53 protein-coding genes, 1 other RNA gene and 1 pseudogene (1 of these 55 only partly in view) are annotated in these 56,067 nt (G+C 66.5%); 30 read left to right on the top strand and 25 right to left on the bottom strand.

Annotation, left to right across the window (positions count from 1 at the left end):
- The 3 genes in view from CV103_RS15355 to CV103_RS15345 are tightly spaced (at most 29 nt apart) and all read left to right on the top strand, a layout consistent with a single transcriptional unit that may run on beyond the window.
- Positions 1 to 119: the end of a protein-L-isoaspartate O-methyltransferase family protein gene (locus CV103_RS15355; RefSeq protein ID WP_084653236.1), read on the top strand. 550 nt of this gene lie to the left of the window's left edge; the window shows 119 of its 669 coding nt (coding positions 551-669); its start codon lies beyond the left edge, outside the window; its stop codon occupies positions 117 to 119.
- 29 nt (positions 120 to 148) lie between these two features.
- Complete coding sequence (locus CV103_RS15350) at positions 149 to 1,612, top strand: TolC family outer membrane protein (RefSeq protein ID WP_015457526.1); 1,464 nt, start codon at positions 149 to 151, stop codon at positions 1,610 to 1,612.
- A gap of 14 nt (positions 1,613 to 1,626) precedes the next feature.
- Positions 1,627 to 2,250, top strand: coding sequence for a DUF2497 domain-containing protein (locus CV103_RS15345; RefSeq protein ID WP_015457525.1), 624 nt, complete (start codon positions 1,627 to 1,629; stop codon positions 2,248 to 2,250).
- 184 nt (positions 2,251 to 2,434) lie between these two features.
- Here CV103_RS15345 and ypfJ read toward each other — a convergent pair whose 3' ends face one another.
- Positions 2,435 to 3,325, bottom strand: a complete 891-nt coding sequence (ypfJ, locus tag CV103_RS15340) for a KPN_02809 family neutral zinc metallopeptidase (RefSeq protein ID WP_015457524.1) — start codon at positions 3,323 to 3,325, stop codon at positions 2,435 to 2,437.
- A 101-nt stretch (positions 3,326 to 3,426) separates the two neighbouring features.
- On the opposite strand from ypfJ, the gene CV103_RS15335 reads away from it, so the two are divergent.
- From CV103_RS15335 to CV103_RS15305, 7 genes are all read left to right on the top strand, one after another.
- Positions 3,427 to 4,575, top strand: coding sequence for a patatin-like phospholipase family protein (locus CV103_RS15335; RefSeq protein ID WP_015457523.1), 1,149 nt, complete (start codon positions 3,427 to 3,429; stop codon positions 4,573 to 4,575).
- Positions 4,576 to 4,595: 20 nt separating this feature from the next.
- Positions 4,596 to 5,381, top strand: a complete 786-nt coding sequence (locus tag CV103_RS15330; RefSeq protein ID WP_107395443.1) for a 3-hydroxybutyrate dehydrogenase — start codon at positions 4,596 to 4,598, stop codon at positions 5,379 to 5,381.
- A gap of 131 nt (positions 5,382 to 5,512) precedes the next feature.
- Positions 5,513 to 7,198: an N-acyl-D-amino-acid deacylase family protein gene (locus tag CV103_RS15325; protein ID WP_107395442.1), complete on the top strand. Its 1,686-nt coding sequence runs from the start codon at positions 5,513 to 5,515 to the stop codon at positions 7,196 to 7,198.
- Positions 7,199 to 7,212: 14 nt separating this feature from the next.
- Positions 7,213 to 7,431 carry a hypothetical protein gene (locus CV103_RS15320; RefSeq protein WP_015457520.1) on the top strand — a complete coding sequence of 73 codons (219 nt, stop codon included), beginning with the start codon at positions 7,213 to 7,215 and terminating at the stop codon, positions 7,429 to 7,431.
- Positions 7,432 to 7,453: 22 nt separating this feature from the next.
- On the top strand, positions 7,454 to 7,672 hold the full coding sequence (locus CV103_RS15315; RefSeq protein ID WP_236626848.1) for a hypothetical protein: 219 nt from the start codon (positions 7,454 to 7,456) through the stop codon (positions 7,670 to 7,672).
- Between the two features lie 24 nt (positions 7,673 to 7,696).
- A complete protein-coding gene (locus tag CV103_RS15310) occupies positions 7,697 to 8,530 on the top strand; it encodes a Coq4 family protein (protein WP_015457518.1) in 834 nt (277 codons plus the stop codon).
- Between the two features lie 175 nt (positions 8,531 to 8,705).
- On the top strand, positions 8,706 to 9,101 hold the full coding sequence (locus CV103_RS15305; protein WP_015457517.1) for a PRC-barrel domain-containing protein: 396 nt from the start codon (positions 8,706 to 8,708) through the stop codon (positions 9,099 to 9,101).
- 1,104 nt (positions 9,102 to 10,205) lie between these two features.
- Here the strand turns inward: CV103_RS15305 and mfd are convergent.
- Positions 10,206 to 13,682, bottom strand: a complete 3,477-nt coding sequence (gene mfd / locus CV103_RS15295) for a transcription-repair coupling factor (RefSeq protein WP_107395440.1) — start codon at positions 13,680 to 13,682, stop codon at positions 10,206 to 10,208.
- Between the two features lie 154 nt (positions 13,683 to 13,836).
- Positions 13,837 to 14,103 (bottom strand): FAD assembly factor SdhE, encoded by a 267-nt coding sequence (locus tag CV103_RS15290; protein WP_107395439.1) that lies wholly within the window; start codon positions 14,101 to 14,103, stop codon positions 13,837 to 13,839.
- An 82-nt stretch (positions 14,104 to 14,185) separates the two neighbouring features.
- Here CV103_RS15290 and recG point away from each other — a divergent pair, with 82 nt between their 5' ends.
- On the top strand, positions 14,186 to 16,249 hold the full coding sequence (recG, locus tag CV103_RS15285) for an ATP-dependent DNA helicase RecG (RefSeq protein WP_107395438.1): 2,064 nt from the start codon (positions 14,186 to 14,188) through the stop codon (positions 16,247 to 16,249).
- Positions 16,250 to 16,255: 6 nt separating this feature from the next.
- Here the strand turns inward: recG and CV103_RS15280 are convergent, their stop codons facing one another.
- Positions 16,256 to 16,588, bottom strand: coding sequence for a hypothetical protein (locus CV103_RS15280; protein WP_015457512.1), 333 nt, complete (start codon positions 16,586 to 16,588; stop codon positions 16,256 to 16,258).
- A gap of 103 nt (positions 16,589 to 16,691) precedes the next feature.
- On the bottom strand, positions 16,692 to 17,921 hold the full coding sequence (gene tyrS / locus CV103_RS15275; RefSeq protein WP_107395437.1) for a tyrosine--tRNA ligase: 1,230 nt from the start codon (positions 17,919 to 17,921) through the stop codon (positions 16,692 to 16,694).
- Between the two features lie 225 nt (positions 17,922 to 18,146).
- On the opposite strand from tyrS, the gene CV103_RS15270 reads away from it, so the two are divergent.
- The 3 genes from CV103_RS15270 (at position 18,147) to CV103_RS15260 (ending at position 20,446) form a co-directional block, all read left to right on the top strand.
- Entirely contained in the window at positions 18,147 to 18,875 is a 729-nt protein-coding gene (locus tag CV103_RS15270; protein ID WP_015457510.1) for an FkbM family methyltransferase, read from the top strand.
- 75 nt (positions 18,876 to 18,950) lie between these two features.
- The gene (locus CV103_RS15265) at positions 18,951 to 19,346 is read left to right on the top strand and encodes a hypothetical protein (RefSeq protein ID WP_245896887.1); all 396 of its coding nucleotides are present in this window, start codon (positions 18,951 to 18,953) and stop codon (positions 19,344 to 19,346) included.
- Complete coding sequence (locus tag CV103_RS15260; RefSeq protein WP_015457508.1) at positions 19,343 to 20,446, top strand: anhydro-N-acetylmuramic acid kinase; 1,104 nt, start codon at positions 19,343 to 19,345, stop codon at positions 20,444 to 20,446. Before CV103_RS15265 ends, CV103_RS15260 begins: the two co-directional genes overlap by 4 nt.
- Positions 20,447 to 20,696: 250 nt before the next feature.
- Here CV103_RS15260 and CV103_RS22525 read toward each other — a convergent pair whose 3' ends face one another.
- On the bottom strand, positions 20,697 to 20,837 hold the full coding sequence (locus tag CV103_RS22525; protein WP_015457506.1) for a hypothetical protein: 141 nt from the start codon (positions 20,835 to 20,837) through the stop codon (positions 20,697 to 20,699).
- A gap of 23 nt (positions 20,838 to 20,860) precedes the next feature.
- Here CV103_RS22525 and CV103_RS15255 point away from each other — a divergent pair, with 23 nt between their 5' ends.
- Positions 20,861 to 21,709: a DUF3800 domain-containing protein gene (locus tag CV103_RS15255; protein WP_107395435.1), complete on the top strand. Its 849-nt coding sequence runs from the start codon at positions 20,861 to 20,863 to the stop codon at positions 21,707 to 21,709.
- A 551-nt stretch (positions 21,710 to 22,260) separates the two neighbouring features.
- On the opposite strand, the gene CV103_RS15250 is transcribed toward CV103_RS15255, so the two are convergent.
- The 3 genes from CV103_RS15250 to CV103_RS15240 are packed head-to-tail and all read right to left on the bottom strand — an operon-like array spanning position 22,261 to position 24,742.
- The gene (locus CV103_RS15250; RefSeq protein ID WP_107395475.1) at positions 22,261 to 22,641 is read right to left on the bottom strand and encodes a hypothetical protein; all 381 of its coding nucleotides are present in this window, start codon (positions 22,639 to 22,641) and stop codon (positions 22,261 to 22,263) included.
- A 16-nt stretch (positions 22,642 to 22,657) separates the two neighbouring features.
- Positions 22,658 to 23,836: a vWA domain-containing protein gene (locus tag CV103_RS15245; RefSeq protein ID WP_107395434.1), complete on the bottom strand. Its 1,179-nt coding sequence runs from the start codon at positions 23,834 to 23,836 to the stop codon at positions 22,658 to 22,660.
- Positions 23,837 to 23,839: 3 nt separating this feature from the next.
- Positions 23,840 to 24,742 carry a DUF817 domain-containing protein gene (locus CV103_RS15240; protein ID WP_245896885.1) on the bottom strand — a complete coding sequence of 301 codons (903 nt, stop codon included), beginning with the start codon at positions 24,740 to 24,742 and terminating at the stop codon, positions 23,840 to 23,842.
- A gap of 55 nt (positions 24,743 to 24,797) precedes the next feature.
- Between CV103_RS15240 and CV103_RS15235 the strand changes: the two genes are divergently transcribed.
- Both CV103_RS15235 and CV103_RS15230 read left to right on the top strand, forming a co-directional pair.
- Complete coding sequence (locus tag CV103_RS15235; protein ID WP_245896883.1) at positions 24,798 to 26,252, top strand: methyl-accepting chemotaxis protein; 1,455 nt, start codon at positions 24,798 to 24,800, stop codon at positions 26,250 to 26,252.
- 81 nt (positions 26,253 to 26,333) lie between these two features.
- Positions 26,334 to 27,914 (top strand): NHL repeat-containing protein, encoded by a 1,581-nt coding sequence (locus CV103_RS15230; RefSeq protein WP_107395433.1) that lies wholly within the window; start codon positions 26,334 to 26,336, stop codon positions 27,912 to 27,914.
- Positions 27,915 to 27,924: 10 nt separating this feature from the next.
- Here the strand turns inward: CV103_RS15230 and CV103_RS15225 are convergent, their stop codons facing one another.
- The gene (locus CV103_RS15225) at positions 27,925 to 29,475 is read right to left on the bottom strand and encodes a M20/M25/M40 family metallo-hydrolase (protein ID WP_107395432.1); all 1,551 of its coding nucleotides are present in this window, start codon (positions 29,473 to 29,475) and stop codon (positions 27,925 to 27,927) included.
- Between the two features lie 120 nt (positions 29,476 to 29,595).
- Here CV103_RS15225 and CV103_RS15220 point away from each other — a divergent pair, with 120 nt between their 5' ends.
- Positions 29,596 to 30,741: an aspartyl/asparaginyl beta-hydroxylase domain-containing protein gene (locus CV103_RS15220; protein WP_245896881.1), complete on the top strand. Its 1,146-nt coding sequence runs from the start codon at positions 29,596 to 29,598 to the stop codon at positions 30,739 to 30,741.
- 7 nt (positions 30,742 to 30,748) lie between these two features.
- Here the strand turns inward: CV103_RS15220 and CV103_RS15215 are convergent, their stop codons facing one another.
- Positions 30,749 to 31,876 carry a hypothetical protein gene (locus tag CV103_RS15215; protein ID WP_146163442.1) on the bottom strand — a complete coding sequence of 376 codons (1,128 nt, stop codon included), beginning with the start codon at positions 31,874 to 31,876 and terminating at the stop codon, positions 30,749 to 30,751.
- A 344-nt stretch (positions 31,877 to 32,220) separates the two neighbouring features.
- Here CV103_RS15215 and CV103_RS15210 point away from each other — a divergent pair, with 344 nt between their 5' ends.
- From CV103_RS15210 to CV103_RS23170, 10 genes are all read left to right on the top strand, one after another.
- Positions 32,221 to 33,378 (top strand): OmpA family protein, encoded by a 1,158-nt coding sequence (locus CV103_RS15210; protein ID WP_015457494.1) that lies wholly within the window; start codon positions 32,221 to 32,223, stop codon positions 33,376 to 33,378.
- A gap of 76 nt (positions 33,379 to 33,454) precedes the next feature.
- Entirely contained in the window at positions 33,455 to 33,841 is a 387-nt protein-coding gene (locus CV103_RS15205; protein ID WP_070934299.1) for a DUF3597 domain-containing protein, read from the top strand.
- A gap of 89 nt (positions 33,842 to 33,930) precedes the next feature.
- Positions 33,931 to 34,028, top strand: an RNA gene (ffs, locus tag CV103_RS15200) — signal recognition particle sRNA small type.
- A 92-nt stretch (positions 34,029 to 34,120) separates the two neighbouring features.
- Positions 34,121 to 34,765, top strand: coding sequence for a glutathione S-transferase family protein (locus CV103_RS15195; protein ID WP_107395430.1), 645 nt, complete (start codon positions 34,121 to 34,123; stop codon positions 34,763 to 34,765).
- A 41-nt stretch (positions 34,766 to 34,806) separates the two neighbouring features.
- A complete protein-coding gene (locus tag CV103_RS15190; protein WP_107395429.1) occupies positions 34,807 to 36,471 on the top strand; it encodes a DNA polymerase III subunit gamma/tau in 1,665 nt (554 codons plus the stop codon).
- A 1-nt stretch (position 36,472) separates the two neighbouring features.
- Positions 36,473 to 36,805: a YbaB/EbfC family nucleoid-associated protein gene (locus CV103_RS15185; protein ID WP_015457490.1), complete on the top strand. Its 333-nt coding sequence runs from the start codon at positions 36,473 to 36,475 to the stop codon at positions 36,803 to 36,805.
- 130 nt (positions 36,806 to 36,935) lie between these two features.
- On the top strand, positions 36,936 to 37,535 hold the full coding sequence (locus CV103_RS15180; protein ID WP_015457489.1) for a TetR/AcrR family transcriptional regulator: 600 nt from the start codon (positions 36,936 to 36,938) through the stop codon (positions 37,533 to 37,535).
- Positions 37,536 to 37,562: 27 nt separating this feature from the next.
- Positions 37,563 to 37,922 carry an EthD domain-containing protein gene (locus CV103_RS15175; RefSeq protein WP_107395428.1) on the top strand — a complete coding sequence of 120 codons (360 nt, stop codon included), beginning with the start codon at positions 37,563 to 37,565 and terminating at the stop codon, positions 37,920 to 37,922.
- Between the two features lie 42 nt (positions 37,923 to 37,964).
- The gene (locus CV103_RS15170; RefSeq protein ID WP_107395427.1) at positions 37,965 to 38,861 is read left to right on the top strand and encodes a crotonase/enoyl-CoA hydratase family protein; all 897 of its coding nucleotides are present in this window, start codon (positions 37,965 to 37,967) and stop codon (positions 38,859 to 38,861) included.
- A gap of 86 nt (positions 38,862 to 38,947) precedes the next feature.
- Positions 38,948 to 39,643 carry a DUF1294 domain-containing protein gene (locus CV103_RS23170; protein WP_107395426.1) on the top strand — a complete coding sequence of 232 codons (696 nt, stop codon included), beginning with the start codon at positions 38,948 to 38,950 and terminating at the stop codon, positions 39,641 to 39,643.
- 4 nt (positions 39,644 to 39,647) lie between these two features.
- On the opposite strand, the gene CV103_RS15160 is transcribed toward CV103_RS23170, so the two are convergent.
- The 6 genes from CV103_RS15160 to CV103_RS15135 all read right to left on the bottom strand — a co-directional run bounded on the left by CV103_RS15160 (position 39,648) and on the right by CV103_RS15135 (position 44,422).
- A complete protein-coding gene (locus CV103_RS15160; protein ID WP_070935924.1) occupies positions 39,648 to 40,700 on the bottom strand; it encodes a YeiH family protein in 1,053 nt (350 codons plus the stop codon).
- 74 nt (positions 40,701 to 40,774) lie between these two features.
- A complete protein-coding gene (locus tag CV103_RS15155) occupies positions 40,775 to 41,155 on the bottom strand; it encodes a PaaI family thioesterase (protein ID WP_107395471.1) in 381 nt (126 codons plus the stop codon).
- 5 nt (positions 41,156 to 41,160) lie between these two features.
- Positions 41,161 to 41,604: a PaaI family thioesterase gene (locus tag CV103_RS15150; RefSeq protein WP_015457483.1), complete on the bottom strand. Its 444-nt coding sequence runs from the start codon at positions 41,602 to 41,604 to the stop codon at positions 41,161 to 41,163.
- Positions 41,605 to 41,683: 79 nt separating this feature from the next.
- A complete protein-coding gene (gene cysK, locus CV103_RS15145) occupies positions 41,684 to 42,604 on the bottom strand; it encodes a cysteine synthase A (protein WP_015457482.1) in 921 nt (306 codons plus the stop codon).
- Positions 42,601 to 43,878 carry an MFS transporter gene (locus tag CV103_RS15140; RefSeq protein WP_107395425.1) on the bottom strand — a complete coding sequence of 426 codons (1,278 nt, stop codon included), beginning with the start codon at positions 43,876 to 43,878 and terminating at the stop codon, positions 42,601 to 42,603. Before CV103_RS15140 ends, cysK begins: the two co-directional genes overlap by 4 nt.
- Positions 43,879 to 44,101: 223 nt before the next feature.
- Complete coding sequence (locus CV103_RS15135) at positions 44,102 to 44,422, bottom strand: hypothetical protein (RefSeq protein ID WP_107395424.1); 321 nt, start codon at positions 44,420 to 44,422, stop codon at positions 44,102 to 44,104.
- Between the two features lie 193 nt (positions 44,423 to 44,615).
- Between CV103_RS15135 and CV103_RS15130 the strand changes: the two genes are divergently transcribed.
- Complete coding sequence (locus CV103_RS15130) at positions 44,616 to 46,262, top strand: PAS domain-containing sensor histidine kinase (protein WP_107395470.1); 1,647 nt, start codon at positions 44,616 to 44,618, stop codon at positions 46,260 to 46,262.
- Between the two features lie 112 nt (positions 46,263 to 46,374).
- On the opposite strand, the gene CV103_RS15125 is transcribed toward CV103_RS15130, so the two are convergent.
- From CV103_RS15125 to CV103_RS22200, 6 genes are all read right to left on the bottom strand, one after another.
- Positions 46,375 to 47,064, bottom strand: a complete 690-nt coding sequence (locus tag CV103_RS15125) for a PEPxxWA-CTERM sorting domain-containing protein (protein ID WP_236626846.1) — start codon at positions 47,062 to 47,064, stop codon at positions 46,375 to 46,377.
- Positions 47,065 to 47,233: 169 nt separating this feature from the next.
- Complete coding sequence (gene scpC, locus CV103_RS15120) at positions 47,234 to 48,748, bottom strand: succinyl-CoA:acetate CoA-transferase ScpC (protein WP_107395469.1); 1,515 nt, start codon at positions 48,746 to 48,748, stop codon at positions 47,234 to 47,236.
- A gap of 254 nt (positions 48,749 to 49,002) precedes the next feature.
- A complete protein-coding gene (locus CV103_RS15115) occupies positions 49,003 to 49,473 on the bottom strand; it encodes an Lrp/AsnC family transcriptional regulator (protein ID WP_015457476.1) in 471 nt (156 codons plus the stop codon).
- On the bottom strand, positions 49,470 to 49,982 hold the full coding sequence (locus tag CV103_RS15110; RefSeq protein ID WP_015457475.1) for an Lrp/AsnC family transcriptional regulator: 513 nt from the start codon (positions 49,980 to 49,982) through the stop codon (positions 49,470 to 49,472). Before CV103_RS15110 ends, CV103_RS15115 begins: the two co-directional genes overlap by 4 nt.
- Before the next feature lie 144 nt (positions 49,983 to 50,126).
- Positions 50,127 to 52,601: a TonB-dependent receptor gene (locus CV103_RS15105; RefSeq protein ID WP_245896880.1), complete on the bottom strand. Its 2,475-nt coding sequence runs from the start codon at positions 52,599 to 52,601 to the stop codon at positions 50,127 to 50,129.
- A gap of 72 nt (positions 52,602 to 52,673) precedes the next feature.
- Complete coding sequence (locus CV103_RS22200; protein WP_146163441.1) at positions 52,674 to 52,889, bottom strand: hypothetical protein; 216 nt, start codon at positions 52,887 to 52,889, stop codon at positions 52,674 to 52,676.
- Positions 52,890 to 52,935: 46 nt separating this feature from the next.
- On the opposite strand from CV103_RS22200, the gene CV103_RS15100 reads away from it, so the two are divergent.
- Positions 52,936 to 53,937, top strand: coding sequence for an aromatic ring-hydroxylating oxygenase subunit alpha (locus CV103_RS15100; protein WP_015457473.1), 1,002 nt, complete (start codon positions 52,936 to 52,938; stop codon positions 53,935 to 53,937).
- A gap of 789 nt (positions 53,938 to 54,726) precedes the next feature.
- On the opposite strand, the gene rpoH is transcribed toward CV103_RS15100, so the two are convergent.
- Entirely contained in the window at positions 54,727 to 55,635 is a 909-nt protein-coding gene (gene rpoH, locus CV103_RS15090; RefSeq protein WP_015457472.1) for an RNA polymerase sigma factor RpoH, read from the bottom strand.
- A 71-nt stretch (positions 55,636 to 55,706) separates the two neighbouring features.
- Positions 55,707 to 55,991: pseudogene (locus tag CV103_RS15085) on the bottom strand (RluA family pseudouridine synthase); the annotation flags it as partial.
- Between the last annotated feature and the right edge of the window lie 76 nt (positions 55,992 to 56,067).

The following is a 56,067-nucleotide window of genomic DNA, read 5'->3' as shown; positions in this document are numbered from 1 at the left end:
GCGTCAGCCGCCTTTCGGTCGGCCGCAAGGTGGGTGGCGCCTTCGGCCTCGTGGCCTTTGCGGATGCCGAGGCGGCGCCCTTGCCGGGCTTTGCGAAGCCGGCTGTTTTCAAATTCTGACATAAGCGGATTGGGGGGATCGGTTGCTCATGCGTTTCTGGTTGATGTGCGGTGCGGCGCTCGCCGGGACCATGGTTGCGAATGCGGCTTCGGCGGATACGCTGCGCGACGCCCTGATCCAGACCTATCGGACCAACCCGACGATGACCGGCGCGCGCGCCCAGCAGCGCGCGCTGGACGAAGGCGTGCCGATCGCCAAGGCGGACGCGCGCCCGCAGGTGGCCGGCAGTGCCGATTTCACCCAGAATTATCGCGGCCTGAGCGCGTTTCGCGATAATGGCCGTTCGGTGACGGCGGGCGCATCCGCCAGCTATTCGCTCTATGCGGGCGGGCGGGTGAAGAATTCGATCCGGTCGGCCGACGCGCGCGTCCTCGCCGGCCGGGCGGACCTGCTGGCGACGGAAGGGGCGATCTTCAGCGAGGCGGTCGCCGCTTATATGGACGTGATCCGCGACACCTCGATCGTCGAGCTGAACCGCAACCAGGTCCGCGTGCTCGAAACCAATTTGCAGGCGAGCCGCGATCGCTTCGAGGTGGGCGACCTCACCCGCACGGACGTCGCCCAGTCCGAGGCGCGCCTGTCGGACGCGCGCAGCCGGCTGACGGTCGCCGAAGGGCAGCTGACCGCCAGCCGCGAAAATTACCGCCGCCTCGTCGGCGTGTTCCCCGGCACGCTCGAGCCGCCGCCGCCGCTGCCGGAACTGCCCAAGACGCCGGACGATTCGGTGCGGGTGGCGCTTGAAAACAACGCCAATCTGCAGGCGAGCGAGGAAAGCGCCAAGGCCGCCGGCTATGACGTCCGCACCGCCAGGGCCGGCCGCATGCCGACATTGGATGCCGTGTCCGGCGTCAGCTACACCGATTATCTCGGCACGCTGGACAAGGCGACGGGCTCTGCCGCCGGGCTCAATCCCAAGGATGCCTGGACGGACAGCTTCGTCGGCGTGCGGGCGCGCATGCCGCTTTACCAGGGCGGCGGCGTGGGCGCGCGCGTCCGCCAGGCGCAGGCGCAGGAAAGCCAGGCGCTGGAGCGCGTGATCGAGGTGGAGCGGCTGGTGATCGCCGATACGCGATCCGCCTTCGCCAGCTATCAGGCCGCGATCGAGACGATCGGTTCGGCCGAACAGGCGGTGGCCGCCAACCGGCTGGCGCTGGAGGGCACCCGGGCGGAAAACACGGTCGGCACGCGCAACGTGCTCGATGTGCTGAATGCCGAGCAGGAACTGCTCAACAGCGAGGTGCTGCTCGTCACCGCCCGGCGCGACGCCTATGTCGCGGGCTTCGCGCTGCTCAACGCCATGGGCCGGGCCGAGATGCGCGACCTGAACCTCGATGGGGGTCCGCTCTACGATCCGGTCACAAATTACAACCGCGTCCGGAACAAGGCCTGGGATTGGTCGAACGATCCGAAACCCGTCGCCCAGGCGACACGGACCGTCGATCCGGCGATGGATCCGGCGGCCCAAGCCCCCGTGACTCCGCCGTCGAACTAGGCAATAAAAAGCGGATGGCTGATATCCGCAACGACCCGTCGATGGAGGAGATACTGGCTTCCATCAAGCGCATCATCGCCGATGACAGCGCGGCGGCCATGAACGCCCCGCGCACGCGCGGCGGCCGTGGCCAGGCGACGCAGGCCGATGCGGAGGTGCCGATTCCGGCTTCGATGATTCGCGCGATCAAGGGGCGCCAGGCGAAACGCCCGGCGGACGAGGTTCTGGAACTGACCGAGGAAGTCGCGGTGGAGGCCGTGCCCGCCGAAGCCGGAAACGCTGCCGTCGATCCGGCTGCCGATGTGGTGCCGGCCGCGGCCGCGAAGGACGCCGCCGCCGCGCCGGCGACGGGAAAGAGCATATCGACGGGAGAGGCGGCGATGGCTGCTGAAACGGATATGGGCGCCCGCACCGAGCCCGAGCTGATTTCCACCGCGACGGCGGAGGCGAGCCGCCATGCCTTTGCGGCGCTTTCGTCCAGCGTGATCAAGCCGGCGGGCGAGGAGCAGACGCTCGAGGGCCTCGTGCGCGAGATGCTGCGCCCGATGCTGAAGGAATGGCTGGACGCGCGGCTGCCCGAACTGGTCGAAGGCGTCGTCCAGCGCGAAATCGCCCGTATCGCGGGGCGCGCGCTCTAGATCCGGCCGCGATCCGAATATTCGGAAGGTCGGGCGCCTTCCTGCCCCCTTCCGCTTGCACCGACATCGCTTGCCGCACGATGGGTCCCGGAGTCGCACATGAGCGACTACAGGGTGATGGTTCCCTCGCCTGGCCGAACCGCCGCCGGTTTCTTCCCGTTTGCGGGATGACCGGCGCGACAATCTAGCTGGCGAAGGTGTCGCACTGGGCGGGATCGCCCGTCTGCAGGCCGCGTTGCAGCCATTCCATGCGCTGGGCCGACGTGCCGTGGGTGAAGCTTTCGGGCACGGGGCGCTGGCCGGCGGCCTTCTGCAGCGTATCGTCGCCGATCGCCTGCGCGGCGCGCATGCCGACCTCGACATCGCCGGGCTCGAGCAGGTTGCGGTCGTTCGTCGCCCACACGCCGGCATAGCAGTCGGCCTGAAGCTCCATCTTCACCTGCAGCGCGTTGGCGCCGGCCTGGCCGGCCCGCTGCTGGGCCGCGCGCACCTTGTCCGAAATGCCGGTCAGCGTCTGCACATGATGGCCCACTTCATGCGCGATCACATAGGCCATGCCGAAATCGCCCGGCGCGCCGAAGCGGGTGGCAAGCTCGTCGAAGAAGGTGGTGTCCAGGTAGATCTTGTGATCGGCGGGGCAATAGAACGGCCCCATCGCGGATTGGGCGGCGCCGCAGCCCGACATGCCGTTGCGGTCGTAGAAGACGAGGGTCGGATCCTGATAGGTCTGGCCCGCGCGGCGGAACAGCTCGCCCCACACCCGCTCGGTCGATCCCAATATCTTGGCGACCTTGCGATCGGTCTCGTCGCGGATCGCGGCCTGGCCGGTCGCGGCGGGCTGGACGGCCGGGGCGCTACCGGAACCGCCGCCCAGCATGGAAAGCGGGTTGCCGCCCAGCAGCATCATCACCACGACGATGCCGATGATCCCGACGATGCCGAAGCGGCTCGCCACCAGGCTGAAGATCAGCCCCATCGCGCCGCCGCCACCCATCCCGCCGAGCTGGAAGCCGCCGCCGCCCATGCCGCGCTGGCTTTCGATGTTGCTGCTTTCGCTTTCGTCGTCCAGGCGCAAGGTCGGTCTCCCCGCAGATTGCCGGGCGACAATGCGCGCCGATGCGGCGGGTTGCAATCTTCTGCCTTGCCGCACCGCAATATCGGGCGCAGATTGCCGCCATGGCCGATGCCGAACCCGCCAGGGCCGCCAAGGGCGGGACCATGCCGCTGCCGGACGAGGTGGCGCTGGTGCTGCAGGGCGGCGGTGCGCTGGGCTCCTATCAGGCGGGTGTCTATCAGGCGCTGGCGGCGGCGGGGATCGAGGTGGATCGTGTGGCCGGCATCTCGATCGGCGCGGTCAATGCCGCGATCATCGCCGGCAATCCGCCGGAGCGCCGGGTGGAGCGGCTGCGTGCCTTCTGGGAAGGCGTAAGCGCCTGGCTGCCGAGCTTTCCGATCTGGCCGGACGATAATGTGCGCGAGTTCATCCACGAATGGTCCGCCGCGCATGTCGCCACCTTCGGCGTTCCGGGTTTCTTCACGCCGCGCGTCATGCCGCCGATGTTCGCCGAGCCGGGAACGCCGCAGGCGCTCAGCTTCTACGACGGCAGTCCGCTTCGGCAGACGCTCGATTCGCTGGTGGACTGGGATCTGCTGAACGAAGGGCCGGTGCGGCTGTCGGTCGGCGCGGTCGATATCGAAAGCGGCAATTTCGAATATTTCGACAGTTGCGGGCCGCGCGCGCGTCGGATCGACGCCCGCCACATCATGGCATCGGGCGCGCTGCCGCCCGGCCTGCCGCCGGTGGAGATAGATGGCCGCTGGTATTGGGACGGCGGCATCGTATCGAACACGCCGCTCGGCTATGTGCTCGATACGCAGGATGCGGACATGCTGGTTTTCCAGGTGGACCTGTTCCCCGCCGCATCGGCCTTTCCGCACACCATCATGGACGTTATCGCGCGGGAGAAGGAGATCCGATTCTCCAGCCGCACCCGCCAGGTATCGAACGAGCGCCTCCGCCTGCGGCGCGAGAGGGAGGCCATCCGGAAGGTGCTGGCCAAGCTGCCCGATGCGATGGCGGACGATCCCGACGTGGCGGCGCTGGCGGAGATGGCGCGGGAATATTCGGTCAATGTCGTCCAGCTCATCTACCGCGCCAACGCCTGGGAGGGCGGCGCGCGCGACTATGAATTCTCGGCCCGGACGATGAACGAGCATTGGGCGGCCGGCGAGGCCGCCGTGGCGGAGACCATGACCCGGTCCGCGCTCGTCGCCCGCAACATCGTCGACGGGAAAACCGCCGCCTTCGATCTTCTCAACCGCTGAACCAAAACGGAGTTTTCGCCATGTTCCTGAAGGGCAAGACCGCGCTCGTCACCGGATCGACCTCGGGTATCGGTCTCGCTTATGCCAAGGCGCTGGCGGCCGAAGGGGCCAATGTCGTCATCAACGGCTTCGGCGATGCCGGCGCGATCGAGCAGGAGCGGCAGGCACTGGCCGCCGCGAGCGGGGCGGGGGCCGCTTATTCGGCGGCCGACATGACCAGGCCCGAGGAGATCGTCGCGATGGTGGAGGAGGCCGCCCGGACCTTCGGCGGCGTCGATATCCTCATCAACAATGCGGGCGTGCAGCACGTCGCCCCGATCGAGGAATTCCCGCCGGAAAAATGGGATGCGATCATCGGGATCAACCTCAGCTCCGCCTTCCACACCATCCGCGCCGCGCTGCCGGGCATGAAGGCGCGCAAATGGGGACGGATCATCAACACCGCGTCGGCCCACTCGCTCGTCGCCTCGCCGTTCAAGGCGGCCTATGTCGCCGCCAAGCATGGCCTCGCCGGCCTTACCAAGACGGTGGCGCTGGAAGCCGCGACATCGGGCGTGACGGCGAACTGCATCAGCCCCGGCTATGTGTGGACGCCGCTGGTCGAGAAGCAGATTCCCGATACGATGAAGGCGCGGAACATGACGCGCGAGCAGGTGATGAACGATGTGCTGCTGGCGGGGCAGCCGACCAAGCAGTTCGTGACGGCGGAGCAGGTGGCGGCGCTGGCCGTCTATCTCTGCACCGATGGCGCGGCTCAGGTCACCGGTGCCAACCTTTCGATCGACGGGGGGTGGACCGCCGCCTGACGGTGCGGCCGGAGGGCATGCGGACTCCCCTTGCCAAATAAGATGCAAACTGTATCGTAATCGACGGAACGACCGAGCGCGGCCCCGAGACCGCGCCGGTGATTCGTCGTCTCAAGGCAGAGGAAGCCGCAATGTCGCTCGATCTCATCATCCGGAATGCGCGTATCTGCGACGGTTCCGGCGGTCCCAGCTTCCACGGTGACGTGGGCGTGCGCGGCGGTCGCATCGTCGCGGTCGGCGATGTCGGCGGCGATGCCGTCGAGACGATCGACGCCAGGGGCCTGGTGGTGTCGCCCGGCTTCATCGATCCGCACACCCATTATGACGCCCAGCTGGTGTGGGACGGCTTTGCCCAGCCGGCGCTGGAGCATGGCGTGACGACGATCGTGCCGGGCAATTGCTCGCTCAGCCTCGCGCCGCTCCGCGCCGAGCATCGCGAGCTTCTGGGCGCCACCTTCCGCAAGATCGAGGAGATGCCGAAGAACGCCTTCGACGCCGGCCTCACCTGGAGCTGGGAGACGTTCGGCGAATATGTCGAGGCGATCCGCGGCCAGCTGGGCATCAACGTCGCGCCGCTCGTCGGCCACAGCCTGATCCGCCTGTGGGTGATGGGCGAGGCCGCGCGCGAGCGTGTCGCCACCGACGGCGAGATCGCCGACATGCAGCAGGCCCTGCGCGAATGCCTGGAGGCGGGCGCCGTGGGCCTGAGCGGATCGTGGGTCGATATCGATCATGAAAACCGGCCGGTGCCGGCCCGCCTGGCCGAGCCGAAGGAACTGGACGCGCTGTGCGCCGTGCTCGGCGAATATGGCGCGATCCTGCAGATCGTCCCCGAATTCTGGGATGCGGACCTGCTGTGCGCCCGGATCGACATCCTCGGCGATCTTTCGCGCAAGCATAATATCTCGACGACCTTCTCGCCGCTGTTCGACAGCAATGCCTCGCCGGAACTGTGCGGCATCGCGCTCGACCGCATCAAGCTGCAGACCGCCTATGGCGCGCGCGTCGTGCCGCAGATGCAGACCCGGCCGATCGACCTTTCCTTCGACCTGACGGCGCCGATGTCGACCTTCGCCACCCTGCCGACCTGGTGGGCGACGACGCTGATGACGCATGAGGAGAAGATCGCCGCGCTGCGCGACCCCGCCCATCGCGAGAAGCTGAAGGGCGAGATGGACAATTTCATGATGCCCATCGGCCTCCAGATCGATTTCGCCGATGCCTTCGTGAAGCGGCCGGGGCCGAACAGCGCGGACCTGGCCGGCCAGCGCATCGGCGACATCGCCAAGGCGCGCGGCTGCCACATCGCCGAGGCGATCATCGACATCGCGCTGGCGGACGACCTCCAGACCTCCTACGGCCTCGAGGCGCTGGGCCACAACAACACCGCCAAGATCGGCGATTTCCTGGCCGAGCCGCTGATCGGCATCGGCGCGGGCGACGGCGGCGCGCACGTCACCAACTTCTCCACCTATGGCGATACCGGCTTCCTGTTCAGCCAATATGTGCGCGGCCACAAGACCCTGTCGGTCGAGCAGGCGGTGCACAAGCTGACCCATGAGGTCGCCAGCCTGTGGGGCATCAGGGATCGCGGCCTGGTGAAGCCGGGCTATGCCGCCGATCTCGTCATCTTCGATCCCGAAGCGATCGATCGCGGGCCGGAAATCGCGGTCGACGACCTGCCGGCGCCGGGCTTCCGCTACATCCGCCGCGCCGAGGGGATCGAGCAGGTGTTCGTCAACGGCCGCCGCGCCTATAGCCGCGACGGCGGATACAGCAGCGATCGGGCCGGCGCGATCGTGCCGATGGCGGCCTGAGGGGAGCAAGAAACATGGCCAAGACCGTCAATATCCCGCCCGTCCGCAACTTCATCCAGCCCGTCCCCGGTGACGATTGGGCCAGCATCGCCGCGCGCGAGCTGCCGGGCACGCCGGCCGAGGAAGCGGTGGGCATGCTGCAGAGCTGGAACCTCTACGTCGCCTTCCGGCCCGGCGGCGGCGCGGTGACGCCATCGGACGTGATCTTCGTGGAGCCGCCGCGCGCGGCCTGAGACAGGATCGATGGGAACCGCCGTGCCCAGCATCGCATCCGTCCAGCTCACCTCCACCCATGACGGGGAGGCGGCGCTGGTGATCGAGCTGATGTTCGCCAATGGCGGCCGATCGAAGGTGCATATCAATGCCGAGGAAGCGGCCGACGTGATGGCCAAGGCGGGCGTGGCGAGCGCCGACGCGCTCGTCGGCCACCCCTGGACGGTGCTGCAGGTCCGCGACCCGAGCTTCATGGGCTGACACGATAAAAATCAGGAGAGGGCGATGAACAAGCCGATCGAGCTGAACAAGGAAGAATCCTCCTACCTCATGGGCGCGGCGGAGCCCGCCAAGTCCAGCGTGCTGATCAGCACGTCCAAATATCTCAACAATCCGCTGTTCCGCGATATCTATGCCCAGTTCGGCCTCAAGCGCGACGGCCACGATCTGCCGGCCGCCTATCTGATCCCCGAGCTGAGCCGCGCCTTCGGCGAGGTCACGGACTATGCCAGGGTGTTCGCGGCGCTCGAAGCGGAGAAGGCGCGCATCCCCGAATTCGCCGCCTGGCTGGACGAACGCTACATCTCCAACTTCACGGCGGAGCTGGTGGAAGGCCGGGCGCCGGGCACCCTTGGCGCGCTGATCCACGATTTCATCGTCAAGAGCGGCCTGGCGATCGACTTCATGTACAAGGACGAGCCGAAGAACGATTTCGACTTCCTGGTGAAGCGCCGCGTCCAGAATCACGATATCGAGCATATGGTGACGGGCCTCGATCCCAGCCCGGTGGGCGAGATCGCGCTGATCGCGGCCAATACGGTCGCCAATTCCAATTATTTCCAGGGCGATCTGGTGCATGAGCTGAACGCCTATGGATCGATCCTGACGGCGACATCGATCAGCCGCGCCGGCCTGCATTATCCCGATGTGCTGCCGACGCTGCTGGAGGGCCTTGCCCGTGGCTATGCCGTCGGCGCCAAGCAGAAGAAGCCGTTCTTCATGATCCGCTGGGAGGATTATCTCGACTGGCAGGTGTCGGATATCCGTGAGGAGTTCAATTTCCAGGACGGGCCGGAGCTTGGCGCCTGGGAATGGACCTACGACGCCTTCCGCGGCTGAAATCAGCCCTTTAGCCGCGGCCGGGCATAGCGGAAAATGCCTTTCCGGCGGCCGGCGTCGCGTGCGCGGCGCTGGCCATCGGGCGGGCGAGGGTGCATAATCGATGGCCTGACCGGGCGGCTCCGGCAGGGAGTCGCCGCTGTTATGGGCGGGGGGCTTCCGAAGGAGGCTGGCCATGACAGACCAGATGATGACAGACCTGGCGATGGCGGCGGTGGCCGACGATGTGCGCGCGCACGAGCTGATATCGTCCGCGCGGGTCGAAGGAACGCCCGTCTACTCGCCCAAGGGCGAAAAGCTGGGCACCGTGCATTCGGTGATGATCCACAAGACGACCGGGCAGGTGGCCTATGCCGTCCTGCATTTCGGCGGCCTGCTGGGCATTGGCGGGCATGTCTACCCGATCCCGTGGGAACGGCTGCGCTACGATGCCGTCAGGCGCGGCTATGTGACGGGCATCACCAGGCAGGAGATCGAGGACGCGCCGAGCCTGGACCTCGACGACACCGACCGCATCCGCGAAAGCGAGACGCCGATGTATTCCTATTGGGACGCGAAACCCTATTGGTGACGGCGGGTCCTGTCGGCTGAACTGACACCGGCTCCGCCGGGCGGAGCCGTATTAACCATCGAGTGCCCGCATTTTGCGTGTTTTGCGCGGAACTGGCCCGGCCCCTGCTTCCCGTTCGCCGAATTTCCGGAAGCATCCGGAACGAGCGAAAGGGGCATATATGATTTTGCGCAAACTGGGTCTGGCCGCGGCGGCGATGCTGATGGCGGCGGCGCCCGGCATGGCTTCCGCGGCCGAATTCACCTTCGGCCTGACGGGCAATACGCCTGACAACGGCCAGCGCGGCAACGTCCGCACCTTCACCGCGACCAACGGCGCGGAGACGCTTCAGGTCAAGGTGAGCGCCTGGTCCGCCAAGAAGACGGGCAACAGCTATTCGATCAGCGAAGCCTATCTCGGCGCCTATCCGCAGGGGCTGGGCGCGAGCGCGAAGAACGATACCAGCCATACCATCGACAATCAGGGCACCTTCGATTTCCTAGTGTTCCAGTTCGATCAGGCGGTGGAGGTGCAGAAGGCGACCTTCACGCCGTTCAGCGTCGGCGGATCGTCTGACAGCGATGCGACGATCGGCGTCGGCAATATCGATCTTTCCTTCGCCAGCGACGTGGATTTCGCCAATTGGGCGAGCGTAGCCAGCGTGTTCGGCCCGTTCGAGGAGAATGCCGGCGGATCGCGCACCTCCACCCGCGACATCAACCTGGCGAACGAGATCGGCAACCTGCTGTTCGTCGGCGCCAGCTTCAAGGATTTCGCCAAGTTCGACGGCTTCAAGCTTTCGGGCCTGGTGGTCNTCTGCCCCCCGAAAGAAGGGGAAAAAGATCGCCACCGGTTGTCTGGTCCGCTCTCCGGTCGGGGCTGCGCCCCTCCCTACGATCAGACCAGACAACCGATCCTACCGGCCATCATAGTCGCCGCTCAACCGGCCATCGTAGTTGTCGCCGCGCACTTGTCGGCGGCACGATGCGCCGCCGCGCCGTCCGCTTCCAGCTTGCCTGAGGGCAGGGGCCGCCCGATCCGGAACCATTCCTGCCGGATCGGGCGGCCATGACGTGAAAGCCGAAAACGGGCCGGCGGGAGCGATCCGCCGGCCCGTTTTCGCGTTCAGCGGAGGATTTTCGCCAACCCCCTGGAAAGCTGGAGCGCGCCGTTCAGCCGCGACTTCGCATCCGGCCAGGGGCGGGTGATGACCAGCTTGTTGTCCGGCCGCAGCTTGGCCGTGCCCTGCAGCCGCTGGGCATAGGCGATCAGCCCGGCCGGATCGGGGAAGCTGTCGTTGAAGAAGGTGACGAGCGCGCCGCGCGGGCCGGCATCCAGCTTGGCGACATGCGCCTTGCGGCAGTTGAGCTTGATCTGGATCACCGTCAGCAGGTTCTGCGTCGGTTCGGGCAGCTTGCCGAAACGGTCGATCAGCTCGGCGGCGAACGCCTCGATCTCGTTGGCGGTCTCCAGCTCGTTCATCCGGCGATAGAGGCCCATGCGCAGGTCGAGATCGGGCACATATTCCTCTGGGATGAGGATCGGCGCGTCGACGTTGATCTGGGGCGAGAAGTCGCGCGCGGAAACCGCCGCCTCCCTGAGGCCGCCGGCCTTCGCCTCCATGATCGCGTCCTCGAGCATCGACTGGTAGAGTTCGAACCCCACCTCCTTGATATGGCCGGATTGCTCGTCGCCCAGCAGGTTGCCCGCGCCGCGAATGTCGAGATCGTGGCTGGCGAGCTGGAAGCCCGCGCCCAGCGAATCGAGATCGGACAGCACGTGCAGGCGCTTCATCGCGGTTTCGGTGATGGTGCGCGTGGCGGGCGTGGTGAAATAGGCATAGGCCCGCGTCTTGGCCCGGCCCACGCGGCCCCGAAGCTGGTAGAGCTGCGCCAGGCCGAACCGATCGGCGCGGTGGATGATGAGCGTGTTGGCGCTGGGAATGTCCAGCCCGCTTTCCACGATCGTGGTGGAAACCAGCACCTCGAACTTCTTGTCGTAGAAGGCGGACATCCGCTCTTCCACCTCGGTCGGGCTCATCTGGCCGTGGGCGACGACATAGCGGACCTCGGGCACCTCCTTGCGCAGGAAATCCTCGATATCGGGCAGGTCGTTGATGCGCGGCACCACGAAGAAGCTCTGCCCGCCGCGATAATGTTCGCGCAGCAGCGCCTCGCGCAGCACCACCGGGTCCCACGGCATCACATAGGTGCGCACCGCCAGCCGATCGACGGGCGGCGTCTGGATCACCGAAAGCTCGCGCAGGCCGGACATCGCCATCTGCAGGGTGCGCGGGATCGGCGTGGCGGTGAGGGTGAGGACGTGGACGTCCGCCTTCATCGCCTTCAGCCGTTCCTTGTGGGTGACGCCGAAGCGCTGCTCCTCGTCGACGATGACGAGGCCGAGGCGCTTGAATTCCACATTCTTCGCGATCACCGCATGGGTGCCGACCACGATGTCGATCGATCCGTCGGCCAGCCCTTCCTTGGTCCGCTTGGCCTCGGCCGCCGGCACCAGCCGGGAAAGCCGGCCGATATTGATCGGGAAGCCCTGGAAACGCTCGACGAAGTTGGTGAAGTGCTGGCGGGCGAGCAGGGTGGTCGGCACCACCACCGCCACCTGCATCCCTGCCATGGCCGCGACGAACGCCGCGCGCAGCGCCACTTCCGTCTTGCCGAAGCCGACATCGCCGCAGACCAGCCGGTCCATCGGCGTGCCCCTGGCGAGATCGTCCAGCACGTCGCCGATCGCGCGATCCTGGTCGTCCGTTTCCTGATAGGGGAAGCGATCGACGAAGGCGGGGTAGCCGCCGGCATCGGGAAGCGCCACGTCCGCCGGGCGCAGCGCCCGCAAGGCGGCGGTGGCGATCAGCTCGCCCGCGATCTCGCGGATGCGCTCCTTCATCCGGGCCTTGCGCGCCTGCCAGGCGACGCCGCCCAGCTTGTCGAGCTGGACGCCCTCATTCTCCGCGCCGTAGCGGGAGAGGACGTCGATATTCTCGACCGGCACGTAGAGCTTGTCGCCGCCGGCATAGGTGAGCGCCACGCAATCGTGCGGGGACGTGCCGACCGGGATCGAGGTCAGCCCTTCATAGCGGCCGATGCCGTGATCGGAATGGACCACGAGGTCGCCCGGCGAGAGCGTCGCCAGCTCGGCCATGAAGGCGTCGGCCGATTTCTTGCGCTTCGCCCGCCGCACCAGCCGGTCGCCCAGCATGTCCTGTTCGGTCAGGAGGGCGATGTCGGGCGTGGTGAAGCCGTGGTCGAGCGGCACGACGATCAGCGCGGTGGCGCCCTGCGCCGCCTTGCCCAGCGCATCCTGCCAGCTATCGGCCTCCGCCAGCCGATCCAGCCCGTGATCCTTCAGCAGGCCGCCCAGCCGTTCGCGCGCGCCGGCGGAATAGCTGGCGAGGATGACGCGCCGACCGCCGCGCCGCTGCGCCTCGACATGCTCGGTCACGGCTTCGTAGACGTTCAGGTTCTGCGCGCGTTCGGGCGCGAAGTCGCGCGGGCCGTCCACGCCGAACTCCAGCACGTCGGCGCTTTCCGGCTCGTGGAAGGCGGTGACGAGGTGGATCGGCCGATCGGCGATGGCCGCCTGCCATTCCTCATTGTCGAGATAGAGCGCCCTGGCCGCGATCGGGCGGTAGCTGCCGGGATCGGCGGACTGGGCGCGCACGCGGTTGGCGTGATAATCCGCGATCGCTTCGAACCGGGCATCGGCGGCGCCCGCATCCCCGGCGTCGCGCACGATCACGTCATCGTCGGCGAGATGATCGAACAGGGTGGAAAGCCGGTCCTCCAGGAAGGGCAGCCAATGTTCCATCCCCGCCAGCCGGCGCCCCTCCGATATCGCCTGATAGAGCGGATCGCCCGTCGCCGTGGCGCCGAACGCCTCGCGATAGCGGGTGCGGAAGCGCTTGATGCTCTCCTCGTCCAGCAGCGCCTCGGATGCCGGCAGCAGCGTGAAGCCGTCGATCCGGTCCACCGTGCGCTGGTCGGCGGGGTCGAAGCGGCGGACGCTTTCGATCTCGTCGCCGAAGAAGTCGAGCCGCAGCGCCAGATCCTCGCCCGACGGGAAAAGATCGAGCAGGCTGCCGCGCACCGCGAATTCGCCGGCATCGGCCACCGTATCGGTGCGGACATAGCCGTTGGCCTGCAGCAGCACGGCCAGCGCATCGCGATCGATCCGTTCGCCGGGGGCGAGCCGGGCGACGAGCTGGCGGATGCGGAAGGGGGTGAGGGTGCGCTGGGTGGCGGCGTTCACCGTCGTCACCAGCAATTGCGGGCGATCGGCCTTGCGCTGCAAGGCGTGGAGCGTCGCCAGCCGCTGCGACGTCGCCCGCAGCGACGGCGAGGCGCGGTCATAGGGCAGGCAATCCCAGGCGGGGAAGGCCAGCACCTCGATCTCGGGCGCGAAATAGGTGGCGGCATCGGTCAGCCCGCGCATCGCTGCATCGTCGGGGGTGATGAACACCGTCCGCCCGCCGCGCGCGGCGGCGGCCCGGGTAAGATCGGCCAGCAGCCAGGGCAGGAAGCCCTGGGCCACGCCGGCAAGCGTCAGCGGGCGATCGGCCTTCAGGATGCGGTGGAGATCGGTCATGCGTGAAATGGTCTATCCGTATCGTGCCGCGTCAGCCCCGCGAAGGGAGGAATCCGCTGACGCCGAGGTTCGATGCCGACGCTGCGATTTTCCCGGAGCCGTCGCGTCCATGGATTCCCGCCCTCGCGGGAATGACGAATGCCGGATCCCGCCGTCACTTCTCCACCGGGATATAATCCAGCCGCCGCAGCCGATCCATCATCGGCCCCTGCCATTGCGGCGGAACCGGCTGGCTGCCGAGCGCCCAGGCCATGATATCCACGTCCTGCTCCTCCAGCAGCGTTTCGAACCAGTCGATCTCGGCATCGGACCAGCCGGCCGCCAACTGATCGAAATAACCGCCGACCAGCAGATCGGCCTCCTTGGTGCCGCGATGCCAGGCGCGGAAGCGCAGGCGCTTGAGGCGGGTGTCTCGATCCATGGACTCGGCTTCCGTGCAATGGGCATCCGGCCCGCGGGCGCTGGCGCACCTGCCGGCTGGAGGATATGGGTTGTCCTCTACTATGCGCCCCGACATTCTCAACCCGTTGTTCGCCGAAGTGGAAGCGTTGAAGGGCGTAGGCCCCGCGCTGATGAAACCGTTGCGCAAGCTCGGCCTGGAACGCGCGGTGGACATATTGTTCCACCTTCCCGTCACCTGGATCGATCGCAAGGCGGTGCCGCTGCTCGATCCGCAGGATGCCGGCAAGGTGATCGTGGTGGAGGTGACGCCGGCCGATTATCGCGCCACCGGCTCCGCCCGCGCGCCCTTCCGGGTCCAGGCGCAGGATCGCGCCGGCCAGCGGATCAGCCTGGTCTATTTCGGGCGCAATTCGGGCTGGGCGCGCAAATTGTTCCCGCTGGGCGAGCCGCGCACCATTTCCGGCAAGCTGGAGCTTTACGGGCAGGAGATGCAGATGATCCACCCGGATCATGTGATCGCGCCCGGCGAGCCGGTGGACCTGCCGGCGCGCGAGCCGGTCTATCGCCTGTCCGAAGGGCTGGCCAACCGGCGGATGGGGCAATTGGCGGAGCAGGCGCTGAGCCGCGCGCCCGACCTTGCCGAATGGATCGAGCCGGGGCTGCTGGCCCGGCGGCAATGGCCCGGCTGGCGCGAGGCGCTGGCCCGCGTCCACGCCGACCCCGCCGATACGCTGGCGCGCGAACGGCTGGCCTATGACGAGATCTTCGCCAACCAGCTCGCCCTGATGCTGGTGCGCGCCTCATCCCGCCGCCGCCGGGGGCTGCCGCTGGTGGGCGACGGGCGGCTGCGGGCGGCGCTGAAGCTGCCTTATGCCCCGACCGGCGCGCAGCGGCGGACGATCGGGGAGATAGAGGGCGATCTGGCCCAGGCCACGCCGATGGTGCGGCTGCTGCAGGGCGATGTCGGCGCCGGCAAGACGCTGGTGGCGCTGATGGCGCTGCTGGCGGCGGTGGAGGCAGGGACGCAGGGCGCGCTGCTCGCTCCGACCGAGATATTGGCGCGGCAGCATTATGAGACGCTGGGCCGCCAGCTCGCCGGCCTTCCCGTCAACGTCGCGATCCTGACCGGGCGGGAAAAGGGCCGCGCCCGCGAAAGCGTGCTGATGGGGCTGGCGGACGGATCGATCCATATCCTGATCGGCACGCATGCGATCTTCCAGCAGGGCGTAAGCTACAAGCGCCTCGGCCTTGCGGTGATCGACGAGCAGCATCGCTTCGGCGTCGCCCAGCGGATGATGCTGGCGGCCAAGGCGGAGGTGCCGCCGCATCTGCTGGTGATGACGGCCACGCCGATCCCGCGCACGCTGACGCTGAGCCATTATGGCGAGATGGATGTCAGCCGGCTCGACGAGATGCCGCCCGGCCGCCAGCCGATCGAGACGCGGGTGATGTCCGACGCGCGGCTGGACGAGATCGTCGACGCGCTCGGCCGCCACATGGCGGGCGGCGGCCAGGCCTATTGGGTCTGCCCGCTGGTCGAGGAGAGCGAAATATCCGACCAGGCGGCGGCCGAGGCGCGCGCGGCGGACCTCAGGCAGCGCTTCGGCGATCGGGTGGGGTTGGTGCACGGCCGGATGAAGGGGCCGGAGAAGGATGCGGTGATGGCCGCCTTCCAGCGCGGCGACATCGGCGTGCTGGTGGCCACCACCGTGATCGAGGTGGGCGTGGACGTGCCGAACGCCACGCTGATCGTGATCGAGGGCGCGGACAGGTTCGGCCTGGCCCAGCTCCACCAGCTTCGCGGCCGGGTGGGGCGCGGGGAGGGGCGGTCCATCTGCCTGCTGCTGCGCGGCCGCACGCCGGGCGAGACGGCGCGCGCGCGGCTGGCCCTGATGCGTGAGACCAATGACGGCTTTCGCATCGCCGAGGAGGACCTGAAGCTGCGCGGCGCCGGCGAGATATTGGGCACGCGGCAATCGGGCGAGGCGGAGATGCGGCTGGCCGATCCCGAGCAGGTTTCCCAGCTTATCGATACCGCCACGGCGGACGCGCGCCTGCTGGTGGATCGCGACGGCGGGCTGGAAGGCGATCGCGGCCGCGCGGCGCGGGTGGCGCTTTATCTTTTCGAGCGGGATGCGGCGGTGGGGCTGCTGCGATCGGGCTGAGGCGGATCAGCCTTCGGGATTATCCAGCGTTTCAAAGAGGATGCGATATTCCTCCGCATCCATGGCGGGGCGGAATTCCGCGCCGATGCGATTGCCGAGCGCCCAGGCGACGCGGGCGCGCCGTTCGCTGCCGTCCGGCAGGCGGATATCGACGCTGGCTTCCTGCGCGACGATGGCAGCCATGCGCGCCATGAAGCCGAAGCGGGAGATGTTGATGATTTCCGCCGGGATTTCCTGCGATCCGGGCAGGCGGATGGTGGTGCGCAGGAACACATCGTCGCGCGCGACGCGGCGTTTCTCCACTTCGAAGAGATGACGCGCGAGTCCCTGTGAAGCCATGACACCTGCCCCGGAAATACAGGCTTCAAGCTGAACCCCGGCGGTTAATCACCCGACAACGCAGGTGGTTAATGCGACGAAGCGAGGGAAGCGCGCCTTCCCTTCAGCCTGCCGTCAGGACGCCATGATGCTTCTTGCCGGAGGAGATGCGCACCGGATCGGCCCCGACCGAGACGACGAGCGCCTCGTTCGTCACCTTCTGGCCATCCACGCGCGCGCCGCCGCCCTTGATGAGGCGGCGGGCCTCGCCCTTGGAGGCGGCGAGGCCGAGCCCGACCAGCGCATCGACGATCGCGATCGATCCGCCCGCCACCGCGAAGCTGGGGAGCGCATCGCCGGCGGCCCCTTCCTCGAAGGTGCGGCGCGCGGTTTCGGCGGCCTGCGCCGCGGCCTCGGCCCCCCGGCACAAGGCGGTCGCGGCATTGGCGAGGACGATCTTGGCCTCGTTGATCTCGGCGCCCTGGAGCGCGGCCAGCCGGTCGATCTCGTCGAGCGGCAGATCGGTGAACAGGTGCAGGCGGGAGGCGACGTCGCGATCGTCGGTATTCCGCCAGAACTGCCAGTAATCGAAATGGGAAAGCTGATCCTCGTTCAGCCACACGGCGCCGCCCACCGTCTTGCCCATCTTGGTGCCATCGGCATTGGTGAGGAGCGGGGTGGTAAGGCCGAAGACCTGGGTGCCGTCCACGCGGCGGGCAAGCTCCACCCCGTTGACGATATTGCCCCACTGATCGGACCCGCCCATCTGCAGGCGGCAGCCGACGCGGCGCGAAAGCTCCAGGAAATCATAGGCCTGGAGGATCATGTAATTGAATTCGAGGAAGCTGAGCGACTGTTCGCGATCGAGCCTGAGCTTGACGGAATCGAAGCTGAGCATCCGGTTGACCGAGAAATGCTGGCCGATGTCCCGCAGGAAGGGGATATATTCCAGCCGGTCCAGCCATTCGGCATTGTCGACCATGATCGCGTCGCTCGGGCCGTCGCCGAAGGTGAGGAAGCGTTCGAACACGCGCCGGATCGACGCGACATTGGCGGCGATCGTCTCGGTCGTCAGCAGGCTGCGCGCCTCGTCCTTGAAGCTGGGATCGCCGATCTTGCCGGTGCCGCCGCCCATCACCACGATGGGCTTGTGGCCCGCGCGCTGCAACTGGCGCAGCATCATGATCGAGACGAGATGGCCGACATGCAGCGACGGCGCGGTCGGATCGAAGCCGATATAGCCCGGCACGATCTGGCGCGCGGCAAGGGCATCGAGCCCCGCCGCATCGGTGAGCTGGTGGATGTAGCCCCGGCTATCGAGGAGGCGCAGCAGATCGGAAGCATATTCGGTCATGGCGCGCGGGCATCTAGCACGCGAAAATGGCCGAGGGTAGCGCCAAGAGCGGCTTCGCCGTCCTGCCCGCGCGGCCGCCCGCGCGACCGGGATACTATCCGAAAGGGGTAATCCAAAAGAGGGGATATTCGGCCGGCGGATATCGTTGTGAATTATCGCCCGCCGCTCCGCATCGTCCGGATGGGACGGTGCGTCCTGTTCCGCAAACCATGGCCGGGGAAGCCGATGCTGAAGCGTATTGCCGCCAGCCTGGGGCACAGGGCGATCGCCGCCGGGGCGCATGTGCCGGACGTCGCCTCGTTCCGCGCCTTCGACCAGCAGGCCCGGACGATGCGGCTGATCCGCAAGCTGGACATCAACCTGGTGCTGGACGTGGGGGCCAATCGCGGCTTCTGGTCCCAGCATCTGCGCCAGTCCGGCTATACGGGCGCGATCATGACGTTCGAGCCGCTGGCCGCCAACGCGCCCGCCATCGCCGCCAAGCGGAACGGCGATCCGAACTGGCACGCCATGGCCTGCGCGCTGGGGAAGGAAGACGGCACCGCCGACTTCAACATGATCGTGACCGGCGAGGATGACGAGACGGTGCTCAGCTCCTTCCTGCCGCTGAAGGGCAAGGGATCGCGCACGCAGGTGGAAACGGTGGAGGTGAAGCGGCTGGACGGCTTCCTGCCGATGATCCGCGAGATCGTGCCCGACGCGCGCATCTTCCTGAAGATGGACACGCAGGGGTTCGACGCCAATGTCGTGGCCGGCGCCGGCGCGCTGATCGATCAGGTGCGGCTGCTCCAGTCCGAGGTATCGGTGGTGCCGCTCTATGAAGGCATGGTCCATTATACCGATTCGCTGAGCGAATATGAGAAATTGGGCTTCCGGCTGGCCGACCTGTTCGTCGTCAACCGCATGCCCGACGGCACCGTGCTGGAATATGATTGCCTGATGATGCGCGGCTGATCTTCCCGCTTTCCAGGGTTCCGGGGTTTCGGATTGACGCCTGAGACCCGATATCGTCCATGATCGATGCGGATCATGGAGCGGGAGCAGGACGTGCTGGGCGAATGGATGGCGAAGGCGCGGAGCTGGACCTGGCGGGACGTGGCGGATGCCGCGCTCACCATCGCGCTGGCGCCCGTCGCCATTCCCATCGCGCTGATCGTCAGGCTGACCGAACGGCCGATGGAGCGTTCCGCCGAGGAGGTGGCCCATTATCTGCGCGCGGCCTTTGCCGGCGAGGATGCGCAGGGCTGGGATTGGGCCGATTTCGTCGGCATCCGCATCGCCGATCGCGAGCTTGAGGATATCCGCGCGCGCGCCGCCAGGCTCGCCTTGCCGCTGACGGCGGAGGGTGCGATGGAGATGCGTTTCCTGCTGGCCCGCGCCGAACGCGCGGCCCGGCGCGACCATCCGGAGAGGTTCGATTCATGAGCGATGTCGTGCTGGCGGTCGGCCTGATGTCCGGCACGTCGCTGGATGGCGTGGACGCGGCGCTGATCGAGACGGACGGCGAGGCGCATGTCCGGCCGCTGGCCTTCCGGGGGGAGCCTTATTCCGAAGCGGCGCGCGCCACCTTGCGCGCGGCGACCGAGCTGGCCCTCGCCTTCGACAGCCCGCGCCCCAATCCCGAGATACTGGCGGCCGAGGATCTCGTCACCCGCAGCCATATATTGGCGGTGCGCAAGCTGCTGGTCGATGCGCAGATATCGCCGGCGGACGTGGCGGTGATCGGCTTCCACGGCCAGACGATCGCCCACCGGCCCGATCGCGGCTGGACCTGGCAGATAGGCGACGGGCCGGCCATGGCGGCGGCGCTGGGCATCAGCGTGGTGAACGACCTGCGCAGCGCCGATGTCGCGGCCGGCGGGCAGGGGGCGCCGCTGCTTCCGGTCTATCACCGCGCGCTGGCCGCCGGGGAGGCCAAGCCGCTGGCGATCCTGAACCTGGGCGGCGTCGGCAACATCACCTGGATCGGCGAGGCGGAAGGCGACCTGATCGCCTTCGACACCGGCCCGGCCAACGGCCTGATCGACGACTGGATGGAACGCCATGCCGGGCGGCCCTATGACGAGAACGGGGCCTTCGCCGCGACCGGCCGGGTGGACGAGGCGGTGCTGAAGGGCATGCTCGCCAATCCCTGGTTCGACCAGCCGCCGCCCAAGTCGCTCGATCGATCGGATTTCGCGCTGGATGCCGTGGCGGGGCTCTCGCCGGCCGATGGCGCCACCACGCTGACCGCCTTCACCGCGCTCACCGTCGAGCGCGGGCTGCGGTTGCTGCCGTCGGCGCCGAAGCGGCTGATCGTGGCCGGCGGCGGGCGCCACAATGCCACGCTGATGGCGATGCTGGGCGAAGCCTGCGGATTGAGGCCCGAGCCGATCGAGGCGCTCGGCTGGAACGGCGACGCCACCGAGGCGGAAGGCTTCGCCTATATGGCGGTGCGCAGCCTGAAGGGACGGCCGATCAGCTTCCCGGGCACCACCGGCGCGCCCGAGGCGTTGGCCGGAGGCGTGCTGCACAAGGCGGCATAAAAAAGGCGATTGTGTAGTTTACAAACCACGTGGAAAGATTAGCTGCCCAATCGTGGCGATGGCTGATGCCAAAGTCAGGAAGCCGATGAACATCGCCGTGAGCCAAAAGCGGACTGGCTGGTCAGATCGACGCCCGGACATCGTAAAAGAGGGTTGCGGAAATTTCATGCTGCCAGTCCGGAAGCCTCGGACCAACAACCAGCCAAATCCGACTGCACAGATAAACGAGATGATGGGGCCGTAAACGGCCTCACTCACCCGGCTTCTCCGCCGGCTTGTGCTTCATGACCTTCGCCAGCCTCTCCTTGAAACGTGTTTCGTCGTCGTCCGTCTCCAGCGCGCGGGCTGCTTCCTTGAACTTGTCGAGTTGGCTCTGTTTCGTTCCCGACATGACTGTGATATTTCTGAAGGATTATGGACTACGGATATATTGCATACATCGATGAAGCCGGCGACCCTGGCCTAACCAAGGTCCGCCCAATTGATGAAAATGGCGCGTCAGAATGGCTGATACTGAGTGCCGTCGTTATGAAGGCCCAACGAGAGGCTAACGTTGTCGATTGGATAGATAAGATCAGGACCGACATAGGGGTAACGCAAAGGCGGTTTCTTCATTTCCGCGATCTGTCACCTACTCGTAAAATGGCCGTTTCCAACGCGATCGCGGGGCTGCCGTTGAGAGCGTTTGCGATATGCTCGAACAAGAAAAACATGCGCGGCTATGAAAATCGAAAGGCAGATAAAATCCCTTCGCAGCAATGGTTCTACAACTGGTGCATCAGGCTTTTGCTAGAACGAGTGACGGCGTTCTGTGAATCTAGAACGATGAAGGACTATGGTGAGCATAAGCTGGTAAAAATTGAATTTTCGCGTCGCGGAGGCCATCATTACAGCCAAACCAGAGCCTACCAATACTATCTTGGGTTCCAGCAGGAGGGCGACAAAATTTATTTGCAGAAGCGCCAGCCTGTGACGAAAATGCTCCATACAGATCTGATGGAAGATCATCCGCACTACAGCCGGGCGGGGCTCCAGCTGGCGGACGCCGTAGCCAGCGCGTTTTACCAAGCGTCAGATTTCTTAGGCCTGGGCACTTGGGATGCTGCGCCGTCTAAGGCGCTCCAGCCTATTATGGCGAAAGAGAATGGCAGCGCCCGCGACTTTGGTGTGGCGCTCTTTCCGACCCCGGCTTGGAAAGCTGAATTGCTAGCAGAGCAAAAGGACGTGTTTCTCCACTACGGCTATGATTTCAGCAGATGGTAAGTTGGTAGGCCCCGGCCCCGTTTGTCCAGACTGCTTTTAGGCCACCATCCGATGGGCGACCGTCACTCTAGTTGCGACCCGTCCGTTACTCGGATCACTGGGGTTGTTCCGGCGTATCCTACCGTATGCCAGATCGCATAAAGAAATCTTTATGTCAAGGATTCATCCTACGAATCCATGAAGTTAAGGCTAAGCTGTTGATCGAATCCCGTTTTTTTGCGCAGTGACGGTGGAAATGGCAATGCCATCTGGATCGGCGACGATCCAAACTTCGCGCGCTGGTGCTGGCCCGGCGCGACGCCGGGTGGCGCGTGATCTGGCGCGCGCGGCTTCCGGCCTGAGGCGGATCGAGAAGCGGGGTGCGGGCGCGGGCGACGCCCAGAAAGCTTTGTCGCTCCGAACTTGATCCGGGGCCATCTCGCGACGAATGCCGGAGCCAGGACCTTCAAGCTCCGGCGCTTGCCGCATGGTGCACCCCGGACCAAGCTCGGGGTGACGTGAAGGATGAATGCCGGGCCGTTCCCGGACGGCGTCCGATCCGGTATTTGCGGTTATTTCCGCGCGGTGGCGGGCTTGGCCGGCGGCACCCGGCATGCCGGCAGCTTCAGCGTCGCGGCTTCCTTGCAGTCGCGCACCTGCACCGTGCCGTCGGGGCCGATATAGACGGCCTTGTCGCCGCCCGGATTGCAGCGCGCCACCCACATCACCAGATTCTTATATTGCTGCTGCTTCGCGCTCCATTCCACGCGCTTGCAATATTGCCCCGAATCCAGGATCGCGCGGCGGAGCGCCGCATGGCGCTGCAATTCGCTGAGGCTGGCCAGGCGATCGCTGAAGGCGTTGGGCGGCGTCTTGATCTGTTGCTGCGCGGCCGCGGGGGCGGCGATCGCGCCGATCATGGCGATCAGCAGCGGCAGGCGGGCGATGGTCATCTTGGGCTCCATGAATTCAGGATTTGCGGCTGAGCGCCCGCATCGCATCGTCCAGCCCCTCGAGGGTGAGGGGATACATGCGGTCGCCCATCAGCTCGCGGAGGATGCGGGTGGACTGGGAATAGCCCCAATGTTCCTCGGGCGTCGGGTTCAGCCACGCGGCGGCGGGATAGGTGTTGGTGATGCGGTGCATCCACACATGTCCCGCCTCCTCGTTATAATGCTCCACCGATCCGCCGGGATGGGTGATCTCATAAGGGCTCATCGCCGCGTCGCCGACGAAGACCAGCTTATAATCATGCCCATATTTGTGGAGGATATCCCAGGTGGGAATCCGTTCCGCGAAGCGACGGCGGTTGTCCTTCCACACGCCTTCATACAGGCAGTTGTGGAAGTAGAAGAATTCCAGATTCTTGAATTCGGCGGTGGCGGCGGAGAACAGCTCCTCGCACAGCTTGATATGCGGGTCCATCGATCCGCCGACGTCCAGGAACAGCAGCAGCTTCACCGCATTGTGCCGTTCGGGCCGCATCTGCACGTCCAGCCAGCCCTTGCGCGCAGTGCCGTTGATCGTGGCGTCGAGGTCGAGCTCGTCGGCGGCGCCCTCCCGCGCGAAGCGGCGCAGCCGCCGCAGCGCCACCTTGATGTTGCGGGTGCCAAGCTCACGCGTGGAATCGAGGTTGCGGAACTCGCGCTTGTCCCACACCTTCACCGCGCGCTTGTGCCGGCTCTCGCCGCCGATGCGCACGCCTTCGGGATTGTAGCCGCTATTGCCGTAGGGGGAGGTGCCGCCGGTGCCGATCCACTTGCTGCCGCCCTGGTGCCGGCCCTCCTGCTCCTCGAGCCGCTTCTTCAGCGTCTCCATGATCTCTTCCCAGGAACCGAGCGACTTGATCTCCTCCATCTGCTCGGGCGTCAGATAAAGCTCGGCGACCTTGCGCAGCCATTCCTCGGGCAGATCGGCCTCGGCGGTGCCATATCCGCCCTCTATGCCCTTGAAGACCTTGGCGAACACCTGGTCGAACCGATCGAGCAGCCCTTCGTCCTTCACGAAGACGGCGCGGGCCAGATAATAGAATTCCTCCGGCCGCCGCGCGATCACGTCGCGCTCCAGCGCCTCGAGCAGCACCAGATGCTCCTTGATCGAGGCCGGAATGCCGGCGGAGCGCAGCTCATCCAGGAAAGAGAAGAACATGCCCTAGCCTTGCCGCGCCCGTGGCCGATGGACAAGCGAAACGAGCACGAAGCTGATGATCATCAGCAGATACCATGCGCCAAGCTTGGCAGGGGACACCATCGTCCAGCCTCCTGCCTGATCGGGATAAACCCAGGCGCGGCTGAAGGTTGCCAGATTTTCCGCGAACCAGATGAACAAGGCGACCAGCAGGAAACCGACGAGCAGGGGCATCGGTCGCGCGGCACGATGCGGGGTGAACCAGATCATGGTCCGGCCGAAGATCAGCGCCGTGGCTGCGAACAGGGCGAGCCGGATATCCGGCAGCCAATGGTGGGTGAAGAAGTTTACATATATCGCCCCCGCCAGCGCGATCGTCTGCCATCGTGGCGGATAATGATCGAAGCGGAAATCGAATATGCGCCAGATGCGGGCGATATAGCTGCCGACCGCCGCATACATGAAGCCGGAAAACAGGGGAACTCCGCCGATCCGCAGAAAGCTGGTTTCGGGATAGGTCCATGATCCGGCGGTCGTCTTGAACAATTCCATGACGGTGCCGACGACGTGAAAAGCGAGGATCACCTTCGCCTCTTCCAGATTTTCAAGGCGCAGCGCGAGCATGCCGATCTGGATGAGGATGGCCGCGATGGTCAGAAAGTCGTATCGCGCGATCGGGGCGTGATCCGGATAGAACAGGTGGGTGCCCAACAGCAGCGCGAGCAGAAGCCCGCCGAAAAGGCAGGCCCAGCCTTGCTTGAAGCCGAACAGCAGGAATTCATAGACGTGAGCCGGCCATCCCCGGCGCGGCTCGATCCGTTCCAGCCGGAGCCGGATCTGCGCGAAACGCGTGGCTCCGCGCCCGGACGGGGCAGCATCAAGTGGATGTAAATGGATTTCGGAAGGGTGATCGGGCAGGTCGGCCATTCGCTTTCCTATCGCCCAAATCGCACGCTGGGCCAGAATTTACCGCAATTTTACCATGGCCATCGATAGGTTGCCGCACTGCATCAACGGATGCGGCATCCGGGGCGTGGGGGCCAAATTGCTGGCGAGGCTGGGGACGGACGAGCATCTGGCGCGGCTGGGCGAACGGTGCGGCGATTTTGCGTTGCAGTGCAGCGACGTCGCGGGCTTCGTCGCCCAGGTCAACCAGCGGATCGAGGACGATCATGGCCGGCTGGAATCGCTGCGCGCCAGTGTCGCCCGGCTCAACGCCTCGCAGCAGGAGGCCGATGACGCCGCCGTCGAGATCCGCCGCGTCGCCCGGCACGCGACCGGCCTGATCCGCACCAGCCATGACGACGCGGTGGCGGCGCTCGACGAGATTGGCGGGCTGATCGATCATGTCGTGGCCGTGGGGGACGAGCTTGAGGGCTTCACCCGCGCCATCGAGCATGTGGCGGCGATTTCCGGCCAGCTCGACGCCATCGCCCGGCAGACGGGCATGCTGGCGATCAACGCGACGATCGAGGCGGCGCGCGCCGGCCATGCCGCGAGCGGCTTTGCCGCGGTGGCAGGCGAGGTGAAGCGGCTGGCCGGCAGCGCGCGCAGCGCCACGGCCGCCGTGCGGGACGGCATCGAACGGCTCGACGGCAGCGCGCGGCGCGTGATCGGGGGCATGCGATCGGGCACGGAGCGCGGCCGCGTCGCGCGCAGCCGCACGGGCGACATCAGCGGCGCGCTGCGGGCGATCGCCGCGCTGGTAACCCAGTTCGACGAGCGATCCGCCGCGATCGAGCGGGCCGGGCGCGAGGTTACTGGCCATGTCGCGACGCTGGATGCCGGGCTGGAGGATTTCCTGCTGCGCGGGACCGAGAATGCCAGCGCGCTCGCCCGCACCCGGCAGCGGCTGGACGAGCTGGAAGCGGCCTCCAACCGGATGCTGGATCAGGTGGCGCACAGCGGCATCGCCACGCCCGACCAGCCGTTCATCGCCATGGCGCGGGAGGCGGCGGCGGGCGTGGAGACCGCGATCGCGGCGGCGCTGGCGGAGGGCGCCCTGGCCGAGGCCGATCTTTTCGACACCGCTTATGCCGCGATCCCCGGCAGCGATCCGCCGCAATTCCTGACGCGCTTCGTGCCCTTCGCCGATGGCGCGATCCGCCCGCTGCTGGATGCGGCGACGGCCCGGCACTCCGCCATCGTCGGCTGCTGCCTGATCGATCGCAACGGCCACCTGCCCACGCATATCTCGACGCGGAGCCAGCCGCAGCGGGCCGGCGATCGCCGCTGGAACCTGGAGAATGCCCGCAACCGCCAGATCTTCATGGATCATCAGACCCGCGACGCGCTCGACCGCGAGGGCGACTGGTTCCTCTACACTTATCGGCAGGACCTGGGGGAGGGGCGCTATCGGCCGCTGCGCAGCGTGTTCGTGCCGCTGCGCTTCGCGGGCCGGCGCTGGGGCTGTTATGAGCTGGGCTATCTGATCTAGCGCCACCCCGAGATTATCGGCATCCTCATCCATCGGGCGTGACGGGCAAAAGCCGCATCGCGCGCCCGGGAGGGGGCTGATATGCGCAAGCGCTGGATCGGGCTGGGCGTGCTGGGGGCGGCATTGGCCGCGCCATTCCTGTTTCTGGCGATCGCCAATCGCGAGCATGTGGCGGCGCGGCCCATCGCCGGGCAATCGACCGCGCCCGCCATCTGGGACAGCGCGTTCCAGCCCGCGCCGGTGCCGGGCTTCGTGCCGGCCCTGCCGGGGCTGCCGCCGCCCGGCCGATCGCCGATGCATGGCGATGGCTACCAATCCGATACCCATCCGGTGAGCGGGCCGTTCGGCCCCGGCCTCGAGGTGCGCACCCGCACCGCCGGCACATGGCTGCCACGGCTCTGCGCCACCTTCGTCTTCCGTTCGGACGGCAAGCCGGTGGCGATGTGCGGCGGCGTCACCGGCTTCCGCCTCGTCCTCCTCGATCCGGCGAGCCTGGACGCGCTCGCCACCTATGACCTGCCGATGCGGCCCAGCACCTTCCAGGCGCTGGTGCGGCGCGACATGGACGTGATCTTCGGGGATTCGTCCGGCGGGGCCTATCTGTTCCTCGACGACAAGGACCGGATCGTGCTGGCCGACAGCCGGCAGGTCATCCAGAGCATCGCCACCGTGCGCGACGGCAAGGGCTGGCGCTTCGTGCCCGAGAACCGCTGGGACATGACGCCGCACGTGCCGCACGACTGCCAGAATTACGACAATTGGTCCCCGTCCGGCGAATGCGACATGATAACCACCGTCATGCCGGGGCCGGACGGGCGGCTCTGGTGGGTGACGCGGCAGGGGCGGATCGGCACGCTCGATCCCGCGACCGGCAAGGTCGCGCAGACGCGGCTGGCGGGCGAGGAGATACAGAATGCCTTCGCGGTCGACGATCGCGCCGCCTATATCGTCAGCGATCACGCCCAATATGCGCTGGCCGCCGGCGCGGACGGCCGGCCGCACATCCTCTGGCGCCATCCTTATGATCGCGGCGGCGGCCGCAAGGTGGGCAGCATCAACCAGGGCAGCGGAACGACGCCGACATTGATCGGCGATCGCTACGTCACCTTCGCGGACAATGCCGATCCGCGCATCAACATCGTCGTGCTGCGGCGGGGCGCGCTGAAGCCGGGGGAGGCGCGGGAGATATGCCGCGTGCCCGTCTTCACCCCCGGCGCCAGCGCCACGGACAATTCGATGATCGGCTGGGGACGATCGATCATCCTGGAAAACAATGCCGGCTTCTCCAACGGCTTCAGCCAGAAGGACTGGGGCGCGATCGAGGGCGGCATCGTCCGCGTCGATATCCGCGAGGACGAAAGCGGCTGCGATATCGTGTGGACATCGCCGCTGGTGTCGCCGTCCGTGGTCCCCAAGCTCGCGACCGGGAACGGCATCGCCTATTTCTACGGCTTCGATGCCGCGCCCGGCGGCGGGCAGGACTGGTCGATCGTTGGCCTCGATTTCCGCACCGGCCGGCAGGTGGTGAAGATACCGACCGGCCATGGCGGCGCGTTCAACAATAATTGGGGATCGATCGCGCTGGCGCCGGACGGGACGCTCTACGTGGCCGCGATGCGCGGGCTGATCCAGGTGCGCCGCACCGGCCGGCCCGCGCATTGAGGCGGCGGGATCAGCCCACCGCCGCGATCTCGTAGAGGAAATCGACGAAGCCCATCGCCGCATCGTCCATGCCGGCGATCTTGGGGTTGGTGCTTTCGATCACGAAATATTCGTCCGGCGCATGCGCCCCGCTGCCATGACCCAGGCCGAACTGGCCGGCGGGCAGGCCGACCGGCTGGCCGGTGAAGACCACGCCCGGCCACGACCCGGCAAGGCGGGGATAGACGGTGGTGGGCACCTTGTTGCGGGCGTAGACCGCAAGCTCCGCCTTGACGAGCTTGCTGTCCTCGGCCGTCTCGGTCGGGTCATAGCCGCCGGAGACCGCCATCTCGACATCCTGGAAGCCATGCTTGTCCAGATGGGCGCGGATCTTGGCGACGGCCTCGTCCTTGGTCTGGTTGGGCACGATGCGGCAATCGATCTTGGCGACGGCGCGGCCGGGAAGCACCGTCTTGCCGCCGGGGCCGGTATAGCCCGAAACCAGCCCCTCGATGTTGATCGTCGGCACGGCGGCAAGCCGCTCCAGCGCCTGCTGCCAGGGCAGGTCGCCGATCCAGCGCTCGACCCCCAGCGCGCGCTTGGCGTCCGCCTCGCTCATCGTCCGCCCGGTCTCGGCGATCAGCGCCTTCTCGCGCGCCGTCAGCGGGCGGACATTGTCCATATAGCCGTCGACGACGGGCATGTTGCCGTCGGGCGTCACCAGCGTGGAGAGTGCGGCGACCAGCCGCCAGGCGGGGCTGTCCACGCGAGCCTTCTCGCTGGAATGGATGTCCCTGGCGGGGCCGCGCCCCCATTTTTCGCCCGAGGCGATCAGCTCGAACTCGATCACGCCCTTGGCGCCGAGGTTCACCGCCACGCCGCCGGTGCTGGGGCTTTGCCAGCCGGTCGGGATGATGACGCCGACGCATTTCTTCATCGCCGCCAGCACGTCCGGCCGGTGGACGATCTCGCTGAAATGGGGCGATCCGATCTCCTCCTCGCCCTCGGCGACGAGGACGAGGTTGACCGGCAGCTTGCGGCCGGCCGCGCGGAAGGCGTGGAGCGCGGCGAGGAAGGTCGCTTCCGGCCCCTTCTGGTTCACGGCGCCGCGGCCCATGATGACCTTGCCGAAGCCGGCCTTGTCGATCAGCCGCGCCTCCACCGGCGGCACCGACCATTCGGCGGGATCATATTGCTTCACGTCATACATGAAGTAGATGCCCATCCACTTTTTCGCGCCGGCATCGAGCGTGGCGAACACGCCGGGATGGCCGCTGGTGGGCACGCGCTCGACATGCTGGAAGCCGGCATCGCGGGCGAGCGCCATCATGTGCGCGCAGCCTTTTTCCATGTCGCGATTCTCGGCGGCGATGGAGGGGAGGCGTATCCAGTCCTGAAGGCGCTGCACGGCCTGATCGTGGCCGGCGGCCACCGCCTTGCGGATCGCCGCGAGATCGCCGCTTTCCGCGAGCGCCGCGCCGGGGGCGAACAGCGCCGCGCCCGCCGCCGCACCGCGCAGCACCGCGCGCCTGTCCGCCAGATTCATCCGGCCGAGATGATCCGCCTGGAAGTCCTTCGCCATGACTCGCCCCCTCTTTTCAATGATTTCCGCATTAGATCGCGGATTGGGCGCGGCGGCAAGCGGCCGTTGCGTGCGGATCGGCGCGGATTATAGAGGGGCTTTCCGAACGGGGAGTGGGACGTGGCGTTCGACGCGGGGCAGGCGGATGCGATGATACGCGAGGGCGTGGCCGCGATGCAGCGGCGCGATGCCGCCACGGCGCGCCGGCTGTTCGAGGCGCTGGTCGATCCCGAAGCCGGCGTGGCGCCGCCCTGGCTGCTGCTGGCGCAGGCGTGCCGGCTGGGCGGCGACGATGCCGCCGAGGAATCCGCGATCGACCGCCTGCTGGCCGATCAGCCGAACAGCCTGCGCGGGCTGGTGATGAAGGGCGATTGCCGGGCGCGGGCGGGCGACGATCGCGCGGCTTCGGCCTTCTATACCCGCGCGCTGCAGACCGCGCCGCGCGACGGCAGCGTGCCCCCCGCGCTCGCGGCGGACCTGCGGCGGGTGGAGCAGGCAATCGAGGCGAACCGGCAGAGCTTCCAGGCGCACATGGAAGCGAAGCTGGCGCAGGTCCAGGGCATGCGGGCCGGGCGGCGCTTCGCCGAGGCGATGGATATCCTGTCGGGACGCCGGCAGGTCTATCTGCAGCAGCCCAACAGCTTCTATTTTCCCGGCCTGCCGCAAATCCAGTTCTATGAGCGCGAGCAGTTTCCGTGGGTTGCCGAACTGGAGGCGGCCGCGCCCGCCATCCGCGAGGAACTGATCGCCCTGATGGGGGACGAGGGCAGCTTCGCGCCCTATATCCGCGCGCGGACGGACCGGCCGAACCCGCCGAACGTGCTGCTGGAAGATCCGAGCTGGGGGGCTGCCTATATCTGGAAGGAAGGCGCGCTCGTCCCCGAGATCGCGGAACGCTGCCCGCGCACCGTCGCGGCGTTGAGGGCGGCGCCGATGCCGGATATCCGGTCCCGATCGCCGATGGCGCTGTTCTCCCGCCTTCACCCCGGCACGCACATCCGGCCGCATAACGGCATGATCAACACCCGGCTGATCTGCCACCTGCCGCTGATCGTGCCGCCCGGCTGCGGCCTGCGCGTCGGCAACGAGACGCGGGAATGGGAAGAGGGCAGGATGCTGATCTTCGACGACAGCATCGAGCATGAAGCCTGGAACCGGGGCGACGAGACGCGCGTGGTGCTGCTGTTCGAGATCTGGCGGCCGGAAATCGACGCGGCCGAGCGCGAGGCGCTGACGGCCCTGTTCGAATCCATCGTGGATTATTGAGCCGCCTTCACGGCTCCGCGTCCATCGCCGCCACGGTTTCCGCCACGGTCACGAAGGGCGATGCGGTGGAATGGAGGACGAATTCGCCCACGGCCGCGCCGAATTGCGCGGGCGTCGGCTCGCCCGCGAAGAAGCGGGGGATGAGCAGGCTGGGCTCCGCGCCTCCCGGTTTTGCGCCGGAGGGCGGCTCGCTCTGGATCGTCACGGCGTAGACCGGGCCTGCGATCGAGAGCTTCCCGAAGGCGCTGTCGATCATGCCGGAAAGATTGTCCGGCAGGCGGACGGCGCGGAAGGTGCCGAGGTCCTTCACCTCCGCCACATAGAGGAGCGGCGGCTTGCGCGACTGGCGGATGGCGACGGCGCCGAGCGGCGGGACGGGCGCCTGCGCGATTTCCGGCAGCGATCGTTCGGCGGCGGGATCGAAGGGCAGCCGCTTGGCCAGCACGGCGGGCAGCATGCTTTCGACCATATGGCTGTCGAACGGCATCGCCCCGGTCGTGCGGCAGGCCGGCCCCTGGCAGGGGCCGTTGGCATCCAGGATCGTGCCCCAGGGCAATTGCCGCACGATCAGGTCGATCGCCTCCTCCTGCGAAGGATCGCGGACATGGGTGATCGTGGCGCGGACCTTGACCGTCCATGCGCCCAATTCGGCCAGATAGAGATAATCCATCACCGTCTGGGGGCCGATGCCGGTCTTGTAGGCGCCCTTGAAGGCCCGGAGCGCCACGGGCGAGGCGGAGGGGGCGGGGATGGCGAAGGGGCCGTCCGCCCATACGAAGGCCTTGGGCGATCGCGCGGCGATGGCGGCGAGCGCGCCTTTCAGCCCGTGTTGCGCGGGATCGCGCGGCCGATAGAGGAAGATGCTGAGCCGGGTGCGGGTATCGCCATCCTGCGCATCATAATTGAGGGCGACGTCGCTGCCGTCCGGCGTCAGGGCGAGCACGCGGCTGCGGTGGAAGATGCCGTAGGATGGCGGAAAGCTGGCACCCGTCGGCTTGTGCACCAGCGGCCCCGCGACATCGCCGCTCCACACCGCCGGATTGGCGCCTTCGATCGGCTGCGCCGTGGCGGCCGGAATGCCGGCGAAGTGCAATGCGGCGCCCAGCAGGCCCAGCCGGATGGCACGGAAAAGCAAGCGACCCTTCATCAGGCCAGTCTGGCAGATGCGCGCACGGGGCGAAAGCGGCGAGTCGCGCCTGGGAAAAACCGTTCCGCTGATAGGTCGCGACCGGTTTGTTTCGGTTTCGTGATGAAATGCTGCATTTGCACAATAATCGCCGCGCGAAAAAGGGCCACAACGCATATCGCGTGGCTTGGGTCCATATTGTATCGGGTGGAATGCTGTATTCGCGATCTAATGGTTCCATGTCGCGTCTGATCTTACAAAGGTCTTTCAATTTATGGCCATATGTGAATGATTATTGGGATGCGATGGCGGCATTGAGTCGCCATTGTTTTTCATGATTGGAGGGGACCGGTATGACCAACCTCGTCCAGATGGTGATCGGTGCTGTGTCACCGGACTTGATCTCCAGGATTTCCGGCTCGTTCGGCGAATCTCCCGAAACCACGACAAAGGGCCTCGCGGCCGTCATTCCCACGCTGTTCGCGGGCGCTCTCCAGCAAAGCTCCGCGCCGGGCGGGGCCGCGCGGATCACCGATCTCGTCAGCCAGTCGCTCAGCGGCGGCAACCCGCTCGACAATATCGGCGCGCTGGTGGGCGACGATACGGCGCGCGGATCGCTGCTCAACCAGGGCGGGCCGATGGTCGCCTCGCTGCTCGGCGGCAATGGCAGCGGCATCGCGAACATGCTGGCGTCGCTCGTCGGCGCGAAATCCGGCAGCATATCCAGCCTGCTGGCCCTGGCCGCGCCGCTGGTGATGGGGGCGATCGGCAAGAGCACCGGTCCCAATCCGTCGCCTTCCGCGGTGAAGGGGCTGCTGGAAGATCAGCGTTCGAACATCACGGGCGCGTTGCCGGCGGGGATCGGATCCTTGCTGGGGCTGGGCGGCGGTGCCGCGGCGCAGGCGGCCCATGTCGTCGACCATGGGGCGGAGGCGGCGGCCGGGGGCCTGCGCAAGCTCTGGCCGCTGCTGCTGGTGGCGCTGGCGCTGATCGCGCTCCTGTTCGGCATGAAGAGCTGCAACCGCAAGGCGCCGGAGGCAGCGCCCCCCGTCGCCTCCACGGCGGCGGTGGAAACGCTCACCCTGCCGGGTGGCGGCACGATATCCGTGGCGCCGGGGACGATCGGCCACAGCCTCGCGAAGTTCCTGGAATCGAGCGAGCCCGCGCCGAAGACCTTCGTGTTCGATAACCTGAACTTCGACACGGCATCCGATGCGCTGACGCCGGAAAGCCAGGCGACGGTCAACACCCTCGTCGCCATCCTGAAGGCCTATCCCAACGTCAACGCCGGGGTCGTCGGCTATACCGACAATACGGGCGATCCGGCCGCCAACAAGGCCCTGTCGCTGAAGCGGGCCACCACGGTCGCGCAGAGCATGATCGCGGGCGGCATCGACGCGGCCCGGCTGCAGACCGGCGGCATGGGCGAGGCCAATCCGATTGCCGACAACGGCACGGAGGAAGGCCGCGCCAAGAACCGGCGGACCGAGCTGGTCGTTACCAAGAAGTGAGGGGTGGGGCGGGGCCTTTGCGCTCCGCCCCCGCCTTTCGCGATCCGAAGGGGCGGGCTGGAAGGAGCATGCGGCGATGAGCATTTTCGGTTCGATCAAGGATGCCATTTTCGGCAAGGCGAAGGCCGATGCGCCATTGGCCCCGACCGTCCCGGTCGAACTTTCGCCCGTGCAGCCCGCCGCGCCGGCGGCGCCCGCGCCGATCGAGGCGGTGGATGTCGAAAAGATACTGGACGGCCTTGTCGCGGCCAGCGGGCGCCCGTCCAACTGGCGGGTCTCGATCGTCGACCTGATGACGTTGCTCGGCCTCGATTCCAGCCTCGCCAACCGGCGGGAGCTGGCGCACGAGCTGGGCTATACCGGCGATACCAACGATACGGCGACGATGAACATCTGGCTGCACAAGCAGGTGATGCAGAAGCTGGCGGCCAATGGCGGCAAGGTGCCGGCCTCGCTGCAATGAAATGAGGCGGGCGGGGACGGTCCACCCGTCCTCCCGATCCGCGCATCCGGCCATGGCTTGCGTTCGCCCGCGCCTTCGCCCATATGGCGCGCGGGAGTCGGGCGGACGGAGCCGTCGCCAACCCGGTCAGGTCCGGAAGGAAGCAGCCGCAACGATTTCGTTCCGGGTCGTTCCGGCTCCCACCCATCCTCCATCGCTCCAGAGCCTTGGCCGCCGCGCCGTTGCCGCGCCGCGCGTGGCCGTGCTAGCCGCTCGTCCATAGCAAAAGGGGGGAGGGGCATGCTGACGCTCTATGCCGCGCGCGGGGCCTGTTCGATCATTCCGCACATCGCGCTGGAGGAAGCGGGTGCCGGCTACCGGCTGCATTTCGTCGATTATGCCGGCGGCGAGAATCTGACCGGGGAATATCGGGCGATCAGCCCGCTGGGCCGCGTGCCCGCGCTGATGACGGAAGATGGGCCGCTGACCGAGAATGTGGCCATCCTCTCCTATATCGCGATGCGCTACCCCGAGGCGGCATTGGCGCCGATCGGCGATGCGCTGGCCTTCGCCCGCGTGCAATCGTTCAACCTGTTCATCGCGACCAACATCCACGTCGCCTTCCGCCAGATCGCCTTCCCGGGCGGCTATGCCGATGGCGATGCCGCCGCCGCGGCGCTGCGCGCGAAGGTGCCCGAGCTTGCCGATCGCTATTTCGCGCTGATCGAGGCGAAGCTGGCCGACGGGCGGCCCTATGTGCATGGCGACGCCTTCACCCTTTCCGATATCTATCTGTTCGCTTACGCCAATTATCTGCGGATGGGCGATCGCGGCGATCCCGCGCTGGTGCCCAACGTGATCGCGCACCGCACCCGCATCCGCGCCCGGCCCGCGGTGGAGCGGGTGCTCCGCGTCGAGGGGCTGGCGGAGGCGTGGGCCGGCTAGCAGCCCTTTCCCCTGGGCGGTTCAGCCACTAGGTTCGCCTTATGTCCGAATCCCCGCAGCCCTATCGCGTCCTCGCGCGCAAATATCGTCCGCAGCGCTTCGCCGATCTGATCGGCCAGGATGCGATGGTGCAGACGCTGGCCAATGCCATCCGGCGCGAACGGCTGGCCCATGCCTTCCTGCTGACCGGCGTGCGCGGGGTGGGCAAGACATCGACGGCGCGGCTGATCGCCAAGGCGCTCAACTGCATCGGCCCGGACGGGCAGGGCGGCCCCACCATCGATCCCTGCGGCGTATGCGAGCCGTGCCGCGCGATCGCGGAGGGCCGGCATATCGACGTGATCGAGATCGACGCCGCCAGCCATAACGGCGTGGACGACGTGCGCGAGATCAGCGAGGCGGTGCGCTATGCGGCCGTATCCGCCCGCTACAAGATCTACATCATCGACGAGGTGCACATGCTGTCCAAGGCGGCGTTCAACGCCGTCCTGAAGACGCTGGAGGAGCCGCCGGCGCATGTGAAGTTCCTGCTCGCCACCACCGAGGTGCAGAAGATCCCGGTGACGGTGCTTTCCCGCTGCCAGCGCTTCGACCTGAAGCGCATTCCGGCGGAGGCGCTGGCCCGGCATTTCGCCCATGTCGTCGAGGCGGAGAAGGTGGAGGCCGAACCCGAGGCGCTGGCGCTGATCGCCCGCGCGGCGGAAGGCTCCGCGCGTGACGGCCTTTCCATCCTCGATCAGGCGATCGCCCATTCGGGCACGTCGGGCGAGGGCGCGCTGGTGACGGCGGCGCAGGTGCGCGACATGCTGGGCCTTTCCGATCGCGGCGCGGTGCGCCGGCTGTTCGGGCTGCTGCTGGCGGGCGACGCCCCCGGCGTGCTGGCGGCGGTGCGCGATCAATATGATCTGGGCGTGGAGCCGGCGACCCTGTTCGTCGGCCTGCTGGAGGCGGTGCACGGCGTGACCCGCGCCAAGGCGGGCGGCGGGCAGGACCCGGCGCTGTCGATGGAGGAGCGGGAGGCCCATGCGGAATGGGCGGCGCGGCTGGGCTTCGCCACGCTCCACCGGCTGTGGCAGTTGCTGCTGAAGGGCCATGCCGAGGTGCAGGCGGCCGCTCTGCCGATCGAGGCCGCCGAGATGGCGCTGCTGCGCGTCGTCCACGCCTCCACGCTGCCCGATCCGGGCGAGCTGGCGCGCCGGCTTGCCAATGGCGAGACGGTTCCGGCGGCGGCGGCGCAGGCTTCCGGCGGGCCGGCCCCGGCGGAAACCCAGCCGGCGCTGAAGGCCGCGCCTCACCCGGCCCCCGAACCGCCCGCGCGGCCGGCCCCGCCGGCCAGCTTCGGGGCGCTGGTGGAGCTGGTGAACGGCCAGCGCCCGCTTTTGGGGCAGCAGCTTCACGATTTCGTGGGCCTCGTCCGCTATGACCCGCCGGAGCTGGCGCTGCGGCCCAACCGGCCGCTGCCCGCCGATTTCATCCGCGACCTGACGACGCTGCTGAGGAACCTCTTCGCCGAGCCATGGAAGGTGGAGATCAGCGACGGGCCGGCCGAACCCAGCCTGCTCGACCAGCAGAAATCGGCCGAAAACGCCGCGCGCGACGCCATTCTGGCAACGCCGGTGGTGCGTGCCGCGTTCGAGGCGTTTGCGGATGCCGAATACGAAGGCTACACGCCGCCCGAAACAGCGGCCGAAGCCAGGAGCGCTTGAGATGGATATCGAGAAGATGATGAAGGCGGCGCAGGAAGCCGCCGAGAATATTCAGAAGCAGATGGGCGAGGCGCAGGCCAAGCTCGATACGATCGAGGTGGAAGGGGTTTCGGGCGGCGGCCTGGTGACGGTGCGTGCCACCGCCAAGGGCCGCATCCTGGGCGTATCGATCGATGAATCGCTGCTGGTGCCGTCCGAAAAGCAGATGGTGGAGGATCTCGTCGCCGCCGCCTTCAACGATGCGCGCGCCAAGGCCGATACCGCATCCAATGCGGAAATGAGCAAGATGGGCGCGGGCCTGCCGCTGCCGCCGGGGTTCAAGCTGCCGTTCTGACGGCGGACGGGTGGGCGGCCGGCCGTTCGGCCGCGCCGCCATTGACCTGAAAAATGAATCATGTTCATCATGCTTGGGAGAAGCGTCTCGCCAGGCAAGGCCCGCCACGGGGCCGATTTTCGAGGTGCCAATGCCCAGATTGAGCGAAGCCCGCCGCCAGGACCGCCACGATCTGCTGCTGGATGCGGCGACGATCCAGTTCGCCGAAAAGGGGTATGACGCGACCTCCATATCGGGCATCGCGCGGGCGGCGGGCGTTTCGGACGGGCTGATCTACCGTTATTTCGACGACAAGCGCGCGCTGCTGAGCGCGGTGCTGGAACGGCTGTTCGAACGGATCATCGAACGCACCGTCAGCGCCGTCCATGCGGTGACCGGCATCGAAAGGCGGCTGGAGCAGTTCATCGCGTCCCAGCTTTCGATCTTCCAGGAAGAGCCGGACCTCTGCCGGCTCTATATTCGCGAGCTGCGCAATTCCGGCAATTTCCGTGGCTCGCCGCTTTTCCACATGACGAAGCGCTATACTGACCTTCTCGTCCATGTCGTCGAGGAGGCCGTGGCTTCGGGCGAGGTCGAGGCGGATACCGACCCGCGCATGCTGCGCGACGTGATCTTCGGCGGCATCGAGCATATCGCCCTGCACCTGCTGGTGGGCGGGCAGCCGCTGGAAGTGCCGCAGACATCGAAGCGGCTGGCGCACATGTTCGTGCGGGGAATAGGCAAGCGCTGATTAAATATAAGAATGGGAGAGGGTTGGATGGCGTTCAAATCGATCGCGCTTCTGAAGAAGAAAGCGGGGCTCACCCGGCAGCAGTTCATCGATTATTACGAGAACAGCCATGCCCCGCTGATCGTGCGGCTGACGCCGGGCATCAAGGCCTATCACCGCAACTTCATCGACTGGAACGGCGCGTTCGAGGCGGCGGACGGATCGGAAACCAATTTCGATTGCGTGACGGAAGTGTGGTTCGAGGATCGCGCCGCTTACGATCGCGCGATGGCCGTGCTCACCAGCCCGGACGTCGCCCGGCAGGTGGCCGAGGATGAGGAGAATGTCTTCGATCGATCGAAGACGCGGATGTTCGTGGTGGACGAATCCCGTTCGCCGATCGCCTGAATTCCCGCCGCCCGAGAGAAAGAAAAGCGGAAGGACGAGTGCATGGGCAATGCCACGCGCATCGACATCGCCGACGGCATATTGACGCTCACCCTGGCGCGGCCGGAGAAGCTGAACGCCTATAATCCCGAAATGCATGGCGAGATGATCGCCGCCTTCGATCGCGCCGATGCGGACGACGACGTCCGCGCCGTGATCGTCACCGGCGAGGGCCGGGCCTATTGCGCGGGCGCGGATCTGAGCGCCGGCGGCGCCACCTTCGATTATGGCGGCGGCAGCGAATGGCGCAGCGAGGAAACGCCCGTCGCGGCCGACGGCAGCGTCGATTATTCGCACCCCGCCATACGCGATGGCGGCGGCCTGCTGGCGCTGCGCATCTTCGCTTCGAAGAAGCCGGTGATCGGCGCGATCAACGGCGCGGCCGTGGGCGTGGGCGTGACGATGACCCTGCCGATGGACGTGCGGATCGCCAGCGACACGGCGCGCTTCGGCTTCGTCTTCGCGCGGCGCGGGATCGTGCCGGAAGCGGCGTCGAGCTGGTTCCTGCCGCGCATCGTCGGGATCTCCAACGCGCTCGACCTCTGTTTTTCGGGACGGATCATCGGCGCGGAGGAAGCGCGCGGCATCGGACTGGTGCGGTCGGTGCACGCGGGGGACGACCTGCTGCCCGTCGCGCGCGCGATCGCGAAAAGCTATGTCGAAGGCACGGCGCCGGTATCGATCGCGCTGACCCGATCCATGCTGTGGCACATGCTCGGCGCGCCGCACCCGATGGAAGGGCATCGGCTGGACAGCCGGGCGATCTGGTCGCGCGGGGCATCGGCCGATGCCAGGGAGGGCGTGGAAAGCTTCCTCGAAAAGCGCGCGGCGACCTTCCCCGATCGCGTATCGCGGGACATGCCGCATTTCTCGCCCTGGATGGACGATCCGGCCTGGTAGGCGAACCGGTGGAAAAGGAGGGCCGTTGAGGGCGAGGGCAAAGCCATCCCCTTGTATTGGCGGCCGGTTTGGACTCAAAGGCCGGCATGTTCCCGTTGCTTGCCGTGGCGTCCTCCGCCGCCTTTCTCTGTGCGCATCCCACCCATCATGACGGCGACGGCATACGCTGCGGCGGCAAGGGGCGGTCGATGCGGCTTTATGCGATCGACGCGCCGGAAATGCCGGGATCGTGCCGGCCCGGACGGCGCTGCACGCCGGGCGATCCCTATGCGTCGCGCGATCATCTGGCGGAGCTGACGGCCGGGCGGAAGGTGCTGTGCGAGGCGGTCGATCGCGATCATTATGGCCGCACCATCGCGCGCTGCACGGCGGACGGCGCCGACCTTTCCTGCGCGATGGTGCGCGACGGCTTTGCCGTCGAACGCTATGGCCGCCTGTCGTGCGGGGAGATGCCCGCGCCCGCGGAGCCGCCCCCCGCCGCGCCGCCGGCCCTGCGCTGGTGGATGGTGCCGGCCTATTTCCTGATCATCAACCTGATGGCCTATATCGCCTTCCGGGATGACAAAAGGCGCGCGCGGCGCGGGGCGTTCCGCCGGTCGGAAGCCAATCTGCTGTGGCTGGCGGCGCTGGGCGGATCGCCGGGCGCGCTCGTGGCCCGGCAGCGCTTCCGCCACAAGACGCGCAAGCAGCCCTTTTCCGCCTTGCTGGCGATGATCGTGATCGTCCAGGTCGGCGTGGTCGCCGGGCTGGGCTGGCGCGCCGTCGAACGGCTGCTGGCCTGAGGGATCAGCCGACCAGCCAGAGCGCAGCGGCGATCGACAGCGCCAGCGCGGCGATCGTGGCGCCCGCGATCACCAGCAGCGGGCGGGCGCCGGCTTCCAGCAGTGTCTGCATCGGCGATCGGATGCCGGTGGCGGTGACCGCGCAGGCGAGGAGCGCGGAGGCGCCTTCCTGCGCGCCATGGCCGATCGCGGCGGGGATCATCCCGGTGGAATTGAGCGCGGCGAGCCCGAAAAAGCCGACCACGAACCAGGGAATGCCGGAAAAGCGCGCCTTGCGCCCACCTGTCGAAGGGAAGAACCAGCCGAGCCCGGCCAGCACCGGCGCCAGCAGCGCGACGCGGCTGAGCTTGACGATCGCGGCCGTCTGGCCGGCGGCGCCCGAATAGGAATAGCCTGCGCCCAGCGCCTGCGCGACATCGTGGATCGAGGCGCCCAGCATGAAGCCGGCGGCCGCATCGCCCATGCCCAATCGGTGCGCGGCCAGCGGATAGGCCACCATGGCGAGCGAGCTTGCCGCCGATATGCCGACCAGCACGAGGGCAAGCTGCGCCTGATTGGCCCTTTTCTCCCCCAGCACGGTGGCGATGGCGAGCGCGGCCGATGCCCCGCAGATCGCCACCGCGCCGCCGGCCAATGCGCCGAAGGCCGCGCCGAGGCCCAGCAGCCGCGCAAGCGCCACGCCGGAAAGCAGGGTCAGCACCAATATCGCCACGATCGCCAGCAGCGCAGCCGGGCCGAGATCGACGATCTGCCCCAGCGTCACCCGCGCGCCCACCAGCACGATGCCCCAGCGCAGCAGCGTGCGCGACGCGAAGGCCAGGCCGGCCGCGAGCCGGAGGTCCGCGCTCAGGAAGTTGAGCGCGAGGCCGACGAGCAGCGCCATCAGCGTCAGCGGCGCGCCATAGCGATCGGAGATCCATGCCGCGGCCAGCGTCGCCAATATCGCGACGATCAGGCCGGGGCCATAATCGCGCCAGCGGACGACGGGGGTGGATTCGAGATCGCCGTAAAGGTCGGCGGCAGCGGGAAGGGTGGGGCCGTCCTGCGTTTTCACCATCATTCTCGCTGGTTGGTGCGCTTCGGCCGGTCCGCTAGCATGATTTGCGGCGAAGCTCGACCTTCAAGGACCGCTCAGCCGGCGCGGTCGAGCGACATGTTCATGCGCGCCGCCGCGATCGGACGGGCGGGATCGTCCTGCCATGCCTCGATCGCGACATTGGCGATGCGCTGGCCCACGCGCGTCACGCGGCCGCGCGCATAGGTATCCACCAGCCGCCCGCCGCGCATGAAATCGACGGTGACGTTGATCGGCTTCACCCGCGTGCTGCCATCCCCCAGCGATGCCTGCAGCGCGGCGATGCCGGCGATTTCCAGCAGGCCGCTGATCGCCCCGCCATGGAGGAAGCCGGGCCGGCCCAGCACCGCATCGCTGTTCGGCATCAGCAGCAGCGGGCCTTCCGCGTCCATGATGAGCTTCAGGCCCAGGAAATCGGCATAAGGGGGCAGGGACATGGGCGTCATTCCCCATCCAGGAACATGAAGGTGCCGGCGACATGGGCCACCGGATCGTTCGGATCGCCATCATGCGCCTGGCCGCGAACGAAGGCGATGCGTCGCGCGACGCGATAGCATTCGCCGCGCCCGAACACGGTTCGGCCCGGCGTGGCCGGACGCAGATAATCCACACGCATGTCCAGCGTCGCCTGCGGACGGAATATGTCCGTCCGCACCCAGATCGCCAGGCTGGTCGCCATGTCCATCAGCGAGAAAATCGGCCCCGATGCCAGCACGCCCGTTTCGGTGTTGCCGATCAGCTTCTCGTCATAATCGAGCGCCAGCTCCACCCAGTCCGGGCCGTGCTGGACGAAGCGCGTGCCGAGCGCGCCATTATGGCCGTAGGATCGGAACGTATCGATGAAGGCGGCGGGATCGAACGATCGACCCGTGGGAAGCGTGGTCATGGCCCCGCGTTAGCCCGCCTTGACGTTCACGGCAACCATCGGTGGCGCCGCCCCGGTGCGCGCCAGGGCGGCGCAACCGTCATTCCGGCAGGAAATCGGGCACCGAGAGATAGCGTTCGCCCGTATCATAGTTGAAGCCGAGGATGCGGGTGCCGGGCGCCAGATCCGGCAGCTTCTGGGCGATGGCCGATAGCGTGGCGCCGGAGGATATGCCGACCAGCATACCTTCCTCGCGCGCGGCGCGGCGCGCCCATTCCTTGGCGTCGGCCGGGTCGACCTGGATCACCCCGTCCAGAAGCTGGGTGTGCAGGTTGGCGGGGATGAAGCCCGCGCCGATCCCCTGGATGGCGTGCGGGCCGGGCTGGCCGCCGGAGATGACCGGCGAAAGCGTGGGCTCCACCGCGAACACCTTGAGGTTGGGCCAGCGTTCCTTCAGCACCTGCGCGCAGCCGGTGATGTGGCCGCCGGTGCCGACGCCGGTGATCAGCACGTCGATCGGCGTGTCGGCGAAGTCGCGATAAATCTCCTCCGCCGTCGTCTTCACATGGATGTCGATATTGGCGGGGTTTTCGAACTGCTGCGGCAGCCAGGCGCCCGGCGTCGATTCCACCAGCTCCAGCGCGCGTTCGATCGCGCCCTTCATGCCCTTTTCGCGCGGGGTGAGATCGAAGCTGGCGCCATAGGCCAGCATCAGCCGGCGCCGTTCCAGCGACATGGATTCGGGCATCACCAGGATCAGCTTGTAGCCCTTCACCGCCGCCACCAGCGCGAGGCCGATGCCGGTGTTGCCACTGGTCGGCTCGATGATCGTGCCGCCGGGCTTCAGCCGGCCGGTGCGCTCGGCCTCTTCGATCATCGACAGCGCGATACGATCCTTGATCGATCCGCCGGGGTTGGATCGTTCGGATTTCACCCACACCTCGGCATCGCCGAACAGCCGGTTTATGCGGATGTGCGGCGTGTTGCCGATGGTTTCCAGGATATTGGCCGCCTTGGTCATATCGCTTTCTCCTGCACGGGTCGTTCTTCCATCGTTTCCGGGGTATCGAAGGTCCGCGCGCGGCGCAGCTCCGGGAACCAGCGCGCCCACAGCAATGTCACCGCGATCGCGCCGGCCCCACCGGCGACCACCGCCGCCACCGGGCCGATCAGCGCGGCGAGGAAGCCGGATTCGGCCTCGCCCAGCTCGTTCGAACCCGAAATGAACAGGGTGGATACCGCGCCGACGCGGCCGCGCATCTCGTCCGGCGTGTAGAGCTGGATCAGCGACTGGCGGACGTAGACGGAAAACATGTCCGCGGCGCCCAGCAGCGAAAGGCAGAACAGCGACAGCGGCAGCCAGCGCGAAAAGCCGAACACCACCGTCGCCGCGCCGAACACGGCGACCGCGCACAGCATCTTCACGCCTACATTGTAGCGCAACGGGCGGAAGGCGAAGAACAGGGCAACGGCCGCCGCCCCCACCGCCGGCGCCGCGCGCAGATGGCCGAGCCCCGCCGGGCCGACCGCCAACACGTCGCGCGCGAAGATCGGCAGCATGGCGGTGGCGCCGCCCAGCAGCACGGCGAACAGATCGAGCGAGATCGCCCCCAGCACCAGCCGGTTCTCCCGCACATAGCGCAGGCCGTCCACCATCTGCGCCCAAGGATTAGCCCGCCCGTCCAGCGCGGTCCGCGCCACCGGCCGGATCACCATCAGCGCCAGGAAGGCGAGGGCGAACAGGCCGCCCGACGCGGCATAAGGCAGCCAGTGGCTATGGGCATAAAGATAGCCGCCCGCCGCCGGGCCGAGGATCGCGCCCGTCTGCCAGGCGATCGAACTCAAGGCGATGGCGTTGGGCAGCACCGCGCGCGGCACCAGATTGGGGGCAAGCGCGCTCAGCGCGGGGCTTGCGAAGGCGCGCGCGACGCCCAGCAGGGCGGCGACCGCGAACAGGTGGAAAAGCGTGGTCGCGTCGTTCCAGGCCAGCAGGCCCAGCGTGGCGGCGCATCCGGCCTCCAGCAGCACCGCCGCGCGCGCGATCCAGCGCCGGTCGATCCGGTCCGCCGTCCAGCCCACGATCAGCGTGAGCGCCAGCAGCGGCACGAACTGGAACACGCCGATCAGGCCGAGCTGGAAGGCGGCTTCCTTGGTGGTCATGGTGCGGCGGGCAATGTCGTAGACCTGCCAGCCGATCACCACGACCATGCTGTTCTGCGCCAGCGTGGTGGAAAGCCGGGCGAACCAGTAGGCACGGAAATCGCGGATGCGAAACGGATGAGGCGGACGATCCATGGCGACCGTCTAAGCCCATCGGGCGGGGGCGGGCAATCCGCCTTTTTTCTATTGATGAGATAGTATTGATACCGATGAGCGGGCCGGCAAGGGAACCGGCCCGCTCGGGGTAGCCGCCCCAGGGGGGGAGGGGGCGGTCCATCAGACGGTGGGGGACTGTCCGTCTGAACGCGATATGGTGGTTCGGGCGGCTATTTCCACCCTGCCCATAGGGCTTCCCGCATCATATCTTGGTATGAGCGGCGTTGATCCCGCGATCGCCCGCAAGCCATGCGGCGAACGGCGCGGCCATGGCATAGAGCAATGTGGCGGCCAGCATGCCGAGCAGCGGATCGCCCAGATAATCCGCGGTATAGGCCGCCGGGATCAGGGCCGCCGGAATGGAAAGGGCGATCGGGCTGGCCTTGCGCCATCCCTGCGGGCGCTTCGCCCGGCGCGGGCGCAGCCACATCGGAGCGGGGGTGGCGATGGCCGTGGCCTGCACCCGGCCGCCGATGGAGACGAGCGGTGCGCCTTCGGTGGTGTTGAGATCCAGAAACGCCATCGTCGCCTCCCTTGATTTGACGATGTGACAATGCCGGGAAGGCGCGCGCGGGAAAATTAGACGGGGGGGTGGCCCGATGCATCTTCAAGATGGCGGACCTCATACCTAGGTTTGATGCGCCGCAGCGTTTGCCGCTGGACGATGCGGACGTGGTTTGAGAAAATCGCGCAACACCCTTTCCGTGGAGGTCGCCATGGCCACCGTCATGACCCAGAAGAACGAAGCTCCGCCGCAGCCCGATCTCGCGGCGCTGCTCGATCTCAGCCATGACACCATCTTCATCCGCGACGGGGCGACCGGGGCGATATCCTACTGGAATGCGGGCGCGGCGCGCGTCTATGGCTGGGAGGCGGCCGATCTGGCGGCCCCCGGCGGTTACGGCCGCCTGCAATCGCGTTGCGATGTCCCGGAGGAGACGGTTCTCGAGGAACTGGTCCGCACCGGCCACTGGCAGGGCGGCATCACCCGCACCGCGCGCGACGGCAGCGAGATCATCGTTTCCGCCCGCTGGGCAGCACGGCTGCGCCCCGACGGATCGCTTGGCGAGATCGTGGAGACGGCGCGGGACGTGACGGTCAAGGCCGTGGCGGCGGAGGAATTGCGCCGCAGCGAATATCGTTACCAGAATATGTTCCGGGCGATGGCGGTATCTTTCTGGGAACTCGATTTTTCCGGGGTGAAGGGCCTGCTGCGCGAATGGCGCGACATGGGCGTGGAGGATTTTTCCGCCTTCTTCGCCGCCGATCCCGATGCGGTGCGCCGGGTGATGGGCGCAACCCGCATCGTCGACGTCAACGAAAAGACCTTGCTGCTGTTCGGCGCCGCCGACCGGGCGGAACTGGGCGATACGGTGGAGCGCTTCTGGCCGCGCGACAGCGAGGCGGTGTTCGCCGCCAGCGTGGTCGCGGCGATCAGCGGCAAATCGAATTTCGAAGCCGAAACCAAGATGCTCACCGTCGACGGGCGCGAGGTGGAGATATTGTTCACCTGCAGCTTCCCGCCCGAATGCATGGGGCGCGGCAATGTGCTGGTCGGCGTGCTGGACATCAGCGGCCGCGTGCGCGCGCAGGAGGAGGTGCAGCGGGTGCAGGCGGAGCTGGCGCACGCGGCGCGCGTCGCCACGCTGGGCGAACTGGCGGCCTCGATCGCGCACGAGGTGAACCAGCCGCTTGCCGCCATCGTCAATTTCGGCGAGGCGGCGAAGCGCTGGCTGAACCGCCCGGAACCCGACATGGCCGAGGCCGCCGCCGCGATCGAGCGGATGATCGGGGACAGCCGCCGCGCTTCCGACATCATCGGCCGCATCCGCGCGATGGCGACCAAGTCTGTGCCCAAGCCCACCTTGTTCCATCCGTGCGAGGCGGTGAAGGAAGCCGTCCAGCTCGTGCGGCACGACATGCAGGCGCGGGGCGTGGCGCTCAGCATCGCCGAGGTGGAGGCGGTGCCCCGCGTGCGGGCCGACCGCATCCAGATACAGCAGGTGGCGGTGAACCTGATCGTCAACGCCGTGCAGGCGATGGCGCAGGTGCCCGAGGATCGCCGCGCGCTCGTGATCCGCACCGGGCTTGCCGGCGACAATATGGTTCGGATCGAGGTGCAGGATAGCGGGCCGGGGATCGATCCGGTGGTTGCCGACCGCCTTTTCACGGCCTTCGCCAGCACCAAGGACAGCGGCATGGGAATGGGCCTGTCGATCAGCCGCTCGATCGTGGAGGCGCATGGCGGCACCATCTGCGGCCGGGGCAACGAGGCCGCGCCGGGTGCCACCTTCTCCTTCACTCTGCCGGTCGCCGAAATGACGGCCGATGACGCGGCGGGAGCGTGCACGGCGGCGGCCTGAACGCGGACGGGGTGGAGATTCGGGATCGCCCACCAGCCCCGCGGTTAACGCGCCCGGCCAATGAAAATGGCCCACCATTGCTGGCGAGCCATTTCCCCCTGTTTGTCAGATGTCAGGCGGCCGTGGGGATGACGTTCTTGCGGCCGTAGCGGATGGAAGCGCCGATCATGCCGAAGCCGAGGATCAGCATCAGCCAGGTGTGCGGTTCCGGCACGGCGTTGGAGCGGATGTCCACCGACGTGATCCGAATGATATAGTCGTCGAAATCTCCATCGGGGCTGCCGGCATCGTTGAAGCCGAAGAACAGCGAGCTGGAGATATATTCATCGCCGGTGTTCGACCCCACGCCATCGGGAACGAACAAGGCGACCGCCGGGCTGCCGAGGCCCGAGATCGAGTTGAACGAGATATTGCCGCTCAACGGGCCATCCGACGCCTGGCTGTAGGTGATCAGCAGATCGCCCAGATCCCACGCATCATTGCCTTCGGGATAATTGGTGCCGTTGATTTCGACCCAATTATTGTCGCCGCTTTCGGCCGCGACACGGAAGACGGAGATGTTGACCGGTGCGCCGACCACGCCGATCGAATAGCCGAACGCCATTTTCGTGAGCGTCAGCCCGGCAAGATCACTTGCGAAGTCATTGTCCGAGGGAACATCCGTGACACTGGTGATGCCACTGGCCACCAGAGCCGATTGAGCCGGCATTGCAAGTCCAAGAGCCGCGGCAGCCGCAGCGGCAACAACCAACATTCTGCGCATTACGCCCTCCTTCCATGTCATCCAGCGTAAATTACGCAAAGTGCGTGCCAGAATCTGATCTGTAATTGTTTCTGGCACTTGGAAGGGGTGCAGGTCGTGGACCGATGCGGATATGTAAGGAGTCTCGACAGGATTCCAGCCGATCTTCCATGTTGCGCCGCATCATTTGCATCGTGACTTGCGCAACATGGAAGATCATTTGTTATTTTCAGGGGATCATCGATCCCGTCTCCACGTATCTTTGATGCCAGGAAAGGGATTCTGCCAGCAAATGAGGGGTTTGCTGGCCGAAGGAATGTTCACGGGCGCGGCGGTAATAATCGGCCAGGTGCGGGCGATAGCTGGGGTGCGCGCAGTTGGCGATGATCACGTCGGCGCGCTGCTTGGGGCTGAGCCCGCGAAGATCGGCGAGGCCCTGTTCGGTCACGATCACCGCCACATCCTGGTTGATATGATCGACATGGCTCGCCATCGGCACGATCGCCGATATCTTGCCGCCCTTGGCGGTGGACGGCGTCATGAAGATCGACAGGAAGGCGTTGCGCGCGAAATCGCCGGAGCCGCCAATGCCGTTCTGGATGCGCGATCCCATGATGTGGGTGGAATTGACGTTGCCGTAGATATCGGCCTCGATCATCCCGTTCATGGCGATGCAGCCCAGGCGGCGGATCAATTCGGGATGGTTGCTGATCTCCTGCGGGCGGAGCAGCAGCCGGCCGCGCATCGAATCCATCCGGCCGTTGAGCGAGGCGGCGGCATCGGGCGAGAGCGAGAAGGCGGTGCCCGATGCGAAGCGCAGCTTGCCGCTGTCGAGCAGATCCAGCATGCCGTCCTGGATCACCTCGGTATAGGCGGTCAGCTCGTCGAACGGCCCGTCGATCAGCCCAGTCAGCACGGCGTTGGCGATGTTGCCGACGCCCGATTGCAACGGCAGCAGCCTGGCCGGCAGCCGGCCCATCTTCACTTCATGCACGAGGAATTCGAGGAGGTGGCCGGCGATGTTGCGCGCGGTCTCGTCCGGCGGGGTGAAGGGGGCGTTGCGATCCGGCGTGTCGGTGCGGACGATCGCGACGATCTTGTCGGGATCGCAGCGGAAATAGGGATCGCCGATCAGGTCGTCGGGCCGGACGAGCGGGATCGGCACGCGATTGGGCGGCAACGCGGTGCCGTAATAGATGTCGTGCATCCCCTCGAGCGCGGGATTCTGCCACTCGTTCACCTCGAGGATGATCCTTTCCGCGCGATCCAGCCAGGTCTTGTTGTTGCCGATCGAGGAGGAAGGGATCAGCGATCCGTCCGGCCGGATGCCGGTCACCTCGATCACGGCGGTGTCGAGCGGCCCCAGAAAGCCCTGCCATGCCATCGGCGCCACCTGGCTCAGATGCATGTCGAAATATTCCATCTCGCCGCGATTGATCTTCTCGCGCGCGATGGGATCGGAATTGTAGGGCAGGCGGAACTCGATGCCGTCGGCCTTGGCCAGCGCGCCGTCCAGCTCCGGCCCGGTCGAGGCGCCGGTCCATACCTTGACGCGGAAGGGATTGCCGGCGGCATGCTCGCGCTCGATCCGGGCGGCCAGCGCCAGCGGCACCGCCTTGGGATAGCCTGAACCGGTAAAGCCGCTCATCCCCACGCTGCTGCCGGATTCGATGAACGCGGCGGCCGCTTCCGCGTCCATGATCTTGGCCCGCAGGTGATCCGCCTGAATGCGGCTGTCCGTCATGATATCGATCCTTCCCGAGGCCCCGGGCCGGCCGGGCCGATCGAGCCCGGCCACGCGATCGGGGCCGCAACCATATGAACGGAGCCCGATGCGCGTTTCGACAGGGAAGGATGACCCGCCCCCGAAACGATCGGGCTCAGCGGATCGGCACCATAACGGCAGCGCCCGGATCGCGGAATTGCACGACTCGGGGCGCAAGGGCGGCGGGGTTAAGTTATTGCGCTTAACCTCGGGTGGTCATCGGGTGGCGCCGGTCAATCGACCAGCGCGCACCAGCGGAAATCATGCTTGATGAAATTCTGGCCCAGGCTGTAGCGCACGCGGCGCACGCCGGGAATGCGGTCCACCGTCTGGTGGAGGAAATCGGTCAGCTCGTTGCCGTTCTCCACCAGCGTCATCGCCAGCACGTCGGCCCGGCCGAGCATGGTGGCGACGAAGCCGATCTCCGGCACCTTGGCCAGCGCGGCCGCCATATCCTCTATGTCGCTGGCGGAATTGGCCTCGATCCAGAGATAGGCCAGGATCGGGTTGCGCAGCCGGCTGGTATTGGTGATCGCGGCCACGCGGATCACGCGATTGTCGAACAGCCGCTTCAGGCGCGACCGGATCGTGCCCTCGGTCAGGCCCAGCTCGCGGCCGATCTCGCGGTTGGAAACCCGGGCGTCGATGCCCAGCCGCTCGATGATCTTGTGGTCGATTTCGTCGAGCGCGACGCCCTTGCTCATAGCGGTGCCCAATCCGGAGTATATTTCAGAACCTTGAGCGCGAGGCCGGGGACGATCTTCTCGACCCCCGGCACATGCGCGATCACGTGCGTCAATAGCCGATCGAGATCGGCGAGGTCGCGCGCGACCACCTGTGCCTCCACGTCATGTGTGCCGATCGAGACATTGACCGTCACGACCTCGTCAAGCTGGGCGAGATCGTGGCCGACATCGGCGGCGGAGCGGCCCTTCACCTGGATGCCCACGGCGGCAAGGCATTCGAAGCCCATCGCCGCGAGATCGCGCATCGCCACGACCCGCACGGAGTCGCTTTCCTCCAGCCGGCGCAGGCGCGTGCGCACCGTCGCCTCGTTGACGTCGACGATGCGGGCGAGGTCGCGGTTGGCGATCCGCCCGCTCTGGCGCAGCGTGGCGATGATCTTCTCGTCGATTTCATCGAGTTCATAGGTCGCGGCATCACCGCCGCCACGTCCGCGGCCGCCGCTGCGCGCCGTCGCATCCCTTGCCAAACCCTGACCCCCGGATAGTTGCTGGGCGGCGTGCCGAAGCCACGCCTTCGAAAGCGCGGATTCAGACAGGATTGAAACAGCGGTGTCAATGGCGTGCAAGCCGGCTTCCCCCAGCTTCGGGCCGGGGGAAGCCGCCCTTCCGGATCAGTCGCCCCAACGATAGGTGAGCGACAGGCCATACATCCTGGGATCGCCGTAGATCACCGAATCGAAGCCGATCTGGCTGTAGAGCGGGTAGCCGCCGGTGATGTATTTCTCGTTGGTCAGGTTGGTGACGAAGGCGGCGAGATCGAACTTGCTGCCGGCCACCTTGTTCCATTCGAGCCGGGCGTTGAGCATGTCATAGCCCGGGAAGCGGTTGAGCGGCGGGGGTGCCGCGAAGTCCGGCGAATTGGTGCCGGACTGATGGCTGAAATCCGCCTGCAGGGCGATCTCGCCGCCGTCGCTCAACGGATAGGCGTAACGGCCGCTGATATTATATTTCCATTTCGGCTGATACACCGCCTGGCGGCCCTTGATCGCCGGCGTGAACGGCAGGGTGATGTCGCTGGCCGCATCCAGATAGGAGACGAAGCCCGAAAGCGTCAGCCCCTCGATCGGGACGACGACGGTTTCGAACTCGACGCCCTTGTTGGTCTGCTTGCCAAGGTTGCGGGCGACCGAGGCGATGCCGGTGGTGGCGATCGCGATCGGCACCGTCACCTGCACGTCCTTGAACTTGTCGTAGAAGAGCGAGAGGTTGGTGCGCAGCGGGAAGCCGACGTCCCAATCGGCCTTGATGCCGATTTCGTAATCGTCGACCTTTTCGGGCTGGAAGCTTTCCAGGTCCGGCGTCGGCGCCGGCAGGTTGAAGCCGCCCGACTTGAAGCCGCGGCGATAGGCGGCATAGAGCAGCACGCCATCGATCGGCTTCCACTGGACGGTGCCGTCATAGGTGGAAGCGCTGAACTTGGCCTTGTAGTTGATCGGGCAGCGGATGGTGCCGATGGGGTTATCCTCGGTGATCGTCTGCGGATCGACCAGCACGCACTCGCCGGTGGGCGTGCTGAACTGGGACAGCGACGCCTTGCGCTTGTCCCACGTGCGGCGATAGCCGCCGCTCACCTGGATCGTATCGGTCACGTCGAATTCGCCATGCGCGAACAGCGCGTCGCTGGTGTCGGTATTGGTAACGGCGCGCGTGGTGAGCGACCCGAAGGTGTTGCTGGAGATTTTGGGATCGAAAGCCGGCTTCGACTTTTCGTGATAATAGCCGAGGATGTAGCGGAAGCGGTCGGCGATCGATCCCTGGACCTGGAATTCCTCGGTGAACTGATCCTGGCCGAACTGCCAGTCCTGCGTATATTCGTTGAACTGCGCGATCAGCGGCAGAACCGTGCCGTCATAATCATTGCCTTCGTCCGTGCGCTGACCGCGATAGGCGATGATGTTCTTCAGCGTGATATTGTCGGTGACTTCCCAGGTCGTCTTGTTGGTGATGCCGAAATTCTGGGCGCGGTTGTAGTTCAACCCCTCATAGGCGACCTTGCGAATGCCCAGCTGCTGCTGCTGCTGGAGCACGCCGAGCACTGCGGGCGTCGGAGCAAAGCCGAAACCGCCACCCTGAAAGGCAGCCGCGAATGCGCCGAACGCGCCGCCCGGGGGGCAGCCGGGAAGGCTGGCGCTGGTGCAGGCGATCGGCACGAGCGTGCCGCTCTGGCCCAGATACATGGGGATTTTCGTGCCCGGCCCGAAATTTTCGTCGAAGATCGGCTGAAGAGCCGCCGGGATGACGTTGGGGCTGATCTGTGCGTCCGGATTGATCCCGCGCAGGATGGCGGAAGAGCCGCTGGCATCGCGGTTCGAATAGTCCGCGATCAGCAGGTTTTCGAGGCCCGGCGCCGGGCGCAGCAGCACCGATACGCGCATCGATTCGAAAGCGCGCCCGTCGAGCTTCTGGCCGCTCAGGATATTCTTGGTGAAGCCGTCGCGCCGTTCCACCTGGCCCGCGACGCGAACGCCGCCCAGATCGTTGCCGAAGGGCACGTTCACCACGCCTTCGAACCCGTAGCGATCATAATTGCCGACATTCACGCGGGCCAGGCCCTCGAAATTGTCGCTCGGTCGGTTCGGTTCGAACAGCACGGCGCCGCCGGTGGTGTTGCGGCCGAACAGCGTGCCCTGCGGGCCCTTCAGCACCTGCACGCTCTGCAGGTCGAAGAAGGTGCCCGGCCCCGCGACCGGGATCGGCACTTCGGCGAAATAGGTGGCGACCGAGGAGAAGTTGCGCTGGCCGGCGTTGATCACGCCCGGGCCCTGGCCGCGAATGTAGAACTGGGCTTCGTCGCGCTTCTGCGCGCCGATGTTCACGCCGGGCGCGACATCGCGAAGCTGCTCCACCGCCTGCACGCCCTTCTGGTCGAGCGCGTTGCCCGAAAGGGCGGTGATCGCTAGCGGAACTTCCTGCGCGGCTTCCTCGCGCCGGCGGGCGATGACGACGATGTCGCCGAAGGCCTCGGCATTGCTGACGCCGCTGCCCGCGGTGGGCGCCGCATCCTGGGCAAAGGCCGGGGCGGAGGCCGCCCCGATCATCGTCAGCAAGCTGGTGGACAGACAAAGGGCGTGCGTCAGGCTCCTCATAGGACTTCCTCCCCAAATCCTGCACGGACCGACTCTTCGGTTCCGCGATTACATTCCGCCCGGTGCTTTGTATCACCTGGACACAAAATGAATGTGCTTCAGCATGGATGATGCGCGTTTGCGTGGCAAGGCGAATTTTTCACTCCGCAATGCAACGATCGTCCGGGGCGGGTGACAGGTGATTTTGTCGCCAATTTCGATACATAATGAGCCGAAAATGGCCGTTTCGCGCCGACGCGCCGTTTCCGTTTCGCGCACTTTCGCCGTGACAAACTGAATGTGATTCACTATGAGTCGCTTAAACCGTTTCGGATATGCGTAGGAGAGGCGCGCGATGAACGAGATGACGACATTGGAGCGGATCCAGACGGGCGACGAGCTGGAACGCTGCCCGTTTCCGATCCCCCTGGGCTGGTTCGCCGTGGCGCTGTCCGAGGAGCTGAAGCCCGGCGGCATCGCCAACATCCATGTGTTCGGCCGCGAATGGGTGCTTTTCCGTGGGGAAGACGGAAAGGCCGGCCTCGCCGATCCCTATTGCCCGCATCTGGGCGCGCATATGGGCCATGGCGGCGAAGTGGTGGGCAACAATCTGCGCTGCCCCTTCCATCACTGGGAATATGACGCCGAAGGCTGGTGCAAGAAAATCCCCTACGCCAAGGTGATGCCCGGCATCGCGCGCAAGAAGCCGGTGCTGAAGACGCTGCCGATTGAAGAACGCTATGGCGTGATCTTCGCCTGGTATCATCCCAATGGCGATGAGCCCTATTTCGGTATTCCCGACGTGCCGGAGCTGGAAAGCGACGAATATATCCCGATGCGTCGCGGCGAATGGGATATCGGCACGATGATCCAGGAAATCGGCGAGAACGGCGTCGATTATCCCCACCTCAAATATCTGCACCACGCGCCGATCATCCCGCCGGGCACGGCCAAGGCGGAAGGGCATATCTTCCGCACCGACATCGGCGCCGGCTACATCATCGGCGAATCCCATGGGCCGGGCGTGGTCATCCAGCGCTTCACCAAGGATGGCGTGACGATGACGATGTTCGCCATGTCCACGCCGATCGATACGGAGATGACCAAGACGCGCATGGCCTTCACCTTCCGCAACTATCCGGAAGGATCGAAGGAACGCGCCATCGCCCAGCATCTCTACGAACATTCGATCGGTGCGGCCGATGGCGAGGATTCGGCCGGCTTCGAATCCGTCGACCTGATCGTGTGGGACAACAAGAAATATCGCCCGCAGCCGCTGCTGTGTGACGGCGACGGACCGATCCTGCTGTGGCGCAAGTGGTTCAGCCAGTTCTACGCCGAACCGATCGAAGCATAAGGGGAGGGGTGCGGCGGGTCGATCGCGGTCCGCCGTGCTCGCTTGGAGAGCCGCTTAGCCAGCGGGTGGCGCCGGGCGATCGGAACCGATGCCGGGGGATGGCGGTGGCGGGCAGACCGGACGCGCCGGCAAGGCGGGCATAGCCTTGCGCGCAGCCTCCATCGTCACCCTGGACTTGTTCCGAGGTCCACTATGCTGCAGGCATTGTGGCTACATTCCCGTCAGCCGCTGTAACGGCGCATTGTATGTCGGAAGGTCCGATCTTCTGCGCTGCATCGCCTAGTATCTCGCGATCCTGCGCGAAAAGCGGATCAAGGGCTGGCGGAGGGTGAAAACGGAATTTGATCGAGCGGGACGATCCGTTCTGGCATGATCTGGCGGTGTCGTTCGGGCTTGAGCCGCTGACGGTGGCGCCTGCTTGACGGTGGACCCCGGAACAAGTCCGGGGTGACGATGGGGGGTGTTGTCCGCAATTCCTCGCCAAATCGGCTGTGCTGATCGCTTCCGTGATGTCTGAAACCGACGTTGATTTGCGTCCTGATTTACCGGGGTAATCGACAATCGGCCCTGATGGTTTGATCCCAGCGCTTCTGATGCTGGTCTATTTTGAGTAGCCCGCGCTCCGAGGCTCGAAAGTGGCCAATTTAACTGTGCCGCCTTCGGTCCCCGAATGTGGATTGATCCCAACCGCACCGGTCCCGAGCAGTGCCGTCGGATATGAAAAGGGCACGCCCGGCCTGGTTGCCGGGCGCGCCCATTTTCCTTGGTGGCGTGCCTTCGCGCGTTGCTTCAGGCCAGCGAGGGCAGCAGGCGCTTTTCACCGGCGATGCGCATCATCGCCTTTTGCAGCTTGTCGAACGCGCGCACCTCGATCTGGCGGACGCGTTCGCGGCTGACGCCGTAGACCTGGCTCAGTTCCTCCAGCGTCTTCGGATCGTCGGACAGGCGACGCTCGGCGAGAATATGCTTCTCGCGATCGTTCAGCGCGTCCATCGCTTCGACCAGCATATTGTGGCGGACGTCGCGTTCCTCCGCATCGGCGATGCGCTCGTCCTGCAGCGGATCCTCGTCGACCAGCCAATCCTGCCACTGGCCGTCGCCATCCTCGCGCATCGAGACGTTGAGCGACGTATCGCCCCCCATCGCCATGCGGCGGTTCATGCTCGTCACCTCTTCCTCGGTCACGCCGAGGTCGGTGGCGATCTTGGCGAGATCCTCGGGGCGAAGATCGCCATCCTCGAAGGCATCGAGCTTGGACTTCATCCGGCGAAGGTTGAAGAACAGCTTCTTCTGCGCGGCGGTGGTGCCGAGCTTCACCAGGCTCCACGACCGCAGGATATATTCCTGGATCGAGGCGCGGATCCACCACATCGCATAGGTGGCCAGGCGGAAGCCGCGATCGGGCTCGAACTTCTTAACGCCCTGCATCAGGCCGATATTGCCTTCGGAGATCAGCTCCGACGTGGGCAGGCCGTAACCGCGATAGCCCATCGCGATCTTGGCGACCAGCCGCAGGTGCGAGGTCACGAGCCGCGTCGCCGCTTCAGGATCGCCATGCTCCTGATAGCGCTTCGCCAGCATATATTCCTCCTCGGGGGCGAGGAGGGGAAATTTCCGGATCTCGGCGAGATAGCGGTTGAGGCCAGCCTCTCCGCCGAGCGCGGGAATCGTCGCAGGGACGTTCTTGCCGCTTGCCATGATCTACTTCACTCCCTGGTCCAGATGGACCGACTGATGGGCCGAATCTTTCCGTGCCCGATTGAAACCTTTCATAGCGCAAGCTCGATTAACAGGGCCTGCATGTCAGCCGGGATCATACTGTCGAACGCAAGGTGGGCGCCACTATACGGGTGTATGAACCCGAGATGGGCGGCGTGCAGTGCCTGGCGCGCAAAATTCAAACGATTGAGCAGGCTGCGATGTTCCGGCCGCGTGCGGCCGTAGACCGGGTCGCCGATCAGCGCGTGGCCGATCGACGCCATGTGCACGCGCACCTGATGCGTCCGCCCGGTTTCCAGCCGGCATTCCACCAGCGCTGCGCTCTTTAGCGCCTGATGATGTGGGCGCCCCCGCACTGACCGGCACTGCTATGGTGGTGGTCTCAGCATGTGGGATGAGGAGCGTTCGAGA

The organism is Edaphosphingomonas fennica (assembly GCF_003034225.1).
Lineage (GTDB): Bacteria > Pseudomonadota > Alphaproteobacteria > Sphingomonadales > Sphingomonadaceae > Sphingomonas_E > Sphingomonas_E fennica.
This window is presented reverse-complemented; position numbering and strand designations above follow the sequence as displayed.

What these genes read in the sequence shown, in the direction of transcription:
- CV103_RS15190 (WP_107395429.1), top strand. Translation starts at nt 34,807, where the DNA reads ATGTCCGAATCCCCGCAGCCCTATCGCGTCCTCGCGCGCAAATATCGT.
- CV103_RS15230 (WP_107395433.1), top strand. Translation starts at nt 26,334, where the DNA reads ATGCGCAAGCGCTGGATCGGGCTGGGCGTGCTGGGGGCGGCATTGGCC.
- CV103_RS15235 (WP_245896883.1), top strand. Translation starts at nt 24,798, where the DNA reads ATGGCCATCGATAGGTTGCCGCACTGCATCAACGGATGCGGCATCCGG.
- CV103_RS15345 (WP_015457525.1), top strand. Translation starts at nt 1,627, where the DNA reads ATGGCTGATATCCGCAACGACCCGTCGATGGAGGAGATACTGGCTTCC.
- CV103_RS15335 (WP_015457523.1), top strand. Translation starts at nt 3,427, where the DNA reads ATGGCCGATGCCGAACCCGCCAGGGCCGCCAAGGGCGGGACCATGCCG.
- CV103_RS15325 (WP_107395442.1), top strand. Translation starts at nt 5,513, where the DNA reads ATGTCGCTCGATCTCATCATCCGGAATGCGCGTATCTGCGACGGTTCC.
- CV103_RS15290 (WP_107395439.1), bottom strand. Translation starts at nt 14,103, where the DNA reads ATGGATCGAGACACCCGCCTCAAGCGCCTGCGCTTCCGCGCCTGGCAT.
- CV103_RS15205 (WP_070934299.1), top strand. Translation starts at nt 33,455, where the DNA reads ATGAGCATTTTCGGTTCGATCAAGGATGCCATTTTCGGCAAGGCGAAG.
- rpoH (WP_015457472.1), bottom strand. Translation starts at nt 55,635, where the DNA reads ATGGCAAGCGGCAAGAACGTCCCTGCGACGATTCCCGCGCTCGGCGGA.
- CV103_RS22525 (WP_015457506.1), bottom strand. Translation starts at nt 20,837, where the DNA reads ATGTCGGGAACGAAACAGAGCCAACTCGACAAGTTCAAGGAAGCAGCC.
- CV103_RS15270 (WP_015457510.1), top strand. Translation starts at nt 18,147, where the DNA reads ATGCTGAAGCGTATTGCCGCCAGCCTGGGGCACAGGGCGATCGCCGCC.
- CV103_RS15245 (WP_107395434.1), bottom strand. Translation starts at nt 23,836, where the DNA reads ATGTTCTTCTCTTTCCTGGATGAGCTGCGCTCCGCCGGCATTCCGGCC.
- recG (WP_107395438.1), top strand. Translation starts at nt 14,186, where the DNA reads ATGCGCCCCGACATTCTCAACCCGTTGTTCGCCGAAGTGGAAGCGTTG.
- cysK (WP_015457482.1), bottom strand. Translation starts at nt 42,604, where the DNA reads ATGACCAAGGCGGCCAATATCCTGGAAACCATCGGCAACACGCCGCAC.
- mfd (WP_107395440.1), bottom strand. Translation starts at nt 13,682, where the DNA reads ATGACCGATCTCCACCGCATCCTGAAGGCCGATCGCCCGCTGACGCTT.
- CV103_RS15310 (WP_015457518.1), top strand. Translation starts at nt 7,697, where the DNA reads ATGAACAAGCCGATCGAGCTGAACAAGGAAGAATCCTCCTACCTCATG.
- CV103_RS15155 (WP_107395471.1), bottom strand. Translation starts at nt 41,155, where the DNA reads ATGTCCCTGCCCCCTTATGCCGATTTCCTGGGCCTGAAGCTCATCATG.
- CV103_RS15255 (WP_107395435.1), top strand. Translation starts at nt 20,861, where the DNA reads ATGGACTACGGATATATTGCATACATCGATGAAGCCGGCGACCCTGGC.
- CV103_RS15140 (WP_107395425.1), bottom strand. Translation starts at nt 43,878, where the DNA reads ATGGATCGTCCGCCTCATCCGTTTCGCATCCGCGATTTCCGTGCCTAC.
- CV103_RS23170 (WP_107395426.1), top strand. Translation starts at nt 38,948, where the DNA reads ATGTTCCCGTTGCTTGCCGTGGCGTCCTCCGCCGCCTTTCTCTGTGCG.
- CV103_RS15100 (WP_015457473.1), top strand. Translation starts at nt 52,936, where the DNA reads ATGAACGAGATGACGACATTGGAGCGGATCCAGACGGGCGACGAGCTG.
- CV103_RS15210 (WP_015457494.1), top strand. Translation starts at nt 32,221, where the DNA reads ATGACCAACCTCGTCCAGATGGTGATCGGTGCTGTGTCACCGGACTTG.
- CV103_RS15320 (WP_015457520.1), top strand. Translation starts at nt 7,213, where the DNA reads ATGGCCAAGACCGTCAATATCCCGCCCGTCCGCAACTTCATCCAGCCC.
- CV103_RS15160 (WP_070935924.1), bottom strand. Translation starts at nt 40,700, where the DNA reads ATGGTGAAAACGCAGGACGGCCCCACCCTTCCCGCTGCCGCCGACCTT.
- CV103_RS15305 (WP_015457517.1), top strand. Translation starts at nt 8,706, where the DNA reads ATGACAGACCAGATGATGACAGACCTGGCGATGGCGGCGGTGGCCGAC.
- CV103_RS15195 (WP_107395430.1), top strand. Translation starts at nt 34,121, where the DNA reads ATGCTGACGCTCTATGCCGCGCGCGGGGCCTGTTCGATCATTCCGCAC.
- CV103_RS15175 (WP_107395428.1), top strand. Translation starts at nt 37,563, where the DNA reads ATGGCGTTCAAATCGATCGCGCTTCTGAAGAAGAAAGCGGGGCTCACC.
- CV103_RS15330 (WP_107395443.1), top strand. Translation starts at nt 4,596, where the DNA reads ATGTTCCTGAAGGGCAAGACCGCGCTCGTCACCGGATCGACCTCGGGT.
- CV103_RS15280 (WP_015457512.1), bottom strand. Translation starts at nt 16,588, where the DNA reads ATGGCTTCACAGGGACTCGCGCGTCATCTCTTCGAAGTGGAGAAACGC.
- CV103_RS15185 (WP_015457490.1), top strand. Translation starts at nt 36,473, where the DNA reads ATGGATATCGAGAAGATGATGAAGGCGGCGCAGGAAGCCGCCGAGAAT.
- CV103_RS15250 (WP_107395475.1), bottom strand. Translation starts at nt 22,641, where the DNA reads ATGACCATCGCCCGCCTGCCGCTGCTGATCGCCATGATCGGCGCGATC.
- CV103_RS15105 (WP_245896880.1), bottom strand. Translation starts at nt 52,601, where the DNA reads ATGAGGAGCCTGACGCACGCCCTTTGTCTGTCCACCAGCTTGCTGACG.
- CV103_RS15115 (WP_015457476.1), bottom strand. Translation starts at nt 49,473, where the DNA reads ATGAGCAAGGGCGTCGCGCTCGACGAAATCGACCACAAGATCATCGAG.
- tyrS (WP_107395437.1), bottom strand. Translation starts at nt 17,921, where the DNA reads ATGACCGAATATGCTTCCGATCTGCTGCGCCTCCTCGATAGCCGGGGC.
- CV103_RS15225 (WP_107395432.1), bottom strand. Translation starts at nt 29,475, where the DNA reads ATGGCGAAGGACTTCCAGGCGGATCATCTCGGCCGGATGAATCTGGCG.
- CV103_RS15350 (WP_015457526.1), top strand. Translation starts at nt 149, where the DNA reads ATGCGTTTCTGGTTGATGTGCGGTGCGGCGCTCGCCGGGACCATGGTT.
- CV103_RS15240 (WP_245896885.1), bottom strand. Translation starts at nt 24,742, where the DNA reads ATGGCCGACCTGCCCGATCACCCTTCCGAAATCCATTTACATCCACTT.
- CV103_RS15135 (WP_107395424.1), bottom strand. Translation starts at nt 44,422, where the DNA reads ATGGCGTTTCTGGATCTCAACACCACCGAAGGCGCACCGCTCGTCTCC.
- CV103_RS15265 (WP_245896887.1), top strand. Translation starts at nt 18,951, where the DNA reads ATGGAGCGGGAGCAGGACGTGCTGGGCGAATGGATGGCGAAGGCGCGG.
- CV103_RS15130 (WP_107395470.1), top strand. Translation starts at nt 44,616, where the DNA reads ATGGCCACCGTCATGACCCAGAAGAACGAAGCTCCGCCGCAGCCCGAT.
- CV103_RS15260 (WP_015457508.1), top strand. Translation starts at nt 19,343, where the DNA reads ATGAGCGATGTCGTGCTGGCGGTCGGCCTGATGTCCGGCACGTCGCTG.
- scpC (WP_107395469.1), bottom strand. Translation starts at nt 48,748, where the DNA reads ATGACGGACAGCCGCATTCAGGCGGATCACCTGCGGGCCAAGATCATG.
- CV103_RS15170 (WP_107395427.1), top strand. Translation starts at nt 37,965, where the DNA reads ATGGGCAATGCCACGCGCATCGACATCGCCGACGGCATATTGACGCTC.
- CV103_RS15150 (WP_015457483.1), bottom strand. Translation starts at nt 41,604, where the DNA reads ATGACCACGCTTCCCACGGGTCGATCGTTCGATCCCGCCGCCTTCATC.
- CV103_RS15180 (WP_015457489.1), top strand. Translation starts at nt 36,936, where the DNA reads ATGCCCAGATTGAGCGAAGCCCGCCGCCAGGACCGCCACGATCTGCTG.